This is a genomic window from Solicola agrisoli (assembly GCF_049059935.1).
Classification (GTDB): Bacteria; Actinomycetota; Actinomycetes; order Propionibacteriales; family Nocardioidaceae; genus JAURVT01.
Map to the genome: position 1 here is coordinate 1 of NZ_JBMGQR010000003.1, position 57671 is coordinate 57671.

At 72.7% G+C, this 57671-nt stretch carries 42 protein-coding genes and 1 tRNA gene (1 of these 43 running past the window's edge); 17 read left to right on the plus strand and 26 right to left on the minus strand.

The window, feature by feature from the left end; translation table 11 throughout:
* Window positions 1–71 precede the first annotated feature (71 nt).
* On the minus strand, window positions 72–674 hold the full coding sequence (coaE, locus tag ACI6PP_RS01935; protein WP_421108605.1) for a dephospho-CoA kinase: 603 nt from the start codon (window positions 672–674) through the stop codon (window positions 72–74).
* A 12-nt stretch (window positions 675–686) separates the two neighbouring features.
* A complete protein-coding gene (locus ACI6PP_RS01940) occupies window positions 687–1643 on the minus strand; it encodes a helix-turn-helix domain-containing protein (RefSeq protein WP_421108606.1) in 957 nt (318 codons plus the stop codon).
* Between the two features lie 93 nt (window positions 1644–1736).
* On the opposite strand from ACI6PP_RS01940, the gene ACI6PP_RS01945 reads away from it, so the two are divergent.
* Entirely contained in the window at window positions 1737–1892 is a 156-nt protein-coding gene (locus tag ACI6PP_RS01945) for a hypothetical protein (RefSeq protein ID WP_421108607.1), read from the plus strand.
* Between the two features lie 7 nt (window positions 1893–1899).
* Here ACI6PP_RS01945 and ACI6PP_RS01950 read toward each other — a convergent pair whose 3' ends face one another.
* The 4 genes from ACI6PP_RS01950 to ACI6PP_RS01965 form a co-directional block, all read right to left on the minus strand.
* On the minus strand, window positions 1900–2280 hold the full coding sequence (locus ACI6PP_RS01950) for a VOC family protein (protein ID WP_421108609.1): 381 nt from the start codon (window positions 2278–2280) through the stop codon (window positions 1900–1902).
* 49 nt (window positions 2281–2329) lie between these two features.
* Window positions 2330–4216, minus strand: coding sequence for an N-acetylmuramoyl-L-alanine amidase (locus ACI6PP_RS01955; protein WP_421108610.1), 1887 nt, complete (start codon window positions 4214–4216; stop codon window positions 2330–2332).
* A gap of 132 nt (window positions 4217–4348) precedes the next feature.
* Entirely contained in the window at window positions 4349–5878 is a 1530-nt protein-coding gene (gene rpsA, locus ACI6PP_RS01960; protein ID WP_421108612.1) for a 30S ribosomal protein S1, read from the minus strand.
* Between the two features lie 257 nt (window positions 5879–6135).
* Window positions 6136–7425 (minus strand): M18 family aminopeptidase, encoded by a 1290-nt coding sequence (locus ACI6PP_RS01965; protein WP_421108614.1) that lies wholly within the window; start codon window positions 7423–7425, stop codon window positions 6136–6138.
* 167 nt (window positions 7426–7592) lie between these two features.
* Between ACI6PP_RS01965 and ACI6PP_RS01970 the strand changes: the two genes are divergently transcribed.
* The 3 genes from ACI6PP_RS01970 to ACI6PP_RS01980 all read left to right on the plus strand — a co-directional run bounded on the left by ACI6PP_RS01970 (window position 7593) and on the right by ACI6PP_RS01980 (window position 16234).
* Entirely contained in the window at window positions 7593–13643 is a 6051-nt protein-coding gene (locus tag ACI6PP_RS01970) for an Ig-like domain-containing protein (RefSeq protein WP_421108616.1), read from the plus strand.
* A gap of 197 nt (window positions 13644–13840) precedes the next feature.
* A complete protein-coding gene (locus tag ACI6PP_RS01975) occupies window positions 13841–15373 on the plus strand; it encodes an Ig-like domain-containing protein (RefSeq protein ID WP_421108618.1) in 1533 nt (510 codons plus the stop codon).
* A 57-nt stretch (window positions 15374–15430) separates the two neighbouring features.
* Window positions 15431–16234 (plus strand): class I SAM-dependent methyltransferase, encoded by an 804-nt coding sequence (locus ACI6PP_RS01980; protein WP_421108619.1) that lies wholly within the window; start codon window positions 15431–15433, stop codon window positions 16232–16234.
* Window positions 16235–16306: 72 nt separating this feature from the next.
* Here ACI6PP_RS01980 and pgfA read toward each other — a convergent pair whose 3' ends face one another.
* Window positions 16307–17338, minus strand: coding sequence for a cell envelope lipid trafficking protein PgfA (gene pgfA / locus ACI6PP_RS01985; RefSeq protein WP_421108621.1), 1032 nt, complete (start codon window positions 17336–17338; stop codon window positions 16307–16309).
* Between the two features lie 77 nt (window positions 17339–17415).
* Here pgfA and ACI6PP_RS01990 point away from each other — a divergent pair, with 77 nt between their 5' ends.
* A complete protein-coding gene (locus ACI6PP_RS01990) occupies window positions 17416–19260 on the plus strand; it encodes a hypothetical protein (RefSeq protein WP_421108623.1) in 1845 nt (614 codons plus the stop codon).
* Window positions 19257–20432: an acyltransferase family protein gene (locus ACI6PP_RS01995; RefSeq protein WP_421108625.1), complete on the plus strand. Its 1176-nt coding sequence runs from the start codon at window positions 19257–19259 to the stop codon at window positions 20430–20432. Before ACI6PP_RS01990 ends, ACI6PP_RS01995 begins: the two co-directional genes overlap by 4 nt.
* Here the strand turns inward: ACI6PP_RS01995 and ACI6PP_RS02000 are convergent.
* On the minus strand, window positions 20330–24445 hold the full coding sequence (locus ACI6PP_RS02000) for an alpha-(1->3)-arabinofuranosyltransferase domain-containing protein (RefSeq protein WP_421108626.1): 4116 nt from the start codon (window positions 24443–24445) through the stop codon (window positions 20330–20332). The two genes, ACI6PP_RS01995 and ACI6PP_RS02000, sit on opposite strands and share 103 nt — an antisense overlap.
* On the minus strand, window positions 24442–25182 hold the full coding sequence (locus ACI6PP_RS02005; protein WP_421108627.1) for a class I SAM-dependent methyltransferase: 741 nt from the start codon (window positions 25180–25182) through the stop codon (window positions 24442–24444). The genes ACI6PP_RS02000 and ACI6PP_RS02005 overlap by 4 nt, the downstream gene beginning before the upstream one ends.
* A gap of 103 nt (window positions 25183–25285) precedes the next feature.
* Between ACI6PP_RS02005 and ACI6PP_RS02010 the strand changes: the two genes are divergently transcribed.
* Entirely contained in the window at window positions 25286–26383 is a 1098-nt protein-coding gene (locus tag ACI6PP_RS02010) for a glycosyltransferase family 4 protein (RefSeq protein ID WP_421108628.1), read from the plus strand.
* Window positions 26384–26416: 33 nt separating this feature from the next.
* Here ACI6PP_RS02010 and ACI6PP_RS02015 read toward each other — a convergent pair whose 3' ends face one another.
* The gene (locus tag ACI6PP_RS02015) at window positions 26417–26563 is read right to left on the minus strand and encodes a hypothetical protein (protein ID WP_421108629.1); all 147 of its coding nucleotides are present in this window, start codon (window positions 26561–26563) and stop codon (window positions 26417–26419) included.
* A gap of 100 nt (window positions 26564–26663) precedes the next feature.
* Here ACI6PP_RS02015 and ACI6PP_RS02020 point away from each other — a divergent pair, with 100 nt between their 5' ends.
* On the plus strand, window positions 26664–27542 hold the full coding sequence (locus ACI6PP_RS02020; RefSeq protein ID WP_421108630.1) for a decaprenyl-phosphate phosphoribosyltransferase: 879 nt from the start codon (window positions 26664–26666) through the stop codon (window positions 27540–27542).
* Here ACI6PP_RS02020 and ACI6PP_RS02025 read toward each other — a convergent pair.
* Window positions 27504–29219, minus strand: coding sequence for an MmpA family trehalose lipid delivery protein (locus tag ACI6PP_RS02025; RefSeq protein ID WP_421108631.1), 1716 nt, complete (start codon window positions 29217–29219; stop codon window positions 27504–27506). The two genes, ACI6PP_RS02020 and ACI6PP_RS02025, sit on opposite strands and share 39 nt — an antisense overlap.
* Before the next feature lie 50 nt (window positions 29220–29269).
* Here ACI6PP_RS02025 and ACI6PP_RS02030 point away from each other — a divergent pair, with 50 nt between their 5' ends.
* A complete protein-coding gene (locus ACI6PP_RS02030) occupies window positions 29270–30484 on the plus strand; it encodes a lipopolysaccharide biosynthesis protein (protein WP_421108633.1) in 1215 nt (404 codons plus the stop codon).
* A gap of 13 nt (window positions 30485–30497) precedes the next feature.
* On the opposite strand, the gene polA is transcribed toward ACI6PP_RS02030, so the two are convergent.
* Complete coding sequence (polA, locus tag ACI6PP_RS02035) at window positions 30498–33185, minus strand: DNA polymerase I (RefSeq protein ID WP_421108635.1); 2688 nt, start codon at window positions 33183–33185, stop codon at window positions 30498–30500.
* 53 nt (window positions 33186–33238) lie between these two features.
* Complete coding sequence (locus ACI6PP_RS02040; protein ID WP_421108637.1) at window positions 33239–33853, minus strand: GNAT family N-acetyltransferase; 615 nt, start codon at window positions 33851–33853, stop codon at window positions 33239–33241.
* A gap of 341 nt (window positions 33854–34194) precedes the next feature.
* On the opposite strand from ACI6PP_RS02040, the gene ACI6PP_RS02045 reads away from it, so the two are divergent.
* Genes ACI6PP_RS02045 through ACI6PP_RS02060 form a run of 4 tightly spaced genes read left to right on the plus strand, consistent with a single transcriptional unit; the run spans window position 34195 to window position 38151 of the window.
* Window positions 34195–35487, plus strand: a complete 1293-nt coding sequence (locus ACI6PP_RS02045; protein ID WP_421108638.1) for a branched-chain amino acid ABC transporter permease — start codon at window positions 34195–34197, stop codon at window positions 35485–35487.
* Between the two features lie 15 nt (window positions 35488–35502).
* Complete coding sequence (locus ACI6PP_RS02050; protein WP_421108640.1) at window positions 35503–36474, plus strand: branched-chain amino acid ABC transporter permease; 972 nt, start codon at window positions 35503–35505, stop codon at window positions 36472–36474.
* Window positions 36464–37327, plus strand: coding sequence for an ABC transporter ATP-binding protein (locus tag ACI6PP_RS02055; protein ID WP_421108642.1), 864 nt, complete (start codon window positions 36464–36466; stop codon window positions 37325–37327). Before ACI6PP_RS02050 ends, ACI6PP_RS02055 begins: the two co-directional genes overlap by 11 nt.
* The gene (locus ACI6PP_RS02060; protein WP_421108644.1) at window positions 37324–38151 is read left to right on the plus strand and encodes an ABC transporter ATP-binding protein; all 828 of its coding nucleotides are present in this window, start codon (window positions 37324–37326) and stop codon (window positions 38149–38151) included. Before ACI6PP_RS02055 ends, ACI6PP_RS02060 begins: the two co-directional genes overlap by 4 nt.
* Window positions 38152–39016: 865 nt before the next feature.
* Here ACI6PP_RS02060 and ACI6PP_RS02065 read toward each other — a convergent pair.
* Both ACI6PP_RS02065 and ACI6PP_RS02070 read right to left on the minus strand, forming a co-directional pair.
* The gene (locus tag ACI6PP_RS02065; RefSeq protein WP_421108646.1) at window positions 39017–40342 is read right to left on the minus strand and encodes an ABC transporter substrate-binding protein; all 1326 of its coding nucleotides are present in this window, start codon (window positions 40340–40342) and stop codon (window positions 39017–39019) included.
* Window positions 40343–40529: 187 nt separating this feature from the next.
* Window positions 40530–41180 carry an ANTAR domain-containing response regulator gene (locus ACI6PP_RS02070; RefSeq protein ID WP_421108647.1) on the minus strand — a complete coding sequence of 217 codons (651 nt, stop codon included), beginning with the start codon at window positions 41178–41180 and terminating at the stop codon, window positions 40530–40532.
* A gap of 38 nt (window positions 41181–41218) precedes the next feature.
* On the opposite strand from ACI6PP_RS02070, the gene ACI6PP_RS02075 reads away from it, so the two are divergent.
* Window positions 41219–41301: transfer RNA gene (locus ACI6PP_RS02075), tRNA-Leu, on the plus strand.
* A 6-nt stretch (window positions 41302–41307) separates the two neighbouring features.
* On the opposite strand, the gene ACI6PP_RS02080 is transcribed toward ACI6PP_RS02075, so the two are convergent.
* On the minus strand, window positions 41308–41544 hold the full coding sequence (locus ACI6PP_RS02080; protein ID WP_421108648.1) for a hypothetical protein: 237 nt from the start codon (window positions 41542–41544) through the stop codon (window positions 41308–41310).
* 92 nt (window positions 41545–41636) lie between these two features.
* Here ACI6PP_RS02080 and ACI6PP_RS02085 point away from each other — a divergent pair, with 92 nt between their 5' ends.
* Window positions 41637–43067, plus strand: coding sequence for a family 14 glycosylhydrolase (locus ACI6PP_RS02085; protein ID WP_421108650.1), 1431 nt, complete (start codon window positions 41637–41639; stop codon window positions 43065–43067).
* A 68-nt stretch (window positions 43068–43135) separates the two neighbouring features.
* Here the strand turns inward: ACI6PP_RS02085 and pyk are convergent, their stop codons facing one another.
* The 4 genes from pyk to ACI6PP_RS02105 form a co-directional block, all read right to left on the minus strand.
* Window positions 43136–44593, minus strand: coding sequence for a pyruvate kinase (pyk, locus tag ACI6PP_RS02090; protein WP_421108651.1), 1458 nt, complete (start codon window positions 44591–44593; stop codon window positions 43136–43138).
* A gap of 130 nt (window positions 44594–44723) precedes the next feature.
* A complete protein-coding gene (locus ACI6PP_RS02095) occupies window positions 44724–46190 on the minus strand; it encodes a glutamate synthase subunit beta (RefSeq protein ID WP_421108652.1) in 1467 nt (488 codons plus the stop codon).
* On the minus strand, window positions 46183–50712 hold the full coding sequence (gltB, locus tag ACI6PP_RS02100) for a glutamate synthase large subunit (protein ID WP_421108654.1): 4530 nt from the start codon (window positions 50710–50712) through the stop codon (window positions 46183–46185). The genes ACI6PP_RS02095 and gltB overlap by 8 nt, the downstream gene beginning before the upstream one ends.
* A gap of 189 nt (window positions 50713–50901) precedes the next feature.
* Window positions 50902–51636 carry a VIT1/CCC1 transporter family protein gene (locus ACI6PP_RS02105; protein ID WP_421108655.1) on the minus strand — a complete coding sequence of 245 codons (735 nt, stop codon included), beginning with the start codon at window positions 51634–51636 and terminating at the stop codon, window positions 50902–50904.
* An 86-nt stretch (window positions 51637–51722) separates the two neighbouring features.
* On the opposite strand from ACI6PP_RS02105, the gene ACI6PP_RS02110 reads away from it, so the two are divergent.
* Window positions 51723–52208: a hypothetical protein gene (locus tag ACI6PP_RS02110; protein ID WP_421108657.1), complete on the plus strand. Its 486-nt coding sequence runs from the start codon at window positions 51723–51725 to the stop codon at window positions 52206–52208.
* Between the two features lie 340 nt (window positions 52209–52548).
* Here the strand turns inward: ACI6PP_RS02110 and lgt are convergent, their stop codons facing one another.
* Genes lgt through trpC form a run of 4 tightly spaced genes read right to left on the minus strand, consistent with a single transcriptional unit; the run spans window position 52549 to window position 56424 of the window.
* Entirely contained in the window at window positions 52549–53505 is a 957-nt protein-coding gene (lgt, locus tag ACI6PP_RS02115) for a prolipoprotein diacylglyceryl transferase (RefSeq protein ID WP_421108659.1), read from the minus strand.
* Between the two features lie 9 nt (window positions 53506–53514).
* Window positions 53515–54321: a tryptophan synthase subunit alpha gene (trpA, locus tag ACI6PP_RS02120; protein WP_421108661.1), complete on the minus strand. Its 807-nt coding sequence runs from the start codon at window positions 54319–54321 to the stop codon at window positions 53515–53517.
* Window positions 54318–55571, minus strand: coding sequence for a tryptophan synthase subunit beta (gene trpB, locus ACI6PP_RS02125; RefSeq protein WP_421108663.1), 1254 nt, complete (start codon window positions 55569–55571; stop codon window positions 54318–54320). The genes trpA and trpB overlap by 4 nt, the downstream gene beginning before the upstream one ends.
* Before the next feature lie 46 nt (window positions 55572–55617).
* Complete coding sequence (trpC, locus tag ACI6PP_RS02130) at window positions 55618–56424, minus strand: indole-3-glycerol phosphate synthase TrpC (RefSeq protein ID WP_421108665.1); 807 nt, start codon at window positions 56422–56424, stop codon at window positions 55618–55620.
* A gap of 195 nt (window positions 56425–56619) precedes the next feature.
* Between trpC and ACI6PP_RS02135 the strand changes: the two genes are divergently transcribed.
* Window positions 56620–57093, plus strand: a complete 474-nt coding sequence (locus ACI6PP_RS02135; protein WP_421108667.1) for a DUF4190 domain-containing protein — start codon at window positions 56620–56622, stop codon at window positions 57091–57093.
* Between the two features lie 53 nt (window positions 57094–57146).
* On the opposite strand, the gene ACI6PP_RS02140 is transcribed toward ACI6PP_RS02135, so the two are convergent.
* Together ACI6PP_RS02140 and ACI6PP_RS02145 are read right to left on the minus strand one after the other, a co-directional pair.
* Entirely contained in the window at window positions 57147–57530 is a 384-nt protein-coding gene (locus tag ACI6PP_RS02140) for a DUF2752 domain-containing protein (RefSeq protein ID WP_421108669.1), read from the minus strand.
* A 62-nt stretch (window positions 57531–57592) separates the two neighbouring features.
* Window positions 57593–57671 carry the final stretch of an RDD family protein gene (locus ACI6PP_RS02145; RefSeq protein WP_421108671.1) on the minus strand. It continues 551 nt past the right edge of the window, so only the last 79 of its 630 coding nucleotides appear in the window; its start codon lies beyond the right edge, outside the window; the stop codon is at window positions 57593–57595.

The following is a 57671-nucleotide window of genomic DNA, read 5'->3' on the forward strand; positions in this document are numbered from 1 at the left end:
CCTGAGCCACCACGATCCGGTCCGAGGTGGTGGCTCAGGCACCGCCGGGCCTCGGAACCTGCGGACGAGGGTCAGGGGCGGGAGGCGCGGGCCGACAGGTCCGCCCAGACCTCGGCGACGCGGGCCTCGAGGGTGGTGCGGTCGCCGGAGTTGTCGACGACGAGGTCGGCGACGGCGAGGCGGGCCTCGCGGGTGGCCTGGGCGGCCACGCGGGCGCGGGCGTCGTCCTCGGTGGTGCCGCGGTCGCGGACGATCCGCTCGACCTGCTGCTCGACGGGGAGGTCGACCACCACGACGACGTCGCACTCGCGGTACTGGCCCATCTCCACCAGCAGCGGGTTGTCGTGCACCACCACCGCGTCCGGGCCCGCGGCCACCTCGCGCGAGCGCTGCAGGGCGCGGACGGCCGGGTGCGTGATCGCCTCGAGCTCACGCCGCCGGGCCTCGTCGGCGAACACGACGGCGCCGAGCGCCGGACGGTCGAGCGACCCGTCGGGGGCGATCACGTCGGGGCCGAAGGCGCGCTCGATCTCGGCCAGTGCCGGGGAGCCGGGCTCGACCACCTCGCGGGCGAGACGGTCGGCGTCCACCACCACCGCCCCGTGGTCGGCGAGCAGGGCCGAGACGGTGCTCTTGCCCGATCCGATGCCCCCGGTCAGTCCCACACGCAGCATGGGCCGATCCTCTCAGGCGCCGCGCGCCCCGAAGGTGGTGCGGTAGGCCTGCGGCGTCGTGCCGCGCACCTGGCCGAAGTGGTGACGCAGGGTGGCGGCGTTGCCGAACCCCGCACGCCGCGCCACCTGCTCCACCGCCAGCCCCGTGGTCTCGAGCATCTCCTCGGCGAGCGCGACGCGCTGCGTGGTCACCCACTGGTGCGGCGTGGTGCCGGTCTCGTCGCGGAAGCGCCGGGCGAACGTCCGGGCCGACATGTGGGCGCGCCGGGCCAGCACCTCCACCGAGAGGTCCTCGTCGAGGTGCTCGCCGGCCCACGCGAGCACCGGCTCGAGCGTGTCGGCGGTGGTGGCGACGATGGGGGTGCGGACGTACTGCGCCTGCCCGCCGTCGCGGTGCGGCGGCACCACCATGCGACGGGCCGTGGTGGCGGCGACGCGGGAGCCGAACTCCTCGCGCATCACGTGCAGGCACGCGTCGATGCCGGCCGCCGAGCCCGCCCCGGTGACGACGCGCTCGTCCTCGACGTAGAGGACGTCGGGCTCGACGTGGGCCAGCGGGTAGGCCGCCTGGAGCCGTTCGGCGTAGCGCCAGTGGGTGGTGCAGCGGCGTCCGTCGAGCAGGCCGGCGGCCCCGAGGGTGAACACCGCGCTGCACGAGGCGAGCACGCGGGCACCCCGTGCGTGAGCCGCCTGCAGCGCCTCGACGACGGCGTCCGAGACCTGCGAGTAGTCGCGCTTGGCGGCCACGGCCACCAGGTCGGCCTCGGCCAGCCGCTCCAGGCCGTGCTCGACGTGCAGGTCCATGCCCGAGGAGCTGCGGACGCGTCCGGGCACGTCGGTGCAGAAGTCGAAGTCGAAGGTCGGGCAGTCGTCCTCGGGGTGGTGCGGCTCGTTCCAGACCTCGTTGAGCACGCCGATGCCGAACGGCTCGGCGTCGTCGAGGACCACGGCGGCCACGTTCGTCAGCATCGGGCCATGCTGCCCCGCAGTTGGCAGGAAATCAAGCAGCAGTGGCACGCCTGCCACTCGTGGCAGGATCACGACGGGAGGAAAATTACTGCCATGACCCTCCTCCTCGCCCTCGCCCTCGTCGTCGCGGTCGCCCTCCTGGTCCACGGCCTGCGCACGCTCGTCTCCCACGACGGGTTCGGCCACCGCCCGCTCCCCCGCAGCCACCGCGACGAGCAGTCGCTCGAGCTGCGCACCTGGCGCGGCTGAGCCGGTCTCAACCGGCAGGCGTCTCCTCGGACGCCGGCAGCGCGCCGATCCTCACCTGGTGGCCGAACGGGTCCCGCGCCAGCGACACCCGCTCGCCCCACGGCATGTCGGTGGGCTTCTCGAGCACCTCGGCGCCGCGACCCGCCGCCGTCCGGGTGACCTCGTCGACGTCGTCCACGTAGATCCACAGCACGACGCCCGCGGGCACCACCGGCCGCTCGGCGACCGTCAGGCCGAGCTCGGAGCGTCCCATCGCCAGGCTGACGTACGCCGGCTCGCCCTCGGCCGGGAACCGGTACCGCTCGGCACCGCCCAGCGTCCGACCGTAGAAGTCCAGGGCCGCACCGAGGTCGCCGACCTCGAGGATCGGGAAGCAGGACACGATCATCGCCGCAGCATAGGCCGCCCGCGGGGCGGGCGGGAGGCCTGCGACGGCGCTACCGCCGTCGCTGCACCACGTCGCCCCGCTTCACGAACGTCATCCGGTGGCCGGTCCAGACCCAGAGGTAGCGGTCGCTGCCCCGCACCACCGTGCGGTCGCCGGGCACCGAGCCGTCGAAGGACTTGGCGTAGTAGTAGTCCGACCGCACGTCGGCGTCGCCCACCACGTACTGCTGGCCGGGCTTCAGCGTGTACTCGATCGGCAGCACCGCCTGGTACGGCACCGGGTCGCGGTAGGCGGCCTGCTCGGGGTAGGCCCGGCCGTACGTGGGCGCCGACGTCGAACCGGGCCTGACCGTCACCACGGTGCCGTGGCCCCGCACCAGCACGGGACGTGACGCCGGGTTGCGCAGCCAGACCAGCTCACCGGCCCACGCCACCTGCACCCACTCGCCCTGCACCGCGTGCACCACCAGCTGGGTGCCGGCCGCCGCGCGGCCGCCGATCTCGGACGCGCCCGTCGTCGACGCCGAGCCGTCGGGCCTCCAGCCGGCGTCCCGGGCCAGCGGGGCGGACGCGTCGGGAGCCTGGCGCAGCTCGACGTAGTTGGTGCCCGACGTCGGGTCGCACGCGCCCGACCCCGGCGACGCCTCCTCGCACCCGGTGACGACGTGCCGGTTGCCGTCGTAGCCCGGGCGCACCGTGACGACGTCGCCCGCGACGACCCGCGTGGTGGCCCTGCGCGCGCCGCCGATCGGGGCGCGGACGAGGTCCATGTAGTGCTCCCAGTCCCAGTACGGGCCCGGGTCCCAGTGGACGTTCCTCGTCGCACCGGGCACGGTGCCGGGCACCTGGTCGTGGCCGATGACGTGCGCGCGGTCGCGCGGCACGTCGTACTTCGCGGTCAGGTACCGCACCAGCCTCGCCGACGCGCGGTACTGCGCCTCGGTGAACCAGCCCGACGTGCCGGCCTTGCCCTCGTGCTCGATGCCGATCGAGTGCGTGTTGATCCACCAGTTGCCCGCCTGGTAGCCGACGTCCTTCGGGTCGAGGTGCTGCACGACGTGCCCGTCGGAGGACCGCACCGTGTAGTTCCACGAGACGTTCGAGCGCGGGTCGGAGATGGTGGCGATCGTCCCGTCGTAGTCGCTCTCGGTGTCGTGCACGACGATGAAGTCGATGTCGAGGTCCCGGGGGCGGTCCGCCTGGTCGTAGTTGCCGTAGCCGCCCGTCGCCGGGTCCTGGGTGTAGGGCGACGGCAGCCACTCGCAGTCGAGCGTCCTCGGGCAGTCCACCGGCCCACGACGCCCGCGCGGGGCCGTCGGCGCCGCCAGGTCGGGGTCGGCCGCCAGGGCCACCTGCTCGCCGGTGGCGGTGGTGCCGCTCTGGCCCTCGCGCATCAGCTCCCAGGTGAGGTCGACGAGGTCCTGCCCGTCGCCCTCGCCGGCCCAGCGGGCCACCGCACCGCGCCACGACGCCAGCGACGACGCCTCGCCGGCGTGCCAGGACGCGAGCACCGCGGCACCGCCGCAGACGTTGGACGCCGGGTCGTCCACCAGCGCACGGCGGCTCAGACCGGTGAGCGCGGCCGCCTGGTCCAGCGGCGAGGCCTCGGACGCGCGGGAGTCGTCACCGCGGGCGTCCTCGGGAGCCGTCGGCGACAGGTTCATCACGCCGTACCCGCCCGTGCGACTGGCCGCGCCGTCGTGGTCCTGCCACCTCGACTGCAGGTACGACACCGCCGTGAGCAGCCGCTCGGGGACGCCCGCCGACGCCGAGGCGCGGGCCAGGGCCTGGTCGACCGACGTGCCGGGGCGGGCCCACGAGCAGTCGACGGCGGGTGACGCGGGTGCGGCGGAGGCCGGCACGACGGTGGGGACGAGCGCCGCGGCGAGCCCGCCGACGACGGTGAGCGCGGCGACGCGCAGGCGTGTGGACGACATGAGGGCCTTGTGCCCCGCACGGACCGTGCTCAAACCGTTTCGCCGGACAACCTTCCCGGACGGGTCGGCCCGGGACGCACGACGGCCCCCACCCCGTGAGGGGTGAGGGCCGTCGTGGTGGAGCGGTGCTGACTACTCGCCGCCGCCCGTGAGCTTCTCGCGGAGCGCCTGCAGCGCCTCGTCCGAGGCGAGCGAGCCGCCCGTGGACGCGGGGGCCGCGGGACGCGCCGGCGCGTCGCCGTCGTCGTCACCCTCGTCGTCCGAGGACGACGTGCTGGCTGCCTCGCTGGAGTACGAGCCGGCCTGGCCCGCCTCGAGGTCGGCCTGCTCGGCGTCGACGATCTGCTTCTTGTGGGCCTCCCAGCGGGAGTGGGCCTCGGCGTACTGGCGCTCCCAGGTGGCGCGCTGCTCGTCGAAGCCGTCCTTCCACTCGTTGGTCTCCGGGTCGAAGCCCTCGGGGTAGATGTAGTTGCCCTGGTCGTCGTACGACGACGTCATTCCGTACAGCGTGGGGTCGAACTCGTCGTCACCCTGCGCGGCGGCGGTCTCGTTGGCCTGCTTCAGCGAAAGCGAGATCCGGCGACGCTCGAGGTCGATGTCGATGATCTTGACCATGACCGAGTCGTTGACCTGCACGACCTGCTCGGGGATCTCGACGTGACGCTCGGCGAGCTCGGAGATGTGCACGAGGCCCTCGATGCCCTCCTCGACGCGGACGAACGCACCGAACGGCACCAGCTTGGTGGCCTTTCCGGGGACGATCTGACCTATCTGGTGGGTGCGGGCGAAGTGCTGCCAGGGGTCCTCCTGCGTCGCCTTGAGCGACAGCGAGACGCGCTCGCGGTCCATGTCGACGTCGAGCACCTCCACGGTGACCTCGTCGCCGACGGTGACGACCTCGCTCGGGTGGTCGATGTGCTTCCACGAGAGCTCGGAGACGTGCACCAGGCCGTCGACGCCGCCCAGGTCCACGAACGCACCGAAGTTGACGATCGAGGAGACCTGGCCCTTGCGGACCTGGCCCTTCTGGAGCTGGGTGAGGAAGTTCTGGCGGACCTCGGACTGGGTCTGCTCGAGCCAGGCGCGACGCGACAGGACCACGTTGTTGCGGTTCTTGTCGAGCTCGATGATCTTGGCCTCGATCTTCTGGCCGACGTACGGGGCGAGGTCGCGCACGCGGCGCATCTCGACCAGCGACGCGGGCAGGAAGCCGCGGAGCCCGATGTCCAGGATGAGGCCGCCCTTGACGACCTCGATGACGGTGCCCTCGACGACGCCGTCCTCGTCCTTGATCTTCTCGATGTCGCCCCAGGCGCGCTCGTACTGCGCACGCTTCTTCGACAGGATCAGGCGACCCTCCTTGTCCTCCTTCTGGAGGACGAGGGCCTCGACCGCGTCGCCCACGGCGACGACGTCGTTGGGGTCCACGTCGTGCTTGATCGACAGCTCGCGCGAGGGGATGACGCCCTCGGTCTTGTAGCCGATGTCGAGCAGGACCTCGTCGCGGTCCACCTTGACGATGGTGCCCTCGACGATGTCGCCGTCGTTGAAGTACTTGATGGTCAGGTCGATGGCTGCGAGGAAGTCCTCTTCCGAGCCGATGTCGTTGACGGCGACCTGGGGGATGCCTGTGGTGGGGAGTGAAGCGATGCTGGACGTCATAGGTGGGATGGGCTCCGATGGATGGATGGGCTCGTGCGGGCGCGTCAGGGCAGCCAGTGGATCGCGGGTGACGGGAGGAACACCGGGAGGTCGATCGACCACCTGGCCCTCGTGCCCGACATGGGCGCGAGCAATCGCCTGCTCCGTCCGAGGGTCATGCAGGCTGAAGACGCCTGCTCAACGATACGCGCCCACCGGGCCACGGTGCAACGCGGGGCGACCCCGTCGTTCCCCGTGGTGACGGGGCAGGACGCCCGTCAGCGACGCGGGGCGAGGAACGCGGCGAGCGCGGCGGCGTACTGCGGGACGTCGGCGGCGGCCATCAGCTCGCGCGCGGCGTGCATCGCGAGCTGCGGGGCGCCGACGTCGACGGTCGAGACGCCGGTCTGGGCCGCCGTCATCGGGCCGACGGTCGACCCGCACGGGAGGTCGGCCCGGTGCACGTACCGCTGCAGCGGCACGCCGGCCTGCTCGCAGGCCAGCGCGAAGACGGCGCCGCTGCCCGCGTCGGTGGCGTAGCGCAGGTTCTGGTTGACCTTGAGCACCGGCCCGCCGCCGGGGACGATGCGGTGCGCCGGCTCGTGGCGGTCGGCGTAGTTGGGGTGCGTCGCGTGCGACATGTCGCCCGAGGCGACCACGGACCCCGCGAGCGCGCGGTGCAGGTCCTCGCGCGCACCGCGCGCCGCCAGCACAAGACGCTCGAGAACGGTGACCAGGAGCCGTGAGGAGGCGCCGCGGTCGGACTGGCTGCCCACCTCCTCGTGGTCGAACAGCGCCAGCACCGGCACGACCCCCGCGTCGACGTCGGCCGCGGCCAGCAGCGCCTCGAGGCCGGAGAAGCAGGTGCCCTGGTTGTCCAGGCGCGGCGCGCTGAGCAGGTCGCCGGCCGCCCCGGTGACGCGGCTCGGCGCGGTGTCGTGCGTCATCAGCTCCCACGCGAGCAGGTCGGACGCCTCGGCGCCGACGGACGCGGCCACCAGCTCGAGGACGGACGCACCGCCGTCGAGCCCGGTGACGGCGTCCACGTGGCGCTGGGGGTCGAGGGTGACGCCGCGGCGCTCCTCGCTGAGGTGGATCGCCAGCTGGGGCACCCGCAGGACGGGCTGCTCGACGTGCACGAGCGCGGTGCGCGACCCTGCGCCGTCGCGGACCGTGACCCGTCCGCTCAGCCCGAGGTCGCGGTCGAGCCAGGAGTTCAGGTGAGCGCCGCCGTACGGCTCCAGCGCCACGGTGCGCCAGCCGTCGCGTCGCCCGTCGGGGTGCTGCTTGAGCCGCAGGTTGGGGCTGTCGGTGTGGCCGGCGAGCACCCGGAACGGCGTGGTGGGTCCGACCGACGACGCCGTCGACCACGCGACGAGCGAGCCGCCGCGCACCAGGTAGTGGCGTCCGGGCTCGGTGGGCCAGGCGTCGGTCTCGGCGACGGCGGTGAAGCCCGCCGCCTCCAGCGCGGCGGCGACGGTCGCGCAGACGTGGAACGGCGACGGCGACGCGTCGACGAACGCGGCCAGGCGCTCGGCGGTCGCACGGGCGGTGACGGGGTGGGCCATGCCGCGAGGCTACCGGCGGCGCGCGCCGTCTCCGAGCACAAGGTCCTCTCAAGATGCGGTGGCCCGATAGAGCCATTTTCCTCTGATTCTCAACGGCTCATCAAGAATCGGTCCACTCTCCACCACGTGGGGTACTCACCAGGCGAAACGGACCTAGCGTCCAGCCCATGAAGCGACTTCTCGGGACGGTTCTCTCCTGCGCCCTCGGCGCGAGCACCCTCGCTCTGCTGCCTACCACCTCGGCGCAGGCCGCGCCGGTCACCACCGCCGCGTACTCCTCGACCGCCTCCGGCCAGGCAGCCCAGGTGGCCCTGAAGGTGCTCGGCGCCTCGGTGCTGAACACGCGGGTCGCGTCCGGCACCGCCTCCACGGACTCGACGAAGGCCGCGAGCTCGAGCGCGTCGACGTCGAACCTGTCGGCCGCGCTGCTCGGTGCCGGGCTCACTCCCGCCACCAGCAGCGCGCAGACCGCTCCCCCGAACCTCGCCGACGCGTCCACCGGCACCCTGCCCGCGCTGGACGTCCTCGGCCTCGGCGTCGGCGTCCTGGGTGGCAGCAGCCGGGCGCAGGCTCCCGTCGCAGGGGTGTGCCCCGACGGAGGCGTGCTCGCCCGCGCCGAGTCGACCACCGCGGGCATCGACCTGCAGCCGGCGGGCCTGGTCCAGCTGCTGCGCACGTCGGCGCTGACCACCACCTCCACCACCGACCTGGTCGCCGGCACCGGAGCGCTGAACAAGCAGCTCCGCTCGACCGTCACCGGCGACGCCGCCACCCTCGGCGTCCTCGGCAACGCCGTGCAGGTGGGCATCTCTGGATCCCCGAGCCTGTCGGTCACCTCGAACGGCTCCCCGGTCTTCACCCCCGGCACCGTCACCGTCAACGGCACGCAGATCCCGCTCGGCGGCTCGACCACCGTCAACGTGGCCCTCGTCGGCTCGGTGACGGTCCGGGTGAACGCCGCGCCCACCACCACGTCCGGCACGAGCTCGATCTCGGTCGTCAGCCTCGACATCAGCCTGCTCAGCACCGGCATCCTGCTCCCTCCCGCCGCCCAGGCGACGGTCGACGTGATGCCGCTGTCGGTCTCGGCCACGGCCCCCACCTCCGGCCTGGACTGCGCCCCCGCCGCCCCGGTGATCACCACCCCCGCCGACGGCTCGACCACGAACGACTCGACGCCCACCGTCACCGGCACCGGCGTCGCCGGCTCGACCGTCACGCTGAAGGAGGGGTCGACCACGCTGTCGGACTCCATCCCCGTCGGCCCGTCCGGCGCCTGGACCTTCACGCCGACCACCGCCCTCGCCGACGGCCCGCACACGCTGACCGCCACCCAGAGCCTCGCCGGGGTCGCCTCGGCCGCCACCACCACCCGCTTCACCATCGACGCCACGGCACCCGCGGCGCCGACGATCACCTCGCCGCCCACCGGCGCCACGATCGGTCGCACCACGTTCCCGGTGACCGGCAGCGGCGAGCCCGGCGCGTCGCTCGTCGTGCGCAGCGGCGCGGTCGCGTCCTCGCCCGTCACGGTGGGCCTCGACGGCCGCTGGGCGACGACGCTCGGCCCGCTGACGCAGGGCGCGCACACCCTCACCGCCACGCAGACCGACGCCGCGGGCAACGTGTCGCAGGCGTCCTCCTCGGTCACCGTCACGGTGAACACCGCGGCGCTCGCCGCGCCGGTCATCACCGCCCCCACGAACGGCCTGGTGACCCGGACCCCGGCGCAGACCGTGCGGGTGACCGCCCGCCCCGACGCGTCGGTCCAGCTGTACGACGGCGCCACGCTGCTCGACACCGCCACCGCCAGCGCGGCCGGCGTCGTGGCGTTCTCCCGCACGCTCGCCGAGGGCACCCACACGCTGACCGCCGTCCAGACCGTCGACGGGCTCGGCCGCTCGGCCACCTCCGACCCGGTCGTCGTCCGCGTCGACACCACCGCCCCCGCCGCACCGGTCATCCGCGCCCCGCAGACCGACACCTCGACCGCCGACCCCACGCCGGACGTCAGCGGCACCGGGGAGCCCGGCGCGACCGTCACCGTCCGCGAGGGCAACCGCACGGTCTGCACCGACGTCGTCAGCGCCTCCGGCACCTTCGCGTGCACGGTCGACCCGGCACTGACCCAGGGGACCCACACCTTCGTCGCCACCCAGACCGACGCCGCCGGGAACACCTCCCCCGACAGCAACACGGTGACGATCGAGGTCGACACCGCCGCCCCCGCGGCGCCGGTCATCACCGAGCCCGCCCGCACCTCCTCCTCGACCGACACCACCCCGCTCGTCGTGGGCACGGGCGAGCGCGGCGCACGCGTGAGCGTCCGCGAGGACGGCGTGGAGCTGTGCAGCGACACCGTGGGCGCCGACGGCACCTGGTCCTGCACCACCACCGCCCTGACGCCCGGCGCGCACACGATCACCGCCGTGCAGACCGACGCCGCGGGCAACTCCTCCGACGCGGCCGAGCCCGTGACCTACACCGTGACGGTCGCCGACACCACCGCGCCCGACGCCCCGGTCATCACCGCCCCGGGCGCCACCTCCTCGGGCGAGGACCCCACCCCGCAGGTGCGCGGCACCGGTGAGCCCGGTGCGCGCGTGAGGGTGCTCGAGGGCACCGCCGAGCTGTGCGCCGACACCGTCGGCACCAGCGGCACCTGGTCCTGCACCACCACGACCCTGGCACCCGGCGCGCACACCATCACCGCCGTGCAGACCGATCCCGCCGGCAACGCCTCCGTGGCTAGCACCCCGGTCACCTACACCGTGACCGTGCCCGACACGACCGCCCCCGACGCCCCGGTCATCACCACGCCGACCGCCGGCGAGCAGACGGCCGACACCACCCCGACCGTCGAGGGCAGCGGCGAGGTCGGCGCCGTCGTCACCGTCCGCGAGGGCGCCACCGTCCTCTGCACCGACACCGTCGGGGCCGACGGTCGCTGGACCTGCGTGGTCGACCCCGCGCTGGCACCCGGCTCGCACACCGTCACGGCGACCCAGACCGACGCGGCCGGCAACGCCTCGCCCGCCAGCCCGGGCAGGACCTTCACCGTCACCGCGCCGGACACGACGCCTCCCCCGGTGCCCACCATCACCTCGCCCCTCCCCGGCTCCTCCACCCCGGACACCACGCCGACGGTGAGCGGCACGGCGGAGGCCGGCGCCACCGTCACCGTCCGCGAGGGCGCCCTGGTGCTCTGCCAGGACGAGGCCGACGCGCAGGGCGACTGGTCCTGCACGGTGAGCCCCGCGCTCAGCCCGGGTGCGCACAGCATCACCGCCACCGCCGCCGACGCCGCCGGCAACACCTCGCAGGCGACCCCGTCCGTCGGGTTCACCGTGACGGCCCTCGACACCACCGCGCCCCTCGCGCCGGTGATCGACCAGCCGGCCACCGGGACCACGTCGCCGGACGCGACGCCCACCGTGAGCGGCCGCGGCGAGGCCGGAGCCACCGTCACCGTGCTCGCGGGCGCCACGCCGGTCTGCACGGCCGTGGTCGACCGGCTCGGCACCTGGTCCTGCACGGTGAGCCCCGCGCTCGCCGTCGGCACCTACACCCTCACCGCCACCCAGGCCGACGACGCGGGCAACGTCTCGCCGGCCAGCGAGGGCGTCACCTACACGGTGGACGGCACCGACACCGAGGCGCCCACCGCACCGGTGATCACCGCGCCCGTGGGCGGCACCACGACCAACGACCAGCGCCCGACGATCGGGGGCACCGGCGAGACCGGGGCCACCGTCACCGTCCGCGAGGGCTCCACGGTCGTCTGCACCGCGGTCGTGACGGCCGGCACCTGGACGTGCACGCCGACCACCGCGCTCGACGGCGGCAGCCACACGGTGACGGCCACGCAGACCGACCCGGCCCAGAACCTGTCGGACCCCAGCCAGCCGGTGACCTTCACCGTCGAGGTCGTCGACGAGCAGGCACCCCTGGCGCCGGTCATCGCCAGCCCGACCGACGGCGACACCACCACCGACACCACCCCGACCGTCTCGGGCACCGGTGAGCCCGGCGCCACCGTGACCGTCAAGGACGGCACCACCACCGTCTGCACCGTCCGGGTGGGCACCCAGGGCGACTGGACCTGCACGCCGACCACGCCGCTGGCCGGCGGGAACCACCCGCTGACCGCGACGCAGACCGACGACGCCGACAACACCTCGCCGGTCAGCAACACCGTCACGGTCACCGTCCGCGTCCCCGACACGACGGCCCCGCCCGCACCGGTCCTCACCGCGCCGACCGGCGGGTCGACCACGGCGGACACCACGCCGACCTTCGAGGGCACCGGCGAGCCCGGCGCGGTCGTCACCGTCACCGAGGGCGGTGCGACGATCTGCACCGACACGGTGAGCGCGTCCGGACGCTGGTCCTGCACGCCCGGCACCGAGCTCGCCCCGGGTGCGCACGTCGTCGTCGCCACCCAGACCGACGACGCCGACAACACGTCGGTGGAGAGCACCCCGCTCGGCTTCACCGTCAGCGCGCCCGACACCGAGGTGGACGCGCCGGTGATCTCCGCGCCCGAGGACGGGACCAGCACCGACGACACCACCCCGACGGTCTCGGGGACCGGTGAGCCCGGCGCCGTCGTCACCGTGCGCGAGGGCACCCGCACGCTCTGCACCGACACCGTCGACACGGACGGCCGGTGGAGCTGCGTCGTCGCTCCCGCCCTGGACGCGGGCGCGCACGACCTCGTCGCCACCCAGACCGACCGGGCCGGCAACGTCTCGGACCCGAGCACCACGGTCACGGTGACGGTGACCGTCGCCGACACCCAGGCGCCGGCCGCCCCGGTCATCGAGTCGCCCGAGAACGGGGACCGCACCGCGGACACCACCCCCACCGTCTCGGGGACCGGTGAGCCCGGCGCCGTCGTCACCGTCCGCGAGGGCACCCGCACGCTCTGCACCGACACCGTCGACGAGGACGGCCGCTGGTCGTGCACCATCGCCCCCGCCCTGGCCGCCGGCGAGCACGTGCTCGTCGCCACCCAGAGCGACGACGCCGGCAACACCTCGCCCGACAGCGTCGCGGTGACCGTCACCGTCACCGTCGCCGACACCCAGGCACCGGACGCGCCGGTCATCTCGACCCCGACCGGCGGCTCGAGGACCACCGACACCACGCCGACGTTCACCGGCCGGGGCGAGCCCGGCGCCGTCGTCACCGTGCGGGAGGGCACCGCCACCGTCTGCACCGACACCGTCGACGGCAACGGCAGCTGGACGTGCACCCCCGGCCAGCCGCTGGCCGTCGGCGACCACACGTTCACCGCGACCCAGGAGGACGAGGCCGGCAACGTCTCGTCCCCCACCGCCCCGGTGGTCGTGACGATCGAGAGCGCCCCGCTGGCACCGGCTCCCCCCGTGATCACCAGCCCGGCCAACGGCAGCACGACGACCGACACCACCCCGACGATCTCCGGCACCGGCGTCGCCAGCGCCACGGTCACCGTGCGCGAGGGCACCACCCTGCTGTGCACGGCGACGGTCGGGACGGACGGCACCTGGCGGTGCACGCTCAGCTCGCCGCTGCCGGTCGGGCCGCACACGCTGGTGGCGCAGCAGCGCACGGCCACCGGCACGTCGGGGTCCTCGACCGTCGAGCGGTACAGCATCACCCGTCCCGTGACGCCGCCCGCGGCGCCCGGCGCGCCGACGATCACCGACCCGGCACAGAACCGGTACGTCTACACCCAGGCCACGTCGGTCCCCGTCACCGTGGCGGGCAACGGCACGCCCGGCGCGACCGTCACCGTCCGCGACGCCGACAACCGCGTCGTCGGCTCGGCCAAGGTCGCGACCAACGGTCGCTGGTCGCTGCGGACGGGCAAGCTGTCGTCGCGCACCTACGCCTACCGCGCCGTGCAGACGCGGTCGGGCCTCACCTCGCGCAGCAGCAACACCCGGGTCTTCCGGGTCGTGTCGCTGCGGGTGCGGATCGCCAAGGGCATCGACCCGACCAAGGCCAAGCGGCCCAAGATCCGCGGCAAGGGCACGCCGGGCGCCCGCGTCACGGTCAAGACCACCACGGGACGCGTCCTCGGCAGCGCCGTGGTCGACACCAACGGCAACTGGTCGATGAGGTCCAAGGCCCTCAAGCGCGGCACCTACAAGGTGCGGGCGTCGCAGAGCTACCGCGGCCAGAAGAGCCGCTCGACGGTGGTGAAGTTCCGGGCGCGGCCGCGCAGCTGACGGGGCCTGGAGCCTCGCCGCGACGCCGACGGCGGACGACCCACCCGGGTCGTCCGTCGTCGGCGTCCGTGCGTCAAGGGACGCCGGGTCCAGATCGGCTCAACGAATCCTCCACCGACTCCGCAGCGGCGCAAGAGACGCTCAGCAGAGGATCGAGACGGCCGGGCGCACCCCGTCCGGTCCCTAGCGTCGGGGACATGAAGCGCTACCTCGTCGGCGGTCTGGTCACCGCCCTGGCAGCCGGTGGACTCGGGTTCACCACCGGCGGAGTCGCCACCGCGAGCCCCGTCCAAGGATCCGGCGCCCAGGGCACCGCGATCTGCTCCGTCCTCCCCGTCCTGTGCCCACCCGTCACCGGCGCTCCCACCACCGGGCTCCAGACGGCCCTGGCCGCGCTGCTGGCCGGCGGCAGCACGCCGTCGCCGGCCCTCGTCCAGGACGTCGTCACCCAGCTCGGCGGCAGCAGCGACCTGCCCACCGCGACGCTGACCGCCACCGTGACCGGCGTGCTCAGCCAGCTGCAGGCCGGCAGCACCGGGTGGCCCGCGGGCACGCTGGACCCCGCGATGCTGGGCAGCACCATCGGGCAGGTCCTGGCCCAGCTGCCCGCCGGAGCGACCCCGACCCAGGTGCGGGGCCTGGTCACCAGCGTGGTCGACCTCGTCACCGGCCTGGTGCAGACCCTGACGACGGCGCTCACCGGCACCGGCGCACCCAGTGCGGCGATCTCCGACCTCGCCACGGGGCTGCTGGCCGGCGACCCCGCCGCCATCACCGCCGCGCTCACCACGCTGTCCGGCTCGCTCGACCCCGCCCAGCTCCAGTCCCTGGTCGGGACGCTGGTCTCGGCCCTGGGCGACCTCGGCGGCACCGGCAGCCCCTTCGACGCGGCCGACCTCCAGGCGCTGCTCGGCACGCTCGTCGACGCCGTCGGCGACGCGGCCGGCGGCACCCTCGACCCGGCGAAGGTGCAGGGCCTGCTCACCGGCCTCGTCGACGCCCTCACCGGCGCGAACGCGTCCGACCCGTTCGGGTCGCTGACGCAGATCGCGCGAGAGCTCATCACCACGCTCCAGGGGCTCGGGACGTCGACCGTCACCAACCTCACCGTGCTCGTCAACCGGCTGCTCCCGGTCGCCGGGCTCCCGACGGTCCCGACCACGCCCACGACGCCGACCAGGCCCGGGGCACCCGCGTCCGCCGCGCTCGCCACCCCGAGCCTGGCCGTCGCGAAGTACGACACCACCAAGCGGCCCCGGTTCAGCGGCCGCGGCACCGCCGGGGCGACGGTCACCGTCCGCACCACCGCCGGCCGCGTGCTGGCGACCGTGCGGGTGCCGTCCGGGGGCAGCTGGGCGGTGAAGTCCAAGCCGAAGCTGAAGCGGGCGGCGTACAAGGTCGTCGCGCGTCAGTCGGCGAGCGGACGCACCGGCTCGGCCGCGTCGGCCACCCGCACGGTGCGCGTCGTCAGCGCCAAGCCGGTGCAGACGACCACGAGGTCCACCAAGGCCAACCGCCCGACCTTCACCGGCGTCGGTTACCCCGGGGCCAGGATCACCGTCCGCACCAAGGCCGGCCGCGCCCTCGCCACCACCAAGGTGAAGAGCAACGGCACCTACAAGGTCCGCTCGAGGAAGACCCTGCGCAACGGCTCGTACAAGATCCGCGTCACCCAGAAGCGCGGGTCCAAGACCCTCAAGTCCACGTTCCGCACCGTCCGGGTGCGCTGAGCCCGGCGTCCGAGGCGCCGCCCACCAGCGAGGGTGCCATCGGGGACACTGTCCCCGATGGCACCCTCCTCCACGTCCCGCCCCGACGAGCCCGCCGGCCCCGCCGAGGTCGAGCGCGCCAACCGCGCCGAGTGGGACCAGATGGCCGACGAGTACCAGGCCGAGCACGGCGCGTTCCTCGGCGACGCCGGCTTCCGCTGGTCGCCCGAGGGGGCCGACGAGGCCGACCTGCACCTGCTGGGCGACGTCGCCGGGCTGGACGTCCTCGAGATCGGGTGCGGGGCCGCCCAGTGCTCGCGCTGGCTGCTCGACCGGGGCGCGCGCCCGGTCGGGATCGACCTGTCCACGCGGCAGCTGCAGCACTCCCGCCGCCTCGACGACGACGCCGACGTCCACGTGCCCGTGGTCGCCGGCACCGCGACCGCCCTGCCGTTCGCGGACCGGTCGTTCGACGCGGTCTGCTCGGCGTTCGGGGCGCTGCCGTTCGTCGCCGACGTCGACGCGGCCATGGCCGAGGTGGCACGCGTGGCGCGTCCGGGCGGGTCCTGGGTGTTCTCGGTGACCCACCCGGTGCGGTGGATGTTCCCCGACGACCCCACCGAGGCCGGCCTGCGCGTGGTCCGCTCCTACTTCGACCGCGAGCCGTACGAGGAGCGCACCGAGGACGGAGCGCTCGCGTACGCCGAGCACCACCGCACCGTCGGCGACTGGGTGCGTGCCGTGGTGGCCGCGGGCTTCGTCGTCGACGACCTCGTCGAGCCCGAGTGGTCGCCCGGCAACACCCACGTGTGGGGCGGCTGGGGCCCCGAGCGCGGCGCCACCCTCCCCGGCACCGCGATCCTGCGCACCCACCTCGGCTGACCCCGCCCCGGACGCACCGACGCCCGCCGTCCCCCTGAGGGCGGCGGGCGTCGACGCACCGAGTCGGTGGTGTCAGACGGCGGTGTGGTCGCCTCGCACCTCGGCGCCGCGGCCGCGGCGCAGCAGCACCACGCCGCCGGCCACGAGGACGACGCCGAGCACCAGGCCGCCGATCGGGACGTAGAGCCGGATGGCCTTGAGCGACGAGGCACGCGAGGCGTACTCGTCGACGGTGTCGCTGACCGTCTTGTCGTCGTAGCCGAGCGTGGCCTTGGTGATCGTGGCCTTGGTCTCGCCGTCGACCGCGAGGGTCGAGAGCTGGTCCTCCTGGCCCTTGATGATCACGCCGGTCTCGGGCTCGACCCACAGGGTGCGGGTGTTGGCGTACATCCGGTCGGCGGTGACCGACGGCGTCGACGCCTCGCCCACGAGCGAGCCGGGCACCGCGAGCTCGGCGATCTTGGTGGCCGGGATCTTCTGCTCGTACTTGTAGACCGCGAGACCGTCGATCTCGTCGGTGTCGACGAACGTCGCGTCGGTGGCCTTGCGCAGCGAGCCGTCCCAGAACTGGTAGGTCTTCTTCTGGGCGTTGAAGGGGAACTTGAAGTACTGCCCCGTGAAGGTGACGTCGTCCTTGACGCCGGCGGACTCGGTGGTCTCGCCGTCCCACTTCACGGCCGCACCGGTGTGCCGGTCGAACGCGACGAGGTCTCGCGTGCCGCTGAGCGGGTCGCCCGAGGCCGGGTCGAACCCGGGCGGGGCGACGTAGGACAAGGTGTCCCAGACCGCGACGTCCTCGCCGAGGTCGTCGGTGGCCTTCTTGCTGTCCTCGACCTGGCCGACCACCTGGCGCCTGGACTCGAGCGGCCCGGTCTCGATCGCGGGTCCGCCCTCGGCGGCCACGTTCAGGTAGGTGGCGTCGCCGTCGCCCGTCGTGGACTGCGTGGTGGACTGCTGGTCCAGCGGCACCACGGCGAGCTGGTCGTAGGCGTAGAACCGTGCCAGGGCCGCCAGGGCCAGCAGGAACACGCCGACGAACAGCAGAACGAAACCAGTCTTCTTGCCCACTAGGGCTCCCTCCAGAGCGTCAGAACGCTCGGACATTACCAGTGAGTAGGGAGTTCGCCTACGCTTTGGATCAAACCGATATCGAGCGGTGTCCGACATGCGATGATCCGCCCGTGACGACGGTGATGGAGCGAGCCAGGCGCGCGGCCGACCCCTGGGTCCCCGAGGGCACGACACGTGCCCAGAAGGTCGCCGTCGCGGGCCTGGTGATGGTGCTCGCGCAGCTCGCGTTCCGTGCCTGGGCGGTGCACGGGAGCTACTTCCTCGAGGACGACATCCAGTTCCTGTCCGACGTCGCCCGGGGCCGCGACGACCTCGCCTGGTTCTTCCGACCGCACAACGTGCACTTCATGCCGGGAAGCTTCGTGCTGGTGGCGGTCCTCGGACACGCCGGAGCCTTCAGCTGGGCGACGGCCACGGTGCAGATCATGGCGATGCAGTCGCTCGCCAGCCTGTCCGCCTGGTGGATGCTCCGGCGGCTCTTCGGGTCGTCGCCCTGGGTGCTGCTCCCCCTCGGGTTCTACCTGTTCACGCCCATGACCTTCCCGAGCATCATGTGGTACGCGGCGGCGATCAACCAGCTCCCCCTGCACACCTGTCTGTTCGTCGCGATCGCCCTGCACGTGGAGTACCTGCGCACGAACCGTCTGCGACTCGCCCTCGCCACCGCCGCCGTGGTCGTCCTGGGCCTGGCGTTCTACGTCAAGGCCGTCGCGATCCCCCTCGTGCTCGGTCTGGTCGCGGTCCAGTACTTCGCCACCGGGTCCTTCCCGCGCCGACTCGTGGCCGTCCTGCGGACCTACTGGGCCGGGTGGGTCGTGCTGGGCACGGTGACGGCGGGCTACCTGGTGATGTACCTCGCCCGCCGCCCCCCGTCCGGGGGCAGCGGCGGGGACGTCCCCTTCGTCGGCCTCGCCCAGGCGATGCTCGTCGACAGCTTCGGCACCTCGGCCCTCGGGCTGTCCTGGCAGTGGGCCGTGGTCCGCGACGGCCCACGCCTGTCGACCGACCCGTCGAGCGCGGTCGTCACCGTGGCCTGGCTGGTCCTGGTCGCGGTCGTCGTCCTGCTGTGGGCGACGCGCACCCACGCCCTGCGCCCGCTGCCGATCCTCGGCGCGTACCTCTTCACGTCCTACCTGATCATCGCCGGCGGCCGGGCCGGCGACTTCGGTGTCGACCAGACCGGGCACGAGCTGCGCTACCTGTCCGACACGGCCGCCGTGGCGGCGTTCGTGCTCGCCGCGATGGTGCTGCCGCTCCGCGGTCCCACGGTGCGCAACGAGCCACGCGAGCGCTCGCGCATCGAGCTGAGGACGCCACGCTGGCTGCTGCCGCTCGGTTGCGTCGTCTTCCTGGTGGCCTCGCTCGTCTCGTCGGTCGCGTACGCCCGGTCCTGGCACGACCGCAACCCCTCGAAGGACTTCATCACCACGACTCTCGACGACCTCTCGTCGGCCGACTCACCACCGTCGCTGATCGACACCGCGGTGCCCGACGACGTGCTCTGGAGCGCCAACACGCCCTACAACCTGCCGTCGAGGATGTTCGCGCCGGTCGCCGGCTCCTTCACGACCCCGGACGAGGGCAACGACCTGTCCATCCTCGACGCCGAGGGTCACGTCCGCACCGCGGCCGTGGAGCCGTCCGTGACGGGGCTGCCCGGACCCGTCGAGGGCTGCGGCTACCTCGTCCGGCAGGCCCCGGTCACGGTGACGCTGGGCTCGCGCACCTACGACTACCCGTTCTGGATGTCGGTGGGCTACCTGGCCGACGCCGACGGCGAGGTCGTCGTCACCGCCGGGGCGCGGACACGTCGCGTCCCCGTCGAGAAGGGCCTGCACACCATGTTCCTGCGCACCGAGGGGGCGTTCGGCGAGGTGACCTTCTCGGTGCTGCGCACCGGCACCCTGTGCGTCGACACCGTCGCCGTCGGTCCCCCGAAGGTCGATCCCCGATGACGGACGCGCGCCCGGTGTACCCGGGCCTGGACACCCTGCGGGCGATCGCGGCGCTCGCCGTCGTCGTCACCCACGTCGGCTTCCAGACGGGCTTCTACGGCTCCGGCGCGCTCGGCGCCGCGGTCGCGCACCTCGACCTCGGCGTCGCGGTCTTCTTCGTGCTCTCGGGATTCCTCCTCACGCGCCCCTACCTCGTCGCGGCCCACGGCGGCAGACCCGCTGACCGGGCGGGACGGTTCTACGTCAAGCGGGCCCTGCGGATCGTGCCGGTCTACGCGGTCAGCGTCGTCGCCGCCCTGGTCCTGCTCGACCAGCCCAGGCCGGTGACGCCCGAGCTGCTGCTGCGGCACGCGACCTTCACGCAGGTGTACTCCGCCGAGGGCCTCCCTGCGGGCCTGACCCAGATGTGGAGCCTGGCCACCGAGGTGGCCTTCTACGTGCTGCTTCCGGTGCTGTGCTGGCTCGCCACGCGCCCGCTGGCCCGCCGGCTGCCTCGGGTGCCGCTCGCCTGCGCCATGGCCGTCGGCGTGTCGGTGGCGTGGAACGCCGGTCTCGGCTCCGTCGTGGGCGGCCAGGCCCAGCCCAACCTGTGGCTCCCCGCGTTCGCCGGCTGGTTCGCGGTGGGCATCGCCCTGGCGTGGGTCACGGTCGTCCCCTCGGCCAAGAGCCGCCCCTGGGTGGCCACGGTGCTGGTCGCCGCCCGACGTCCCGGCGCGTGCTGGCTGCTCGCCCTGGCGATCTTCGTGGTGGTCTGCACCCCGGTCGGAGGACCGCTGGGCCTGATCCTGGCCGACCCGTCGCAGGCCGTGGCCCGCAACCTCGCCTACACGGCGATCAGCGGGCTGGTCGTGCTGCCGGCCGTGCTCGGCCCCACCACGGGTGTCTACGCGCGTGCCTTCGCGCTGCCCGTCCTCCGACACCTCGGTCACATCTCGTACAGCGTGTTCTGCTGCCACCTGATCGTGCTCGACCTCGCGTTCGAGCTAATGGGGACCGAACCCTTCCGGGGCGGGTTCTGGGCCGTGCTCGCCGTCACCGTGCTGCTGAGCGTCGCGGTGTCCGAGGTCCTCTACCGCGTCGTCGAGCGCCCGGCGCTGCGGCTCAAGGACGTGGGCCGCAGGCACAGCACCGCCGAGGCCAGCACTCCCAGGCAGGACGCCGCCACCAGCTGAGGCCACGCGAGGTCACCGGCCCACCCGTCCGGGGCACCCCAGGGCCGGACGACGTACGCCGAGCCCGCGACCACCAGGAGCGTCGCCGCCACCCAGGGGGCGACGTCCTGGCCCGGCGCGAACCGGCGCACCGCCGCCAGCAGCGCGGCGCCCAGCCCGGCGGCCGCCAGACCCGGGAGACCGGCCACGAGCAGGGCCGCCACGACCACGGACGTGCCCACGACTCCTCGCGTCCAGCGTCGCCCCCGCCGACCTCGAGCGGGCGGCGCGTCCTCGCGGCCACGCAGTCCGCCGAGGACCACCAGCAGCACGAGCAGGAGCAGGCCCAGGCCCAGGCCGGCGCGGTAGGAGTCGTCAAGCTCGAATCGGAGGCGCAGCTCCTCTGCTCGCCCGTCCACGACGTAGCCCTGCTGCCAGCCGTTCACGGTGACGGAGCGCCCGTCGCCGCGGTCGGAGCGGCCGGCCCAGCCCGCGTTGACGTTCTCGCGCACGGTGACCAGACGCTCCCGCCCCTGTCCCGTGGACAGGTCGAGGTCGCGCGAGGACGCACCCCACGCCCCGACGACGTCGGCCTCGTCGGACGTGGCACCGATCGAGGCGGTACCGCCGAGCACGACGGTGGTCGGCCGAAGCGCGTCGGTCGCGTCGACCGTGACCCGTGTGCGCCCCGCCTGCAGAGTCACCTCCTCGGCGTCGCACGGATCGGCTCGCACCTCGTCCCCGGCCTGCAGGGCCGACCGTGACCCGACGAGCTCGGTGCGGAGGACGGTCGCGCCCACGCGGATCGACGGTCCGCTGCCACAGCCGAACGCCTCCGGCGTCGAGGACACGTCGACGGGGAACAGCCGACGTCCCGGCAGGCTGATCTCGCTGACCCCGATCGGGAGCTCGGTGCCGACGCCGTCGAAGCCGAGGTCGTTCGTCGGTCGGTCGGTCGCCAGGTGGACCTCGAGGACGTCGGTGGTGAGGGGGTCGAAGGTGGCCGTGCCGTCGACGAGCTCGGCTTCGCGACTCTCACCCGTCCGCGAGACGACACGGACACGCGTCGGGGTGGACGCCGCGACGTCGCCGGCGGTGCGCACCCGCACCGAGTCGATCTCGCGCTCCCCCACCCACTGCAGGGTGAGCGTCGGGTCGCCGTCCTCGGGGTCCGCGACCCACGACGTCGTGGGGTCGCCGTCGATCGCCGAGGCGGCGCCCGCCACGGGGGCCGCCAGCGCGCGGCTCGAGGCGGTCACCCGGGCGAGTCGGTCGCGCTGGACCAGGGAGTCGAGCGCGGCACCTCCGCGCCCCGCGACCCGGACCGAGGCGGGGTAGGTCCGTCGTTCCGTCGCGGGCACGATCCGATCGATGGTGGTCTCGTCCTCGGCCTGCGCGGCGCGGGCGGGAGCGCACTGGATGACGCCGGACACCCGGATGCACCCGTCGGCGTGCGCGTCGTCCGCAGCGAGGACCACACGGTCGGGTGCCCCCCAGGCCCCCGGCATCGAGGGGAGGACGAGGGGCCGCGTGACCTCGACACCCGGCACGACCAGCTCGGCGACCGCGAGCGGGGAGGCCGCGGTCGACGTCCCCGACACCCGCACCGAGGTCGTGCGGCCCGACGGCAACCGGACCCGCCCCGGGGTGCCGGGACGCAGGACCGCCCGCGCCGACCCGCGATCGGTGCTGACGGTGACGCTGCGGCGGCGGGTGTCGTCGCCGCCCAGGGTCAGCTCGACGTCGCGCACCACCGTGGGTCGCTCCAGCCCGAGCTCGAGCCACGCCGTCGTGTCGTCAGACACCGACGCCCGCCACTGCGTCGAGGGATCGCCGTCGAGCGCCGACCACGGCTGCGCGGCCGGGTCGATCTGCGACAGCGTGGTCACGTCCGAGCTCGAGGACGACGCCCGCAGCGACCGGGCACCGCGCAGCAGCGGCGTGGTCGTCGACACGTCGTCCGGGTCGTAGGCGTGCACGGCGCGGTCGGCCCGGTACGGCTCGTCGACCGCCAGCGTGTTGGAGCGGTTGTGGTTCGACAGCCCGAAAGCCGCTTCCTGGCGGCGCTGGCCGTCGGTGAGCACCAGCAGCGGCGGACGCGACGACGGGTCGGCGTCGGCAGCCATCACGACGTCGCGATCGCGCGTGAGGCCGAGGTCGTCGAGCGTCAGCAGCGACGGTCCGCCGCCCACGACGACGGGGGTCGACGCCGTGGCCTGGACCGAGGCACGCGACGCGGGGTCGTCGAGGGCGAACACCTCGACCGCCGGGTGGACGGCCTGCCACCCCCGGTTGACGAACACACGGTCTCCGCCACCGGGGCGGAGCGTCGCCTCCCCGCCCAGGTCGGGGCCGAACGACGCCACCGAGCGCACCCCCGGGGTCGTGCGCAGCGTGGCGTAGACCAGCTCGGGGTCGATGGCCCCGGCGTCGCGAGCGAGGTCGTTGCGCACCACGAGGTACGAGACCCCCGAGCGCCGCAGCGTCGAGGCGAGTCCCTGGGATCCCCGCCCGGTGGCGAACCGGGCGCCGATGGCGTCGAGCGCGTCGATCGAGCGGCCGGGCGTGAGCGGGACGGCGTTGCGGACCGTCCAGGGCGAGCCGGCCAGCGGCTGCAGCGGCTCGTCGCCCGTGCGGCCCCACTGGTAGTCCCCGAAGGGTGTGCCGGGCAGCAGCAGCGCCCCGCGCCCGTCGTCCCGCCCCGCCAACCACGAGCTGGCCTGCGTCCAGTAGTCCGGCACCTGGTCGAACGAGCCCCGCGGCGCGAGCTGCGACGTCCACGCCGGCGCCGTGGCCCCGGCCAGGGCGACGACGGCGAGCGCGGCCACGCCCACGGCGAAGGGGTCACGACGACGCGCCGAGCCACCGACCCGGGCGCCGTGCGCCCGCGAGAGGGACCCCAGCAGGTGCGCCAGGCCGAGGACGAGGGGCAGCCGGACGACGGGATCGAGCTTGTGGTTGTTGCGCAGGGGCGCGAGCACGCCGTCGAGCAGGTTCTCGACGTGACCGGCGGCGACGCCCTGCACCGCACCGGTGTGGCCCGCCGTCACCAGGACCAGGCCGAGCAGCAGCCCCAGCAGCAGGAACGTCCGGTGCCTGTTGTCCCTGCGCACCAGTCCGGCCGCGCCGAGCGCGACCACCACGACGCCGTTCGCCACCACCGTGGCGTCGCGCAGCAGGGCGCCGCCCGCCACGCTGTCGGGTGACACGTAGGCGGTCCAGTTCGTCGTCCCCCGCAGGGCGTCGACGAGCGTGCCCGCGAACGTCGTGGTCGAGGCGCTCTCGATGAAGTCGAGGAACGGCGGACTGTAGGCACCGAGCAGGAACAGCGGCAGCAGCCACCACAGGCAGCCGACGAGCACGAGCAGCGGCCACCACACCATCAGCTGACGCCGACGCGCCGACGGCGGCTGCACCAGCAGCCAGAGCGCACCCAGCGGCACCACCGCGAAGGTGGCGGCCGCGTTGACCCCGCCGACGCACGCCACTGCGAGCGCCGACAGCGCGGCCATCTGACGTGGGCTCCCGCGTCGCACGCCGATCACGAGCGGCACGAGCACCCACGGCGCGAGCGCGGACGGCCAGACCTCGATCGAGCTCGGACCGATCACGGTCAGCATCCGCGGGGACAGGGCGAACGCCAGGCCCGCGACGATCCGCGCCCAGGGGGTGCCGACGCCGAGTGCCGAGCACAGCTTCACGGTGCCGAGGAACGCGGTCACGAGCACCAGCGACCACCACAGTCGCTGCACCACCCACGGGTCGAGCGAGGCGAGGTGGCCGAGCCAGAAGAACGGGCCCATGGGGAACAGGTAGCCGTACGCCTGGTTCTGCACCTGGCCGAGCGCACCGTCGGGGTCCCACAGGGTCAGGGCCCGCGCGAGGAAGCCTCCGGGGTCGACGCTGAGGTCGAGCTTGGTGTCGGTGACGACGCGACCCGGCTGCTGGACGAACGTCAGGGCGACGAGCACCGCGGACGTCGCGACCAGGCGGATGCGCCACGCCGTGCGTACGTCCTGGGTGGTGGCGCTCACCGCTTCCTCAGGACGATCGCGAGGTTCCAGGTGACCAGCTCGCGCAGCACCGGGACGCGCAGCACCCACCACGCCCAGCGCGGGTGGTACCGCGGCATCACGGTGACGACGTCGGCGTCCCGCACGCGACGCGACCAGGCCAGCCCGCCGGCCGCGGTGACGGCGAACAGCGAGGTGCCGTAGACGTTCTTGGGCGGGTGCCCGTGGCGACGCTCGTAGCGACGCGCGGCGCGGCGACCGCCGAGGTAGTGCCACGGGGAGGTCTCGTGGCCGCCGTGCGGGCCCCACCAGAGCGTGTACGAGACGAACACCAGCCCCCCAGGACGCGTGACCCGCACCATCTCGTCGGCCATCGTCCACGGCTCGCCGACGTGCTCGAGGACGTTGGAGGAGTAGGTGACGTCGAAGGAGCCGTCGGCGAAGGGCAGGGCCATCCCGCTGCCGAGGACCGTGCCGGGCGCGGGCTCGCCGATCCCCGACAGCTCGCCGACGTCGGCGTCCAGCGGGGTGTACCGCGCGCCGGCCCGGCCGAACGCGTCGCGGAAGTAGCCGGGTCCGCCGCCGACGTCGAGCACCCACCGGCCGTCGAGCGGCTCGTAGCGCTCCAGCTGGGCCACCGAGTCGGCCGCCAGCGAGCCGTAGAACCGGGCCGGGTCGGACTGCTCGACGCCGAAGTCGCGGAACAGTCGGACCGAGCGTCGCAGGGTCGGCTCGGCGCTGCTGACGGGGACGTGCACCCGCCGAAGATACTCGATGCTGACGAGGCGTCGACATGCAAGTGACCGATCGGTAACACGCGAAGTAACTCATTGGTAACCTCTCCCGCGGAGGGAACACCCGATGACTGCTCGACCACGCGTGCTGATCTGCAACTGGCGCGACACCCGCAACCCCGAGGGAGGCGGGTCCGAGCTGTACGTGGAGCACGTCGCCCGCGGCCTCGTCGACGCCGGCATGGACGTCACCGTCTTCTGCGCCGCGCACGCCGCCGCCCCCGCCGACGAGGTCCGCGGCGGCATCAGGTTCGTCCGCCGCGGCGACAAGCTGCAGGTCTACGTCCGGGCCATGCTCGGCCTGGCCCTGCGGCGGTTCGGCCGCGTCGACGCCGTGGTCGACGTCCAGAACGGGCTGCCGTTCCTCACCCGGCTGTTCACCCGCGCGCCCGTGACCGTCCTGGTGCACCACGTGCACCGCGAGCAGTGGCCCGTGGTCTACCCCGGGCTCGTCGGCCGCATCGGCTGGTGGGTCGAGTCAAGCCTCGCCCCGTGGGTCTACCGCCGCAGCCAGTACGTCGCCGTCTCGTACGCGACACGCGACGAGCTCGCCGCGCTCGGCGTCGACCGCGAGCGCATCACCGTCGTGCACAACGGCAGCGCGCCCCCACCTCCCGTCCGTGCGACCCGCTCGACGACGCCGCAGATCTGCGTCGTCGGGCGGCTGGTGCCGCACAAGCAGGTCGAGCACGCCATCGACGCGGTCGCCGAGCTCGACGTCCCCGGCCTGCGGCTGGTGGTCGTCGGCGACGGCTGGTGGTCCGAGGAGCTGCACGCCTACGCCGCGCAGCGCGGCGTGGCCGACCGGGTGGAGTTCACCGGCTTCCTGTCCGAGGCCGAGATGCACGAGGTCTACGCGGCGTCCTGGCTGATGGCGTTGCCCTCGATCAAGGAGGGCTGGGGACTGGTGGTCGGCGAGGCAGGGACGCACGCCACCCCGACCGTCGCCTACCGCGACGCCGGCGGCACCCGCGAGTCGGTCGACGACGGTGTCTCGGGCGTGCTGGTCGACGACCGCGAGGAGATGCTGCGCGTGATCGACGAGCTGCTCGGCGACGAGGAGCGTCGGGAGCGACTGGGTGCCGGAGCGCTCGACAGGTCGCGGATGTTCACCTGGGACCAGTCACGAAAGGAGTTCGCCACCGTGGTGACGAACTCCTTGTGAGGTGAAGCTGTTCAGCTGTGCAGTGCGGCAGCGTCAGTTGCTGCCGTAGTCCACGACCGAGGCCTTGACGGGCTCCGGGTTCGAGCTGCTCCCCTGCGTCTGCACGACGCCCACGACGGTGGCCGTCGCGAGTGCCGCTCCGGCGACGAACGCCACGACGGTTCCGAGCACAGTTCCCACGTTGGTGTCCTCCCTAGTCCTGGGCGAGATGTTACCAGCCCGTAGGCCGGTTTGGGGCGGCTCGACCGAACCGGGATCGGCCCGGATATCGTGACCGCCCATGGTGGGGAGCCGCACGCTGAAGGCACTGCTGGAGGGCACCCGCCCTCGGCAGTGGTCGAAGAACGTGCTGGTCGCCGCCGCCCCCCTGTCGGCGGGCGTGCTGGTGGAGAGCACCGTGTGGGTGCGGGTCCTGGCGGCGTTCGCCTCGTTCGTCGCGGCGAGCGCGGCGGTCTACCTCCTCAACGACGTCTGCGACCGCGAGCACGACCGGCGCCACCCCCTCAAGCGCGACCGGCCCGTGGCCTCGGGCCGGCTCCCGGTGGGCGTGGCGGTGGTCGCCGCCGGGGTCGCGGCTCTGCTGTCGCTCGGCATCGGCCTCGCGGTCGCTCCCGACCTCGCGGTCGTCATGGCCGTCTACCTCGTCTCGCAGGTCGCCTACTCGTACTGGCTCAAGCAGCAGCCCGTGCTCGACATCGCCGTCGTCTCGCTCGCGTTCCTGCTCCGTGCCGTCGCCGGCGGTGTCGCCGCCCAGGTGGAGCTCTCCCAGTGGTTCCTGCTGGTGGCGTCGTTCGGCTCCCTCCTCGTCGTGGCCGGCAAGCGCTTCTCCGAGCTCGTGCGGCTGGGCGCCGACGCCGGCACTCGCGCCAGCCTGACGATGTACTCCGAGTCGTACCTGCGCTTCGTGTGGAGCCTGGCCGCCGCCGTCACCGTGACGGCCTACAGCCTCTGGGCCTTCGAGATCGCCCCACCCACGGGAGTCCCGTGGCAGGCGGTCTCCATCGCCCCGTTCACCATCGCGATCCTGCGCTACGCCGCCGACGTCGACCGCGGTGTGGCAGGAGAGCCCGAGGAGGTCGTGCTGCGCGACCACGTGCTCCAGGTGATCGGCATCGTGTGGCTAGCGTGCTTCGTGCTGGGGGTGGCGGCGAGAGGCTGAGCGCCGCACCAGTCCCACAGCCACCGCGGCGAGCGTCAGCAGGGCCAGGGCCCAGCCGGCCGCCACGGCCGCGACCTCGCCCCACGCCGGTCGCCTCACGTCGACCTCACCGGGCACCGCGTAGACGTCGACGTCGCCGCCGGTGAGCACCGGGTCGAGCGCCGCGAGCCCGTCGGCGGGCAGACCGACGGGCCCCGCGTCACGCTCGACGACCACCACCCCGACGCCCTCGCGGGCCAGCGTCTGCGCGAGACCCGGGCGCCCCAGCGCCTCACCCACCCGTCCGGCACGGGGGTCCTCCCCCGCGATCGGCCGCCCCGAGACGCGCAGGGTGTCGTCGACGAGCGTGGACCGGTCGAAGAACCGTCCGGCGGGGTCGAGCACCGGCCGGCCACGGTTCCACGACGGCGCCCGGTACGAGCCGAAGGGGAGCACGAGGACGTCGCCCGGGGCGTCGAGGTCGGAGACGGCCTGACGCGCCTGGGTCCACGACGCCGGATACGCGACCGGCGAGAGCCGGCCGCCGACGCCCCACGCGAGGTCGGGCAGCTCCACCAGCGGGAGCAGCGCGACCACCGTCACCACGACCCAGCGGGACGCGCGCGGCGCTCGACGCAGCCGGCGGGCCAGCGCGCCGAGGGCGTGCCCGACGAGCAGCGCCTGCAGCGGTGCGAGCAGGGCGAGGTAGCGGGTGCCGTCGCGCACCAGTCCCCCGCCGGGCACCGCGTCGACGACGGCGGCGACCGCGTCGGGCACCAGCCACCCGGCGAGCGCGACGATCAGCCCGGCGGCACCGAGCACGGCCAGCGGCACCAGGGGCGCCGACGCACGCCGCGCCGGACCGACGCCGGCCAGCACCACCGCCCAGACGAGCACGACGAGCACGGGCGCGACGGCCAGCGTGCGCGAGTCGGGCACCACCTCGGTGTTCCACACGCCGCCCAGGCTCAGGGCTGCGCCGAGCCTTCCGACCCCCGCCTCGGGCTGCAGCGAGAACGCGTCGACGGCCGCCGGGTCGCTGCGCGCGGAGCCCACGTGCACCAGCCCGGCCAGCACCCAGGGCGCGTTGGCCCCGACCACGAGCGCGACGGCGACCGTCCACCGACGCGCCGCCGCCGTCCCCCGCCCGACCTGGGTGACGACGACGGCCAGCGCGCCCATGAGCCCGGTGGCCGGGCTGAGCGCGGTCGCGAGGACGGCGATCCCCAGCGGCACCCACGCCCCCGGGGCCCCCGCCCGCAGCGCGAGCCCGGCGCGCAGCAGCCACGGGAGCGCGGCGTAGGCGACGAGCAGCGGCCACTGGCCGAGCACCAGGCGCTCGGCGACGAACGGGTTGACGACGTAGAAGGTCGTCGCGCCCACCTGGGCGGCGCTGCCCGCGTCGCGCAGGAGGCGTCGGGCGCCCTCCCCGGCCAGGCCCAGCGCGAGCACCAGGACGAGCTTCTGGACGAGCGACGCCGGCAGCACCGCACCCAGCAGCGCCACCACCGCGTCGGACGGCACCGCGCGGGGCAGCGCGGACCCCAGGCCCCACAGGTCGCTGCGCGTGGGGTCGAGGTGCGGCACCCACACCATGTCGTAGGTGAGCACGTAGCCCGGCGCGAGCAGCGGCGCGGTGACCAGCAGCGACAGCGCCCAGGGCCAGGCGCGCGCGAGCCAGGACGGCACCGACCTCATCGCACGGGCTCCTCGGGTCGCCGGACCGGACCTCGTGGTTGTATCGCCCCGTGACGACCGACGCGCGCCCGACCCGCCGACTCGTCGGCACCGGGTCGCGCGTGGCGATCGCGATGGTGGTGATGAACGCCGCCGTCTACCTGTTCAACGTGGTGGCCGCCCGCGCGCTGGAGCCGCGCGACCTCGGTGCCGTCGCGGCGCTCCTCGGCGTGGTGCTCGTGGGCAACGTCGCCTCGCTCGCCGTGCAGGCCACCACCGCGCGGCGCATCGCCGTCGAGCCCGGCTCCGCGGCCGACGTCGTGGCCACCGCGGGCCGGGTGTCGGTGGTGGTGGCGGTCGTCGTCGGAGCGCTCGCGATGGCGCTGTCGCCCGTGCTCGAGCGCGCCCTGCGGCTGGACTCGGTGTGGCCGGTGCTGCTCTGTGGCGCCAGCCTGGTGCCGCTCACCGTCATGGGCGCCGTGGCCGGCGTGGCCCAGGGCTCGGGCCGCTGGGGCTCGCTGAGCAGCGTCTACGTGGTCAACGGGCTCGGACGCCTGCTCGGCGGGTCGGTCGCCGTGCTGGTGAGCCCCACCGTGACGGCCGCGATGCTCGGCATCGCCGTCGGCGCGTGGGCACCGGTGCTCGCCGGCCTGCACCTGCTGCGGCGCGACGCCGGCACCACCCCGGCCCCGCCCCGCCCGTTCGTGCGGGAGGCCGTGCGCGGCTCGCACGCGCTGCTCGCCTACGTGCTGCTGAGCAACCTGGACGCCCTGCTCGCGCGCAGCGTCCTCAGCCCCCACGACTCGGGCCTCTACGCCTCCGGCCTGATCCTGGCCAAGGCCGCGCTGTTCCTGCCGCAGTTCGTCTCGGTGGTGCTGTTCCCCGACCTCGCCCGCTCCACCGGTCACCGCGCGCGGCTCCGCGCCGTCGGCCTGGTGGCCGGACTGGGCGCGGTGGCGGTCGCCGCGACCGCGGCGCTCCCCCAGGTGGCCCTCGTCCTCGTGGGCGGCGGGCAGTACCGCGAGATCGCCGACCTGCTGTGGCTGTTCGCGCTCTCGGGGTCGGTGCTCGCGATCGTGCACCTGCTCGTCTTCGACGCCCTCGCGCGTCAGTCGCACGGCGTCATCCCGCTGCTGTGGGTGGCCAGCGCGACCGTCGTCGTCCTGGCCGCGACGCTGGACCTCCACGTCGCCGGGCTCGCCACCGTGGTGGCCGGGGTCGCCGTGGCGACGGCCGTCGGCGCGTACGCGGTGTCGCACCGCAGCGGCCCGGCGCCGCCGGCCTGACACCCGGCGCCGGTCAGTGGCCGGCGTCGTGCCAGGTGGTGCCCACGCCCACCGACACGTCGAGCGGGACGGCCAGCTCCGCGGCCCGCGCCATCTCGGTGCGCACCAGCGCCTCGACGGTGTCGCGCTCGCCCGGCGCCACCTCGAGCACGAGCTCGTCGTGCACCTGGAGCAGCAGGCGCGAGCGGACGTCGGCGACGCGCAGCGCGCGCTGGACGTTGAGCATGGCGACCTTGATGATGTCGGCGGCCGAGCCCTGGATCGGGGCGTTGAGCGCCATCCGCTCGGCCATGTCGCGGCGCTGGCGGTTGTCGCTGTTGAGGTCGGGCAGGTAGCGGCGCCGGCCCATGATCGTCTCGGTGAAGCCGGTGGACCTCGCCTCGCCGACGATGCCGCGCAGGTAGTCGCGGACCCCGCCGAAGCGCTCGAAGTACTCGTCCATCAGGCCCTGGGCCTCGCGGGTGTCGATGCCGAGCTGCTGCGACAGCCCGTAGGCCGACAGGCCGTAGGCCAGGCCGTAGTTCATCGCCTTGATCTTGCTGCGCATCGCGGTGGTGATGTCGGCCGGGTCGACGCCGAACACCCGCGCCGCCATCACGGTGTGGAAGTCCTCGCCCGACAGGAACGCGGTGATCAGGCCCTCGTCCTTGGACAGGTCGGCCATGATCCGCATCTCGATCTGGCTGTAGTCGGCCGTCAGCAGCGTCTCGTAGCCGGCGCCGACGCAGAACGCGCTGCGGATGCGGCGGCCCGACTCGGTGCGGATCGGGATGTTCTGCAGGTTGGGGTCGGTCGAGCTCAGCCGGCCGGTCGCGGCGATCGTCTGGTTGTACGTGGTGTGGATGCGGCCGTCGTCGGAGATCGTCTTGCGCAGGCCCTCGACGGTCTGCCGCAGCCGGATCGCGTCGCGGTGGTCGAGCAGGTGCGCCAGGAACGGGTGCTGGGTCTTCTCGAACAGGCCGGAGAGCGCGTCGGCGTCGGTGGTGTAGCCGGTCTTGGTGCGCTTGGTCTTGGGCATCTCGAGCTCGTCGAACAGCACCACCTGCAGCTGCTTGGGCGAGCCGAGGTTGACCTCCTTGCCGATCACCTCGTAGGCGTCGGCCGCCGCCTTGGCGACCTTCTCGGAGAACTCCGCCTCGAGCTCGGCCAGCCGCTCGTCGTCGACGGCGATGCCCGTCTGCTCCATGTCGGCGAGCACCCCGACGAGCGGAATCTCGACGTCGGTGAGCAGCGTCGTGCCGTTGATCTCCTCGAGCTCGGCGTCGAACGCGACCGCGAGGTCGGCCACGGCCCGGGCGCGCAGCATGGCGGCCTGCGACTCGTCGGCGTCGCCGCCCACCTCGAGGGTGAGCTGCGCGGGGTCGTCGGCCTCGTCGCGCAGCTCGCGGTGCAGGTAGCGCAGCGTGAGGTCGGCGAGGTCGTAGGAGCGCTGGTCGGGGCGAGCGAGGTAGGCCGACAGCGCGGTGTCGCGCTGGAGCCCGCCGAGCGTCCAGCCGCGCGAGCGCAGCGCGAGCAGCGGCCCCTTGGCGTCGTGCATGACCTTGGGACGGTCGTCGTCGGCCAGCCACGCGGCGACGACGGCCTCGTCGTCGGGCGACAGGTCGGAGGCGTCGACGTAGGCCGCCACGCCGTCGGCCACCGCGATCGCGAGGCCGTGGACGTCGCCGGCGCCCGAGCCCCAGGTGCCGGCCACGTGCAGGCCGACGCGGACGCCCGCCGCGGCGTTCTCCTCGAGCCAGCCGGCCACCTCGCCCGCGGCCAGGACGCTGGTGTCGACGTCGAAGCCGTCCTCGGCGTCGGGCTCGTCGGAGGTGAGGGTCTCGAACAGGCGGTCGCGCAGGACGCGGAACTCCAGGCCGTCGAACACCCGGTGGATGGCGTCGCGGTCCCACGGCTGGATGCCGAGGTCGGCCGGGCCGGCGTCGAGGGTGAGGTCGCGGACCAGCGCGTTGATGCGGCGGTTGCGGATGACGTCGCTCAGGTGCTCGCGCAGGGACTCGCCGGCCTTGCCCTTGACCTGGTCGACGTCGCGCACGATCGTCTCGAGGTCGCCGAACTGCGCGATCCACTTGGCGGCGGTCTTGGGGCCCACGCCCGGGACGCCGGGCAGGTTGTCGCTGGTCTCGCCCACGAGCGCCGCCAGCTCGGGGTACTGCGCGGGCACGACGCCGTACTTGGCCTCGACGACCGCCGGGGTCATCCGGGTGAGCTCAGAGACGCCCTTGACCGGGTAGAGCACGGTGGTGGTGTCGCTGACCAGCTGCAGCGCGTCGCGGTCGCCGGTGCAGATCAGCACCTCGAAGCCCTGCTCCTGGGCCTGGGTGGCCAGCGTGCCGATGATGTCGTCGGCCTCGTACCCGTCGAGCTCGAGGTAGCGGACGCTCATCGCGTCGAGCACCTCCTTGACCAGGGAGACCTGGCCGCTGAACTCCGCGGGCGAGGACGACCGGTTGCCCTTGTACTCGGCGTACTCGGTGGTGCGGAACGTCTGGCGGGAGACGTCGAAGGCGACCGCGAGGTGCGTGGGCTGCTCGTCGCGCAGCACGTTGATGAGCATCGACGTGAAGCCGTAGACGGCGTTGGTGTGCTGGCCGGTGGTGGTCGAGAAGTTCTCGACCGGGAGGGCGAAGAAGGCCCGGTAGGCCACGGAGTGCCCGTCGATCAGCAGCAGTCGCTTCGCGTCGCTCTTGGTGTCAGCCACCTCGCGACCTTATCGCCCGGCACCGACGGTTCCCCACCCGCGGGCGGGAGGGTTCACAGACCCGGGCGGAGCTTGCGTCCGGAGTCCTGACGGCGACGGAGCGTGCGGCGCACGGCGATCAGACGGCCGGTGTCGCGCGAGCTGGTGGCGATGCCGGCGAAGCGCGAGCGGAGCACGCTGACCTGCGCCCCACGCACGGTGGCGACCTGGCCGAAGCCGAGGCGGGTCAGGAAGCGGTGGGCGTCGCGGGAGTTGACCGGCGCGGACGTGAGCACGACCTCGCAGTCGCACTCCTCGGCCCACGACACGGCCGACGACATCAGCGTCGACGCGACGAACTTGCGTCGGCACGCCGGCGAGATGTGCAGGTCGCTGACGATCATCGTGCGGGTGGTGTGGATCGGCGTGAGCGGGCGCAGCTGCACGGCCAGGACGCCCACGATCTCGCCGTCGAGCAGCGCCACCATCAGGCGACGGTCGGGGCTGGAGACGTAGGCGTCGAGCGCGGTGGCGGCCTCGGCGGTGGACGGCTGGCGCCACAGGCTCGGGGCGTTGACCGAGTCGGCCGCCTCGGTGCCGGCGAGGTCGACGCACGACGACCACAGCTCGACGAGTGCGGCGGCGTCCTCGGGCTCGGCATGCCGGACCACGACGGGCAGACGGGACACGGCTCTCCTCCACGGTCGTCACACGAGTTCGGCACTGCCCCCGGCCACGCACACTACACCCGGCCGGACGCGCCACCAGGGGGTCGGCCCCTGGTCCCGGACATCGCCTTGCGGGCCCGGGAGGTGGTGAGACTACTCCCGCCGCCGCACCCGTCGACGGGACCCCGGGCACCCGATTGCAACAACCCGGTCACGAAGTCGCCCGAAGCCTTCATGTGACAGACCCGACACATGGATGTGGTTATGCTCCGGCACAGCCATGACAGCCCCAGGGCGATCCCCTGCGTGCTGCCCACGACGCCGAACAGGAGCCAGATGTGCGTCTGCGCATAGCGGCACTCATGGCACTGCTGATGACAGCGGTGCTTCTCGGCGGGTTCTCCAACCCCGCCAGCGCGGCCGACGGCCGCGCACCCTCCACCGTCGGCGCGGAGGACGGCCAGACCACCACGGTCCGCGGCGTCCTCCAGAACCGGGCCGACGGCGGCTCCACGCCCGTCGAGGGCGCCACCGTCACCGTCACCACCGGTGGCGCCGAGGTCGAGGCCACCAGCGACGCCCAGGGTCGCTTCGAGGCCGAGATCCCCTTCGTCGCGGGCCAGCAGGTCGAGGTCGCCCTCGACGAGGGGTCGCTCCCCGACGGCGTCGCGCTCCGCGAGGGCCAGTCGGCCACCCGCACGCTGACCATGTCGAACACGCTGGGCCTGCGCGTCAACTTCCTGCTCGGCGCCGGCAACAGCCAGGCCGCCAGCGGCCTGAGCGAGCTGCCGCAGGTGATCTACAACGGCGTGTACTTCGGCGTCATCCTCGCGCTCGGCGCGCTGGGGCTGTCGATGATCTTCGGCACCACCGGCCTCACCAACTTCGCCCACGGCGAGCTGGTCACCTTCGGCGCGATCATGACGTACACCTTCAACGTGACGGCGGGGTTGTCCATCTGGATCTCGGCCCTGCTGGCGATCATCCTGTCGGGCGCGTTCGGCTGGCTCCAGGACACCGTCTTCTGGAGACGCCTACGACGGCGGGGCACGGGGTTGATCGCGATGATGATCGTCTCGATCGGCCTGCAGTTCCTGCTGCGCAACGTCTTCCAGTTCTTCACCGGCGGACGCACCAGCAACTACCGCGAGTACTCCACGCCCGAGGGCATCTCGGCCGGTCCGATCACCTACACGATCCGCGACCTGGTCTGCCTGGCCATCGCCATCGTGCTGCTGCTCGGCGTGACGTTCGCGCTCCAGCGCACCCGGATCGGCCGCGCCACCCGCGCGATCGCCGACAACCCGGCGCTCGCGGCGTCCACCGGCATCAACGTCGACCGCGTCATCACGGTCGTGTGGACCGTCGGCGCCGGCCTGGCCGGCACCTGCGGCGTGCTGCTCGGCTTCACCCAGTCGGTGAAGTTCGACCTCGGTGCGCAGATCCTGCTCGTCATGTTCGCCGCCATCACCGTCGGCGGTCTCGGCTCGATCTGGGGTGCCATCATCGGCAGCCTCATCGTCGGCGTGCTGATCGAGCTCTCGACGCTCGTCATCCCGTCGGAGCTGAAGATCGCCGCCGCACTGTTCCTGCTCATCATCATCCTGCTCGTGCGACCGCAAGGTCTGCTCGGACGCAGAGAGCGCATCGGCTGAGCCGGGAGGACCACCATGGACACCATCGAGAGCGCACTGCGCGCCGCCATCGGCATCCAGGCCGTGTACTTCTGCCTCGCGGCGATCGGCCTCAACGTCCAGTTCGGCTACGCCGGACTGCTCAACTTCGGACAGGCCGGCTTCCTGGCCGTGGGCGCGTACGCGTTCGCCGTCAGCGTCGCCAGCTTCGACCTGCCCTTCTTCGTCGCGATCTTCATCGGCCTGGCCTGCACGGCCCTGCTGGCGCTGATCCTGGGCATCCCGACGCTACGACTCAGAGCCGACTACCTCGCCATCGCGACCATCGCGGCGGCCGAGGTCATCCGGCTCTTCTTCGGGGCGTCGTTCAAGGACTACTTCAACGGACGCGACGGCGTCTCCCAGTTCTCCGCCGCGTTCCAGGCCGCCAACCCGTTCGACGGGCCGGTGCTGGGCTTCCGCGCCGGCGACTTCTGGGTCATGGTCGTCGGCTGGATCCTGGTCCTGCTGTCGAGCCTGCTGCTGTGGCTGCTCATGCGCTCCCCCTGGGGACGCGTGCTGAAGGCCATCCGCGAGGACGAGGAGGCCGTCCGCAGCCTGGGCAAGAACGTGTACTCGTACAAGATGCAGGCGCTCGTGCTCGGTGGCCTGATCGGCTGCCTCGGCGGCTTCATCCTGGCCTTCGGCCAGAACTCGGTGCAGCCCGACAACTTCAGCTCGGACCTGACGTTCATCGTCTACACGATGCTGATCCTCGGCGGCGCCGCCCGCATCGTCGGCCCGATCTTCGGTGCCGTCGTGTTCTGGGGCTTCCTGTCCCTGATCAGCGGGATCCTCGGCGACCTCACCGCCGGCGACAACCCCGTCCTGCCCACCTGGCTGATCACCGATCAGCAGATCGGCTCGGTCAGGTTCATGATCGTGGGGATCGCCCTCATCCTGCTGATGATCTTCCGTCCCCAGGGAGTCTTCGGCGACCGAAAGGAGATCGCGCTCGATGCCCGATGACACCGTGCTCGCCAAGGACCCCGCCAAGCCCGGGATCGACGACCCCATCCTGGTGGCCGACAACGTCACCCGGACCTTCGGCGGCCTGACGGCCGTCGACGTCGACCACGTCGAGATCCCCCGGGGCAAGATCACCGCCCTGATCGGGCCCAACGGCGCCGGCAAGACGACGTTCTTCAACCTGCTCACCGGCTTCGACGAGGCCGACACGGGCACCTGGACGTTCAACGGACGCTCCATCGCCAACACGCCGGCCCACAAGGTCGCCCGTCTCGGCATGGTCCGCACGTTCCAGCTCACCAAGGTGCTCTCCAAGCTCTCGGTGCTAGAGAACATGCGCCTTGCGGCCACCGGCCAGAAGGGCGAGAAGTTCTTCAGCGCGCTGTTCAGCGGGCTGTGGGGCGCCCAGGAGAAGGCCAACACCGAGCGTGCCCGTGAGCTGCTGGCCCGGTTCAAGCTCGACGCCAAGGAGTCCGACTTCGCGGGCTCGCTGTCCGGCGGCCAGCGCAAGCTCCTCGAGATGGCGCGCGCGCTCATGGTCGAGCCCGAGCTGGTGATGCTCGACGAGCCGATGGCCGGCGTCAACCCGGCCCTGAAGCAGTCGCTGCTCGGCCACGTGAAGTCCCTGCGCGAGGACGGCATGACCGTGCTGTTCGTCGAGCACGACATGGACATGGTCCGCGACATCTCCGACCACGTCATCGTCATGGCGCAGGGCAAGGTCATCGCCCAGGGCACCCCCGACGAGGTCATGGGCGACCAGCGCGTGATCGACGCCTACCTCGGCGAGCACCACGACACCGACATCACGCAGGAGCGCGACGCCGCCGCGCCCGAGACGGAGGCACGATGACCAGCGAGCTCGTCCCCGGGCCCGACTCCCCCGACGCCGTCACCGAGATCCCCGGCCTGCCGCCGGAGGACGCCGGGCGCGAGGAGCACCTGCGACGGGCCGAGGGCGCCATCCTGCGCGCCGACGACCTGATCGCCGGCTACCTGCCGGGCGTCAACATCCTCAACGGCACCGACCTGTACTGCCACGAGGGCGAGCTCGTCGGCATCATCGGCCCCAACGGCGCCGGCAAGTCGACGCTGCTCAAGGCGCTGTTCGGCCTGGTGAACATCCACACCGGCAGCGTCACGCTGCGCGGTGAGAAGATCACCAACGAGCGGGCTGACAGCCTCGTCACCAAGGGCATCGGGTTCGTCCCCCAGACGAACAACGTGTTCCCGAGCCTGACGATCTTCGAGAACCTGCAGATGGGCTGCTACCAGGCACCCAAGAAGCTCGACGAGCGGATCGACTTCGTCGGCAGCATCTTCCCGGCGCTGATCGAGCGCAAGGGCCAGCGCGCCGGACAGCTGTCCGGCGGCGAGCGCCAGATGGTCGCGATGGGCCGCGCGCTCATGATGGAGCCCTCGGTGCTGCTGCTCGACGAGCCGTCCGCCGGCCTGTCCCCCGCGCTCCAGGACGAGGTCTTCGTCCAGACGCGGGCGATCAACCGCGCCGGCGTCTCGATCATCATGGTCGAGCAGAACGCCCGACGCTGCCTGCAGATCTGCGACCGCGGCTACGTGCTCGACCAGGGCCGCAACGCCTACACCGCCCCAGGGCGCGAGCTGATGAACGACCCCAAGGTGATCGAGCTCTACCTCGGCACCCTCGCCAAGGCCTGACCCGCACCACCCGCACGGCCCGTCTCCCCTCGTGGGAGACGGGCCGTTCGTGCGTCCCGGCGGTGCCCCACCCACCACCGCGCCGCTCCGGCGGTGCCCCACCCACCACGTCCGGCCGCTGTGTGGTGGGTGCGGCACCCCGCGTCGTGGGTGAGGCACCGCCGGCCGGGTGCGGGGTGTGGCCGGTCAGGAGGGCGCGGCGAGGACGTGTCGGGCTGCGCGGCGAGGCTGGCGGTGGGTATGGCCCCAAGATCGAGCGGATCCTGGGGCCATACCCACCGCCGGCGCATCAGCAACCACGGTGGACGCCGCCGCGGTGGCCCACCCACCACATTCGGCCCCTGGGTGGTGGGTGCGGCACCTCGCGTCGTGGGTGAGGCACCGCCGGCCGGGTGCGGGGTGTGGCCGGCCAGGAGGGCGCGGCAAGGACGCGGCGGGCTGCCCGGCTCTCTCGTCCTCGGCCCGGCGGTGGCCCACCCACCGCGTCCGGCCCCTGGGTGGTGGGTGCGGCACCCCGCGTCGTGGGTGAGGCACCGCCGGCCGGGTGCGGGGTGTGGCCGGTCAGGAGGGCGCGGCGAGGACGTGACGGGCTGCCCGGCGCGCTCGTCCTCGGCCCGGCGGTGGCCCACCCACCACCCGCGGTGCGTCACCCACCACCTGGGCGGCGGACGTGGTGGGTGCGGCACCTCCCGGCGGGACAGCGGTGGGTAAGGCACCTCCCCGCAGGACTGGCGGTGGGTATGGCCCCAGAACGAGGCGGATCCTGGGGCCATACCCACCGCCGGCCCGTGAGTCGCGGGCACGCGAAAGGCCCCGGCCCACCCGCGAGGGATGGACCGGGGCCTGACGTCAGGCGTGGCTCAGGTCAGCTGTTCGGACCGATGCCGGCCTTGATCATCTCGGGGATGATCTTCTTGGTCTCGTCGAAGGCGATCAGGACGATGGCGTCCGGATCGGTGCCCTTGACGTCGTTGACCTCGGCGGTGAAGTTGGCCGCGTCGGGCGCGTACAGCTTCTTGACCGTGATGGTGCCGCCGGCCTCGGTGAAGAACTTCTCCACGTTGTCGGCGAGGGCCTCACCGTAGGAGTCCTGGCGGGCCAGGATCGCGATGTCGGTGTTGCCGTCGTCGGTGGCGAGGTTGGCCAGGACGTTGCCCTGGAGCACGTCCGAGGGCGCGGTACGGAAGTACAGGCCCTTGTCGGCGTAGGTGTCGAACGCCGTGGAGGTGTTGGCCGGCGAGATCTGCAGGACGCCGGCGTTGACGATCTTGTCGATGACGCTCAGCGAGACCGACGAGGAGGCCGCACCGACGATGACGTCGGCGTTGGCCGCGAGCAGCTTGTCGACCTCCTGCGGGGCGATGTTCGGGGTGCCGTCACCGGAGTCGGCCGAGACCGCCGTGACGTCCTTGCCCAGCACGCCGCCGGCCTCGTTGAGCTCCTGGACGGCGAGCTTGACGCCCGCGATCTCCGGGGGGCCGAGGAAGGCGAGGTCGCCCGTCTGCGGCAGCAGCGAGCCGACGACGAAGTTGCCGTCGCCGTCGGGGATGTCACCGGAGATCTGCTGGTTGGCGGCGGGCTCACCGGAGTCGGTGACCTGGCCCTCCTCGTAGCTGACCGGCTTGTAGTTGTTGTCCTCGCCGTACTCGTAGATGCCGATGGTGGCGGCCGAGGGCGAACCGGTGGAGTTGAAGTCGACGGGTCCGGAGACGCCGTCGTAGTCGATGTCCTTGTCGTCGTCCAGGAGCGCCTTGCACTCCTTGAACGAGGTGCACTTGGTGCCCTCGGCGGAGACGGCCTGCATCTGCTCGGCGATCGCCTTGGAGTTGTCGTTGCCGGCGGCCTCGGCGGCGAGCGCCGAGAGGATCACGGCGTCGTACGACTCCTGGCCGTAGGTGAAGTCCTTCAGGTTGCCGTCGACGCCCAGCAGACGCTTGCGGAAGTCGTCCGACAGCTTGGGGCCGGGGTAGGTGGCCTTGACGCCCTTGAGCGTGCCCGGGTCGAAGTCCTCGCCGTAGTCGGCCGTGTTGCCGTCGACGAAGTAGATCTGCTTGTTGCTGGAGCTCGAGCTGGCGCTCGAACCGGCACTCGACTCGTCGCTGCTGTCTCCGCCGCCGCCGCAAGCAGCCAGCGCGAGGGCGCTGGCCGCCGCGAGAGCCGCGATGCGCGCCACACGTGAGGGGCGTGTCATGGATCCTCCGGGATGATCGGTGAGGGGTGGTCGTGTCACGCGATGGCGGGGTCCCCGCTGCCACGTGGGCTAGAACCTAGCCGCGATTTGTCACGTGGACGTGTCAGTCGGCGAATCGAAACCCGATGTTGCCAAGTTGTGACCTCACCCCCGCGCGGCCCGTCCCCGCAGGCCTCCGAGGCGCCGCTCAGGAGGTGGACGACGACGTGTCGCCGGCGTCCGGACGCGCTCCGTCGGCCAGGGCCGGACCCTGCGCCACGACGCCGTCGGCCACCTCGCGCATCGACATCCGCAGGTCCATCGCGGTGCGCTGGATCCAGCGGAACGACTCGGGCTCGGTCAGGCCGAGCGACTCCTGCAGGACGCCCTTGGCCCGCTCGACGGCCTTGCGTGCGGCCAGGCGCTCGGTGAGGTCCTTGACCTCGGACTCCAGGTGGGCGACCTCGGCGAACCGGCTCACCGCCATCTCGATCGCCGGCACCAGGTCGGACTTGCTGAACGGCTTCACCAGGTAGGCCATCGCCCCGGCGTCGCGGGCGCGCTCCACCAGGTCGCGCTGGCTGAAGGCGGTGAGCATGACGACGGGCGCCACGCGCTCCTCGGCGATCTGCTGGGCGGCGGAGATGCCGTCGAGCTTGGGCATCTTGACGTCCATGACGACCAGGTCGGGACGGTGCTCGAACGTCAGGCGGACGGCCTGCTCGCCGTCGGCGGCCTGGCCGACGACCTCGTAGCCCTCCTCGGTGAGCATCTCGGCGAGGTCCAGCCGGATCAGCGCCTCGTCCTCGGCGATGACGACGCGACGCGGCACGGGCGTGGAGGGTGGGTCGGCAGGCACGTGAGAAGGTTATCCCGCTCCGTCGCTCGCACCGACGGGCCGGGTTGGCGGAATGGCAGACGCGGTGGTCTCAAACACCACTGTCCGCAAGGACGTGCGGGTTCGAGTCCCGCACCCGGCACGCAGGTCAGGTCGCGAGGCGCCGGAACAGGTAGTGCCCCACCAGCCGGCCGCTCACCGACACGCTGCTCCCGGCGAAGAAGTTGTCCTGGCTCTGCTCGCCCGTGGGCACGAACGTCACCGACCCGGTGACCAGGTCCCAGCCCTCGGCGCACACCAGGTTCAGGTCGGCGCTGACGTCGGCGCCGCGCCCCTCGACCGTCGGCTCCTGCGAGCCCCACGGCCAGATGTCGGCCCGCTGCACCTCGAGGTCGAGCTGTCCCCGACGAGCGGGTCCTAGGGGCGCGACGGCGCTCGGGTTGTGGAGACGTGCGTCACACGGTGAGACTGGCGCCCATGCGCCGCTCCCCCGCCGTCCTCGCCGTGCTCTCCACCGTCCTCGCGCTCGTCGGCCTGAACGCCCCGGCGCAGGCGACCGGACGCGGCCACGACCACCACGCGTCGCGCGCCGGGTTCACGGCCAACGTGATGGCGCCGCTCAAGGTCACCGACTGGGCCGACTTCACCGCCGACCTGCGCCGGGTGAAGGCCTACGGCGTGCAGGCCGTCAGCGTCGACGTCTGGTGGGGCGACGTCGAGAAGGCTGGCGACAACCGCTTCGACTGGAGCTACTACGACCGGGTCTTCGACGTCGTCACCGACGAGGGTCTCGACCTGGCGCCGATCCTGTCGTTCCACCAGTGCGGCGGCAACGTCGGCGACGACTACACCAGCCTGCTGCCGTCGTGGCTCTGGGCCAAGTACGACGGACGCCGCCTCGACGGCGTCACGCTCGACGCCGACGGCCTCAAGCACCGCAGCGAGCAGGGCAACGTCTCGGCCGAGACGGTGCAGGGCTGGGCCGACGAGCTGGTGCTCGGCGAGTACCGCGACTTCACCAAGGCCTTCGCGCAGCGGTACGGACGGACGCTGCGCCGCGACGTCGTCGAGGTGAACGTGTCGCTCGGCCCGTCGGGCGAGCTGCGCTACCCGTCCTACAACGCGCACGACACCGGCACCGGCTACCCCACACGTGGCGCGCTGCAGGCCTACTCGCCGCTCGCGGTGGCCGACTTCCGCGCGGACACGATCGACCGCTACGGCTCCCTGCGCCGCGTCAACCGCGCCTGGGGCACCGCCTACCGCTCGGTGCGCCAGATCGCTCCCCCGGCCGACGCCGAGTCCTTCTTCGCCGACGGCACCTACAGCCGCACGCGGTACGGACGGGACTTCGTCGACTGGTACAACGGCTCGCTCGCCGAGCACGGCGAGCGGATGCTCACCACCGTGGCCACGGCGCTCGGCCGGACGTTCCCCCGCGCCGACCTCGGCTACAAGGTGCCCGGCGTGCACTGGACGATGACCAACCCGGCCTTCCCGCGCGCCGCCGAGGTGACGTCGGGACTGATCAGCGGCATCGGTCCGCGCCGCGGTCACGGCTACGCGCGCTTCGTCGCCCTGGCGCGGCAGGTGCAGCGCGAGACCGGGCGGCACTCGGTCATGCACTTCACCTGCCTGGAGATGATGGACCAGGACGTCGCGCCGCAGTACTCGCTGGCCCAGACGCTCGTCGGCTGGGTGGGCGACGAGGCCACCCGTCAGCGGGTCGACCTCAAGGGCGAGAACGCGCTCGCGGGCGGGGTGTACTCCGACGAGGGCTGGGACAACATCACCAGCGCGGTGGACGACCACGGCTACGACGGCCTCACCGTCCTGCGCGTCGGCGACGTCGCCGACGGCGTGGGCGCACGTCGCTACGCAGCCCTCATCGCCGCCCAGACCCCCTGAACGCAGTTGTCGGTGCGTGGTGATGCCTGGGCATCACCACGCACCGACAGCTCCGCGGAGGCGGTGGGTCAGCTCATCTCGATCGGGGTGCGGTAGGCCGGGGAGACGCCCTTGATCGCGTCGCCCATGCGGTGGATGCGCACCGCGTTGGTCGAGCCGGGGATGCCCGGGGGGCTCCCGGCGACGATGACGACCTCCTCGCCCTCCTTCAGCCGGCCCGACTCGTAGAGCGCGCGGTCGACCTGGAGCACCATCTCGTCGGTGTGGTCCACCTCGGGGACGAGGAACGTCTCGACGCCCCACGACAGCGCGAGCTGCGAGCGGACGACGGGCACCGGCGTGAACGCGAGCACCTGGACGGGCGAGCGGTAGCGCGTCATGCGTCGCGCGGACCCGCCGATGGTGGTGAAGCAGACGATGTAGCGGGCGTCGATCGACTCGGCGACGTCGGCCGCGGCCCGGCAGATGATGCCGCTGCGGGTACGGGGCTTCCAGGTGTAGGCCGCCATCAGCGGCAGGCCCTCGTCCTCGGTGGAGGAGATGATGCGCGCCATCGTCTCGACGGTCTCGACCGGGTACTCGCCCACGCTGGTCTCGCCCGACAGCATGACGGCGTCGGCGCCGTCGAGGATCGCGTTGGCGACGTCGGAGGCCTCGGCGCGCGTGGGGCGCGGCGAGGTGATCATCGACTCGAGCATCTGCGTGGCGACGATGACCGGCTTGGCGTTGCGACGGGCCTTCTCGACGATCCGCTTCTGCACGATCGGGACCTGCTCGAGCGGCAGCTCGACGCCGAGGTCGCCGCGCGCGACCATGACGCCGTCGAAGGCGTCCATGATCTCGTCGAGGTTCTCGACGGCCTGCGGCTTCTCGATCTTGGCGATGATCGGGCGGGTGACGCCCTCCTCGTCCATGATCTTGTGCACGTCGGCGGCGTCGGCGGCCGAGCGGACGAACGACAGCGCGATGAAGTCGACGCCCTGGCGCAGGGCCCAGCGGAGGTCGTCGATGTCCTTCTCGGACATCGCGGGCACGCTGACGGCCACGCCCGGCAGGTTGATGCCCTTGTTGTTGCTGAGCCTGCCGGAGACCTCGCACACGCAGGTGACGTCGGTGTCGCTGACCGCGGTGGCCCGCAGGCCGACGCGGCCGTCGTCGATGAGGATCTGGTCGCCGACGTTGACGTCGCCGGGCAGGCCCTTGTACGTGGTCGAGCAGCGCTCGGTGTCACCCAGCACGTCGTCGATCGTGATGACGAACGTGTCGCCGACCTTGAGGTCGACGGGGCCCTCGGCGAACCGGCCGAGACGGATCTTGGGACCCTGCAGGTCCGCGAGGATCGCGATGGCCTTGCCGGTCGTGTCGGTGGCGGCCCTCACCTGGTCGTACCTCATGGCGTGGTCGGGGTGGTCGCCGTGGCTCATGTTCAGCCGGGCGACGTCCATACCAGCCTCGGCGAGCTCGAGGAGCTTGCCTTCGGGGTCGGTGGCGGGTCCGAGGGTACAAACGATCTTGGCTCTACGCACGGAGCCACCATAGGCGTTCACCGCGCCGATTTACAGTCAGGTCGACAAATTCTCGGTGACGTGTCGGGGTCGCCGCCTGGACGACGGACGCCCCCGGCCGGAGCCGGGGGCGTGGGTCGCGAGCGGTGCGTCAGGCGACGACCGGACGGGCCGTCGGCGGGATGGGCGCCGGCAGGTTGGTCTCGCCCGACAGGTACGCGTCGACGCCCGCGGCGCAGGCGCGTCCCTCGGCGAGGGCCCAGACGATGAGCGACTGCCCGCGGCCGGCGTCACCGGCGACGAACACGCCGGGCACCGACGTCATGTAGCTCTTGTCGCGCACCAGGTTGCCGCGGTCGTCGACCTCGAGCCCGAGCTGCTGCACGGCGCCGCCGGTCTCGGGGCCGGTGAAGCCCATCGCGAAGAGCACCAGCTGGGCCGGGATCTCCCGCTCGGTGCCCTCGACCTCGGTGAGCTTGCCGTCCTCGAAGGTGACCTCCACCAGACGGAGCCCGCTGACCTGGCCGTCGTCGTCGCCGAGGAACTCCTTGGTCGAGACCGAGTAGACGCGCTCGCCGTCCTCCTCGTGCGCCGACGACACCTTGTACGTCATCGGGTACGTGGGCCACGGCTGGTGCTCGGGACGCTCGTCGGCGGGCCGCGGCATGATCTCGAGCTGCGTGATCGAGCGGGCGCCCTGACGGATCGAGGTGCCCAGGCAGTCCGCGCCGGTGTCGCCGCCGCCGATGATGACGACGTCCTTGCCGGTGGCGGTCACCTGGCCCTCGACCTCCTCGCCGAGCGCGACGCGGTTGGCCGGGGGCAGGAAGTCCATCGCCTGCAGGATGCCGCCGTGCTCGCGTCCGTCGATGGGCAGGTCGCGGCGCACGGTGGCGCCGGTGGCGAACACGACGGCGTCGTAGCGGTCGCGCAGCTGGGGACCGGTGACCGACTCCCCCACCGCGGAGCCGCAGCGGAAGATCGTGCCCTCCTTGCGCATCTGGTCGATGCGACGGTCGAGCTGGACCTTCTCCATCTTGAACTCGGGGATGCCGTAGCGGAGCAGGCCGCCGGGCTTGTCGTCGCGCTCGTAGACCGCGACGGTGTGCCCGGCGCGGGTGAGCTGCTGGGCGACGGCCAGCCCGGCGGGGCCGGAGCCGACGACCGCGACGGTCTTGCCCGTGAGCCACTCGGGGGGCTCGGGGCGGACCCAGCCCTCCTCCCACGCCTTGTCGATGATCGAGACCTCGACGTTCTTGATCGTCACCGGGTCGCGGTTGATGCCGACGACGCAGGCGGTCTCGCAGGGCGCCGGGCACAGGCGTCCGGTGAACTCGGGGAAGTTGTTGGTGGCGTGCAGACGGTCGGTGGCCGCCTCCCAGTCGTCACGCCAGACCAGGTCGTTCCACTCGGGGATCAGGTTGCCCAGCGGGCAACCGTTGTGGCAGAACGGGATGCCGCAGTCCATGCAGCGACCGGCCTGCTCGCTGATGATCGGCAGCAGCGCCCGCCCGGGTCCACCGGGGTAGACCTCGTTCCAGTCCTGGACGCGCTCCTCCACGGGGCGGCGCTCGGCCACCTCGCGGGGGGTCGTGATGAATCCTCTCGGGTCAGCCACGGCTCGCCGCTCCCATCATCGCCTCGGTGGTCTCGTCCTCGTCCAGGCCGTCCTTCTCGGCTTCGGCCTTGGCGGCGAGGACTTTGCGGTAGTTGCCCGGCATCACCTGGGTGAAGCGGGCGACGCTGGCGTCCCAGTCGTCCAGGAGCGCCTGCGCGACGGCCGAGCCGGTCTCCTCGCCGTGACGCTGCACGAGGGCGCGGAGCTCCTCGGACGTCTCGTCGGGCACCGGGCCGAGCTCGACCATCTCGGTGTTGACGCGGTCGTGGTCGAGGTCGAGGACGTACGCGACGCCCCCGCTCATGCCGGCCGCGAAGTTGCGGCCGGTGGCACCGAGCACGACGGCACGGCCACCGGTCATGTACTCGCAGCCGTGGTCGCCCACGCCCTCCACGACGGCGGTGGCGCCGGAGTTGCGGACGCAGAAGCGCTCGCCGACCCGTCCGCGCAGGAACAGCTCGCCGGACGTCGCACCGAAGCCGATGACGTTGCCCGCGATGATCTGGTCCTCGGCGACGAACTCGGCGTCGCGTGGCGGACGGACGACGATGCGTCCGCCTGACAGGCCCTTGCCGACGTAGTCGTTGCCCTCGCCCTCCAGGCGCATGGTGATGCCGCGCGGCACGAACGCGCCGAACGACTGGCCGGCCGCACCGGTGAAGGTGATGTCGATGGTGTCGTCGGGCAGACCCTCGCCGCGGAACCGCTTGGTCACCTCGTGGCCGAGCATGGTGCCGACCGTCCGGTTGACGTTGCGGATCTCGACCTGCGCGCGCACCGGCTCGGACCGCTCGAGCGCGTCGCCGGACAGCGCGATCAGCTCGTTGTCGAGCGCCCGCTCGAGCCCGTGGTCCTGGCCGCGCGTGCGGCGCAGCGAGGCGCCCTCGGCGAGGGCGGGCACGTGCAGGATCGGCGTCAGGTCGAGTCCCTCGGCCTTCCAGTGGTCGACGGCCTTGCGGGAGTCGAGCAGCTCGGCGTGGCCGACGGCCTCCTCGATGGTGCGCAGACCGAGCGACGCGAGGATCTCGCGCACCTCCTCGGCGACGTACTCGAAGAAGTTGACGACGTACTCGGCCTTGCCCGAGAACTTCTTGCGCAGCTCGCGGTTCTGCGTCGCGACGCCGACGGGGCAGGTGTCGAGGTGGCAGACGCGCATCATGATGCAGCCCGAGACCACGAGCGGCGCGGTGGCGAACCCGAACTCCTCGGCGCCCAGCAGCGCGGCCACGACGACGTCGCGACCGGTCTTGAGCTGGCCGTCGCACTGCACGACGATGCGGTCGCGCAGACCGTTCATCAGCAGCGTCTGCTGGGTCTCGGCCAGGCCGAGCTCCCACGGACCGCCGGCGTGCTTGAGCGACGTCAGCGGCGACGCGCCGGTGCCGCCGTCGTGACCGGAGATCAGGACGACGTCGGCGTGCGCCTTGGAGACGCCCGCCGCGACCGTGCCCACACCGACCTCGGAGACGAGCTTGACGTGCACGCGCGCCGCCGGGTTGGCGTTCTTCAGGTCGTGGATGAGCTGCTTGAGGTCCTCGATCGAGTAGATGTCGTGGTGCGGCGGCGGCGAGATCAGGCCGACGCCGGGCGTGGAGTACCGCGTCTCGGCGATCCACGGGTACACCTTCGGACCGGGCAGCTGCCCACCCTCGCCGGGCTTGGCGCCCTGGGCCATCTTGATCTGGATGTCGTCGGCGTTGGTCAGGTACTCCGACGTGACGCCGAAGCGGCCCGAGGCGACCTGCTTGATCGCGCTGCGGCGCTCGGCGTCGTACAGGCGGTCGGGGTGCTCGCCGCCCTCGCCGGTGTTGGACTTGCCGCCGAGGCGGTTCATCGCGATCGCGAGGGTCTCGTGCGCCTCCTCGCTGATCGACCCGTACGACATGGCGCCGGTGGAGAAGCGCTTGACGATCTCGCTGACCGGCTCGACCTCGTCGATCGAGATGGGCTCGCGGTCGCCGGGCTCGAAGGCGAGCAGGCCGCGCAGCGTCATCAGCCGCTCGGACTGCTCGTCGACGCGGCTCGTGTACTGCTTGAACACGTCGTAGCGGCCGGTGCGCGTGGAGTGCTGGAGGCGGAACACCGTCTCGGGGTCGAACAGGTGCTCGGCGCCGCCGCGACGCCACTGGTACTCGCCGCCGGTCTCGAGCAGCCGGCGCGCGGCGGGGATGCCGCTCGTCGGGTACGCCTTGGCGTGCCGGCGGCGCACCTCCTCGGCGACGACGTCGAGGCCGATGCCGCCGAGCTTGGACGTGGTGCCGGTGAAGTAGCGGTCGACCAGGTCCGACGAGAGGCCGACGGCCTCGAAGATCTGGGCGCCGGTGTAGGACGCGACGGTGGAGACGCCCATCTTGCTCATCACCTTGAGCACGCCCTTGCCCAGGGAGTACACGAGGTTGCGGACGGCCTTCTCGGGCTCGACGCCCTGGACGATGACGCCGGTGCGCGCGAGGTCCTCGGCCGACTCCATGGCCAGGTACGGGTTGACCGCCGAGGCGCCGTAGCCGATGAGGAGCGCCACGTGGTGCACCTCGCGGACGTCGCCGGCCTCGATCACCAGGCCGACGCGCGTGCGCGTCTTCTCGCGCACCAGGTGGTGGTGGACGGCGCCGGTGAGCAGCAGCGACGGGATCGGCGCGACGTCGGCGCTGGAGTGGCGGTCGGACAGCACGATGATGCGCGCGCCGTCCTCGATCGCGGCGGACACCTCGGAGCAGATCTCGTCCAGGCGCGACCGCAGGGCCTCGCCGCCGCCGTGCACGTCGTAGAGCCCGCGGACGACGTGCGCCGCGTAGCCGGGCTTGTCGCCGTGACGGTTGACGTGCCGGATCTTGCCGAGCTCGTCGTTGTCGATGACGGGGAACGGCAGCTGCAGCATCCGGCAGGACGCCGGTCCGGGCCGCAGGACGTTGCCCTCGGGGCCGATCAGGCCACCGAGCGAGGTGACGAGCTCCTCGCGGATCGCGTCGAGCGGCGGGTTGGTGACCTGCGCGAACAGCTGGCTGAAGTAGTCGAACAGCAGGCGCGGACGGTCCGACAGCACCGCGAGCGGGGTGTCGGTGCCCATCGAGCCGATCGGCTCCGCACCGGTCTTGGCCATGGGCGCGACGAGGATGCGCAGCTCCTCCTCGGTGTACCCGAACACCTGCTGGCGACGGGTGACCGAGGCGTGCGTGTGCACGATGTGCTCGAGCTCGGGCAGGTCCTCGAAGCGGATCAGGCCGGAGTAGAGCCACTCGTCGTACGGCTCGGCGTTCGCCAGGCCGTCCTTGATCTCGGCGTCGGGCACGATGCGGCCCTCGTCGAGGTCGAGCAGCAGCATCTTGCCGGGCTCGAGGCGGCCCTTCTCGGTGATGGTGGCGGGGTCGAGGTCGAGCACGCCGGCCTCGGAGGCCAGGACGACCAGGCCGTCCTCGGTCACCCAGTAGCGGCCGGGACGCAGGCCGTTGCGGTCGAGCACGGCGCCGACCTGGCGGCCGTCGGTGAAGCACACGCACGCGGGGCCGTCCCACGGCTCCATCAGCGCGGAGTGGAACTCGTAGAACGCCCGGCGCTTGGCGTCCATCGTGGGGTCGTTCTCCCACGCCTCGGGGATCATCATCATCATCGCGTGCGGCAGCGAGCGGCCGCTGAGGTGCAGGAGCTCGAGGACCTCGTCGAACGAGGCCGAGTCGCTGCCCTGCGGGTCGATGACGGGGAAGATGCGCTCGAGGTCGCCGGGGATCAGGTCGGTGGACAGCAGCGCCTCGCGGGCCCGCATCCAGTTGCGGTTGCCCTTCGCGGTGTTGATCTCGCCGTTGTGCGCGATGAAGCGGAACGGGTGCGCCAGCGGCCAGCTGGGGAACGTGTTGGTCGAGAAGCGGCTGTGCACGATGACGACGGCCGAGGCCATGCGCTCGTCCAGCAGCTCGGGGAAGAACTGCTCGAGCTGCTCGGTGGTGAGCATGCCCTTGTAGCCCAGCGTGCGCGCGGACAACGTCGGGAAGTACACGCCGACCTCGTGCTCGGCGCGCTTGCGCAGGCAGTAGGCCAGGCGGTCCAGGGCGAGGCCCGTGACGCGGCCGGCCCGGCCCGAGACGAAGAGCTGGGAGAACGACGGCATGCACCCGCGCGACGTGGCGCCGAGGATGCCGGGCTCGGTGGGTACCTCGCGCCAGCCGAGGACGCGCAGGCCCTCCTCGTCGGCGATCTGCTCGATCCGTGAGCGGCTCTTGGCCGCCTCGTCCGCGTCGTCGGGGAGGAACGCGATGCCGACGGCGTAGGCGCCGGCGTAGGGCAGCTCGAAGTCGACCACGTCGCGCAGGAACGCGTCGGGCACCTGCATGAGGATGCCGGCGCCGTCACCGGAGTCGGGCTCGGCGCCGGAGGCACCGCGGTGGTCGAGGTTGCGCAGCGCGGTCAGGCCCTTGGCGACGATGTCGTTGCTCGCCTGGCCCGTCAGCGTCGCCACGAAGGCCACGCCGCACGCGTCGTGCTCGTGGAGTCCGTCGTACAGGCCCTGGGGCCGGGGGGATGCGTCCATGCGACACCTCTCCGGTCGTCTCACGGTGCCCGGGGAGCCGGGCCACTGGTCCAATGTTGGGGTCCCACGGCCGGGTGCCGCAACGGCGGCCCGACCGGGGTTCCACGGGGACGACTCTGGCCCTGCAGCCTCCACAGATTACATGAACGTGACGTGTGGTCCGATCAGGTAGCCCCGGGCCCGGCCACGTCAGGCCCCCGACGCCCCGAAGGCCGTGCCCAGCAGGTAGGTGACGCCCGCCGCGGCGACGCCGATCGCCAGCTGGCGCAGGCCTCCGAACCACCACGGACGGGCGGTGACGCGGGTGACCACGGCGCCGCAGGCGAACAGCGCCAGCAGCGAGACCGCGATCGACGGCCAGAGCGCGTCGACGCCGAGCAGGAACGGGAGCAGCGGCAGCAGGGCGCCGATGGCGAACGCCAGGAACGACGACCCCGCAGCCAGCACGGGCGAGGGGAGGTCGTCGGTGTCGATCCCCAGCTCCTCGCGGGCGTGCACCCGGACGGCGATCTCGGGGTCGTCGTGGATCTGGCGGGCCACCTCCGCGGCGATCACCGGGTCGACGCCGCGCGTCACGAACCGCTCGGCGAGCTCGGCTTCCTCGCCCGGTGCGTTCTGCGCGATCTCACGGCGCTCGACGTCGACCTCGGCGCGCGCGAGCTCGGACTGGCTCGCCACCGAGGTGTACTCCCCCGCCGCCATCGAGAACGCGCCCGCCGCCAGCCCGACCAGGCCGGCGAGCACCACCGGCGTCCGGTCTCCCGCCGAGCTGCCGCCGGCGACGCCGATGATCAGCGCGAAGTTCGACACCAGCCCGTCCATCGCGCCGAACACCGCCGGACGGAGCCAGCCCCCGGCGACGTCGGGGTGCGAGTGCGTCTCGGAGTGGACGGGGCGCAGGGGGTCAGACGGGTCCGAGCTCATGGGAGCCACGGTAGGCCCGTCGATCCGGTCCGGCGGGTTCGGCCGAACCGCTCCGTGACGGGGACCCCGTCCCCTACCCTAAATGGATGAGATCACGGGCGGTGGACGCAGCGGAGGTGGCCCGGGTGGTCGCGGCCTCGACGGGCCTCGGCCTGCCCGAGGCGACCCGGTGGTGCACCGTCGTCGAGGCCACCGTCGACGAGCTCGTCGCGTCCGGCTTCACCCTCGTCGACCACGACGTCGAGGTCGGCGACCCCGCCAGCCCGGTCCTGCGCCGCTACCGGGAGCGCGCCGACCTCCTCACCGGCGACGACCTGGACGCCCTGAGCGCCCTGGACCCCGTCGGCACCGCCGAGGCCCTCGGGCTCGACGTCTCCGTCGTCGCCCGCCACCCCCTCGGCACCATCGCCACCGTCGCCGTGCTCGCCATGGCCGCCGCCGGTGCGAGCCCCCACACCTCGCCCCACCTCGCCGAGCAGGTGCTCGTGGCCGTCGGTGCGTGGTTCGCGGGTCTTGCCGGCGATGCACCCCGTGCCGCTGCCTCCGGTGACGGGGAGACGGCGGTCGCGTAGCGGTTCCCGGTGGGGGTGTGCGTGCGGCGGGGTGCTGCGCGGGCCGGACCGAAGAATCGGCGTACGACCGGCTCACGGCCAGGAATGCAGGTTCTCCCGTCACGCACCTGGCGAGAGAATCGGCGAATGACCAGCCCACACGGTCATACGCCGATTCTTCTGTCCGCGATGGCCGAGAGGGGCGGCGGCGAGGACGGGCCGCGACCGGCGGGGCGCCGACCCTCGCTGCGGGTCTACGTGCGGCGGGATCCGGGCGCGGCCGGACCGACGAATCGAGGTCCGGCCCCCATCTGGGCCACGAACCAGATTCTCGTCCTACCCCGACCACTCGAACGAGCAGCTACCGCTCCGCGTCGGCCCCGGGATCGCGCGCGGGGTCGTCCGCGGCGTCGTCCGCGTCCGCCGCACCGGCGTCGACGGAGCCACCACCGTCATCGGGAGCGGTGGCCGGGACGGCGTCCTCGTCGTCCCAGTCCTGCACGTCCGTCTCACGGCCGGGGTGGTTCTTCAGGGACCTGACGAAGTAGGCGGCGGCGAGGAGGAAGAGGATGAGGGCGGTCCACACGTTCAGGCGGAACGGGCCGATGTGGAAGGCCTCGTCGACGCGCATGGCCTCGATCCAGCCGCGGCCCGCGCAGTAGACCATCACGTAGAGGGCGAACAGCCGGCCGTAGCCGATCTGCCAGCGGCGGTCGGCCCAGAGCAGGAGCGCGACGCCGGCCAGGCTCCACAGCGACTCGTACAGGAACGTCGGGTGGAACGTGTCGTACTGGGCGTAGCCCTCGGGGCGGAACTGCGGGTCGATGCGCAGGCCCCACGGCAGGTCGGTCGGGCCGCCGAACAGCTCCTGGTTGAACCAGTTGCCCCAGCGTCCGATCGCCTGCGCCAGCAGGATGCCCGGCGCGACGACGTCGGCGAAGACCCGGAAGTCGGCACCGGCCCGACGGCAGCCGATGTAGGCGCCGAGCGCGCCGAGCGCGATCGAGCCCCAGATGCCCAGGCCGCCGTTCCAGATGTACAGGGCCTCGATCGGCCGCTTGCCCTCGCCGAAGTACAGGTTCCAGCTCGTGATCACGTGGTACAGCCGCGCCCCGATCAGGCCCGCGGGGATGGCCCAGACGGCGACGTCGTACACGGTGCCCGGACGCCCACCGCGCGCGATCCAGCGGCGGTCGGACAGCCAGAGGCACGCCGCCACGCCCGCGAGGATGCACAGCGCGTACGCGTGGATCGTGAACGGCCCCAGCGACCACTGCGCCTGCGACGGGTCGGGGCTGGGGATGCTGGCGAGGACCACGTCCGAATCCTACGACCGGGCGCGCTCGACGCCGGCGCGCAGGTCGGCCGACAGGACGCGGACGGCGTCGAGGCCGGCGGCGAGGTCGTCGCCCGCGTCGAGGATGCAGCGCACCAGCGCCGAGCCGACGATGACGGCGTCCGCGAACGCGCCCACCTCGGCGGCCTGGTCGCCGTTGCTGACGCCGAGACCCACCCCGACCGGCAGCTCGGTGACCTCGCGGAGCCGACGCACCAGCTCGGGCGCGCGGTTGCTCGTCTGGCCGCGGGCACCGGTGACGCCCATGACGGAGGTGGCGTACACGAAGCCGCTGGCCGCGCGGGTCGTCATCGCGAGGCGGGAGTCGGTGGACGACGGAGCGACCAGGAAGATCTGGTCGAGGTCGTGAGACCGCGCCGCGGCGGTCCACTCGGCGGCCTCGTCGGGGATCAGGTCGGGGGTGATCAGGCCCGAGCCGCCGGCGTCGGACAGGCTCTGGGCGAACCGCTCGACGCCGAACCGCTCGACCGGGTTCCAGTACGTCATGACGACGGTGGGCGCGCCGGCCTTCACGCTGGCGGCGACCACGTCGAAGACGTCGGTGATGCGGGTGCCCGCGGCCAGGGCCTGGTCGGCGGCGGCCTGGATGACCGGGCCGTCCATCACCGGGTCGCTGTACGGCAGGCCGACCTCGACGACGTCGACGCCGCCCTCGACCATCGCCTCGATCGCCCGGGCCGAGCCCTCGATCGTGGGGAAGCCGGCGGGCAGGTAGCCGACGAGCGCGGGACGTCCCTCGGCGCGGATCTCGGCCAGCCGCTCGGACAGCGCGCTCACGCCTTCGGACCGCCGTCCAGGAGGCCGAAGTACTCCGCCGCGGTGGCGACGTCCTTGTCGCCGCGACCCGACAGGTTCACCAGGATCGTGGCGTCGGGACCCATCTCCTCGGCGAGCTTCAGGGCGCCGGCCACGGCGTGCGCCGACTCGATCGCGGGGATGATGCCCTCGGTCTTGCAGAGCAGGTCGAACGCGCTCATCGCCTCGTCGTCGGTGACGGGGCGGTACACGGCCCGGCCGGTGTGCGAGAGGTGGGCGTGCTCGGGGCCGACGCCCGGGTAGTCCAGACCCGCCGAGATCGAGTGCGACTCGAGCGTCTGGCCGTCCTCGTCCTGCAGCAGGAACGAGCGGGTGCCGTGCAGGACGCCGACCGCCCCGGCGGTGATCGTGGCCGCGTGGCGGCCGCTCTCGACGCCGTCGCCACCGGCCTCGAAGCCGTACAGCGTGACGTCGGCGTCGTCGATGAACCCGGCGAAGATGCCGATGGCGTTGGAGCCACCGCCGACGCACGCAGCGACGGCGTCGGGCAGGGCGCCCGTCATCTCGAGCACCTGGCGGCGCGACTCCTCGCCGATGCCGCGCGTGAAGTCGCGGACCATCGACGGGAACGGGTGCGGGCCGGCGGCGGTGCCAAACAGGTAGGCGGTGGTCTCGACGTTGGCGACCCAGTCGCGGATCGCCTCGTTGATGGCGTCCTTGAGCGTGCGGCTGCCCGACGTCACCGGGACCACCTCGGCGCCCAGCATCTGCATGCGGGCGACGTTGAGCGCCTGGCGCTCGGTGTCGACCTCGCCCATGTAGACCACGCAGTCGAGGTCCAGGTACGCCGCCGCGGTGGCCGACGCGACGCCGTGCTGGCCGGCGCCGGTCTCGGCGATCACGCGCTGCTTGCCCATGCGCTTGGTGAGCAGCGCCTGGCCGAGCACGTTGCGGATCTTGTGCGCACCGGTGTGGTTGAGGTCCTCGCGCTTGAGCAGGATCCGCGCACCGGCCCTCGCCGACAGCCGGGTGGCGTCGTACATCGGGCTCGGGACGTTGGCGTACTCACGCAGCATCCGGTCGAGCTCGCCGGTGAAGGCCGGGTCGGCCATCGCCTCGTGCCAGGCCGCCTCGAGCTCGTCGAGCGGGGCGATCAGCGCCTCGGGCATGAAGCGGCCGCCGAACTGGCCGAAGTGTCCGAGGGCGGCGGGGATGTCGACGGTCGTGCCGTCGGTGCTGGCGTCAGCGGGGGCGAGGTCGTGCAGGGTCATGCGGATCAGTCCTCGGGGGTCGGCGTGGCGATGGGGGCGGTGAGCCTCACCATCGCTGCTGGAGCGCGGGGTGCGCGCCCGCCGCGACCAGGTCGGCCACCGACGCGCGCGGGTCGTCGCCCCGCACCAGCGTCTCACCGACGAGCACGACGTGCGCACCGGCGCGGGCGTACTCGATGACGTCGTGCGGACCGCGGACGCCGGACTCGGCGACGCGGACCGCGGTGTCGGGGATGAGCGGCGACAGCCGGGCGAAGGTGCCGCGGTCGACCTCGAGGGTCTTGAGGTTGCGGGCGTTGACGCCGATGAGGTCGGCCTCGGCGTCGAGCGCGCGCTCGACCTCGGCCTCGTCGTGCACCTCGACCAGCGGCGTCAGGCCGATGGAGCGGGCGCGGTCGATGAGGGCCGAGAGCGCGTTCTGGTCGAGCGCGGCGACGATGAGCAGCGCCATGTCGGCGCCCGCGGCGCGCGCCTCCCAGAGCTGGTAGGCCGTGGTGATGAAGTCCTTGCGGAGCACGGGGACCTCGACGCGGGCACGGACGGCCCGAAGGTCGTCGAGGGTGCCGCCGAACCGGCGCTGCTCGGTCAGGACGCTGATCGCGGTGGCGCCGCCGTCGGCGTAGTCGGCGGCCAGCGACGCGGGGTCCTTGATGGTGGCGAGCGCGCCCTTGCTCGGGCTCGAGCGCTTGACCTCGGCGATCACCGCGACGCCCTCGGCGCGGAACAACGGCATCGGGTCCAGGCAGGGCTCCTGGCGCAGGGCCTGCGCCTTGACGTCCTCCAGCGGGGTGGCGGCCATCCGCTCGTCGAGGTCGATCCTGACGCCGTCGAGGATCTCGTCGAGCACGGACATCGGTCGCTCCTCCCCCGGGTCTGCTCCGAAGATGCGGTCTGGACCGTCCCAGGGTAGCGGCCCGCGGCCGTCTCGCGTCGCGCCCCCCGGTGGCGCGGACCGGGACGCGGTCCACAGCTGCGCGCGGGTCCCCGGCCGACAACCCCCTGAGCCGATACGCTCCCCTCTCAGCCACGCGACCAAAGGGGAAAGAACGTGAGCTATGCACCTCCGCCTCCGGGCGGAAACGACCAGCCTCCGGGCGGCGGGTACGGCGGAGGCGAGCAGCCTCCCGGCGGCGGGTACGGCGGAGGCGAGCAGCCTCCCGGCGGCGGGTACGGCAACGGCGGGTACGGCAGCAACTACCCGCCGCCTCCTCCCGGTGGCGGGTACGGCGGCTACGGCGGTCAGCCGGCCGGCGACAGCCAGAAGGCGCTCTGGTCGATGATCACCGGCATCATCGGCGTGACCGTTGGCCTTTGCTTCTGTGGGCCGTTCAACATTCTGCCGATCGTCCTCGGCATCCTGGCTCGCCGCGACATCGCGGCGACCGGCGGAGCCCAGGGCGGCAGCGGCAAGGCCACGGCCGGCATCGTGCTCGGCACAATCGGACTCGTCGGCTGGCTGGCAATCCTGATCTGGGCCGCGGCCACCGGCAACTTCAATGTGAACACCTACAGCAACCTCTGAGCGGTCACCGCCCGGCGCAGCCCGTGTCCTGCGAGGACACGGGCTGCGCTATGTCACGGTGCCAGGACCGAGCCCCACGGGGTCACCCTGACGACGCCGAACGCGAGCACCAGCACACCGATTGCGACTGTGGCGGGCACTGATGGCGCGAACATCGGCTGCATTCCCCCCCGCCATCGACGGATGACCCAGCGCAGACCCCCCACGACCAGAACGGCACCAAGCAACACCGCGAGGGCGTTGCTCGAGAGGGCGCCGACGAGGTCGAGGTGGGTGAGGTCGTTGACGGCCCGGAGGCCGCCGCACCCGGGGCAGGGCAGGCCGGTCAGCGCCTGGAAGGGGCAGAGGCCCCATGAGCCGTGGCTGTGCGGGTCGCGCAGCCGCAGCGCCACCACCGCCGACGCCCCCGCCGCTGCCGTGAGCAGCGGCGCGCGCATCCTCGTCCACCGCCCGGGGGTGCCCGGGCGGTGGGCGGGGTGCGACGGGGCGTCGGCCTGCGTCATCGCTTCTTGACCACCAGGGTCGTGAGGATCATGTCGGCGAAGGTGCGGTTCTTGGCGTCCCACAGCGGCCAGAGG

Excerpts from the sequence above, each read along its gene's own strand:
- coaE (WP_421108605.1), bottom strand. The coding sequence starts at position 674 with ATGCTGCGTGTGGGACTGACCGGGGGCATCGGATCGGGCAAGAGCACC.
- ACI6PP_RS01940 (WP_421108606.1), bottom strand. The coding sequence starts at position 1,643 with ATGCTGACGAACGTGGCCGCCGTGGTCCTCGACGACGCCGAGCCGTTC.
- ACI6PP_RS01945 (WP_421108607.1), top strand. The coding sequence starts at position 1,737 with ATGACCCTCCTCCTCGCCCTCGCCCTCGTCGTCGCGGTCGCCCTCCTG.
- ACI6PP_RS01950 (WP_421108609.1), bottom strand. The coding sequence starts at position 2,280 with ATGATCGTGTCCTGCTTCCCGATCCTCGAGGTCGGCGACCTCGGTGCG.
- ACI6PP_RS01955 (WP_421108610.1), bottom strand. The coding sequence starts at position 4,216 with ATGTCGTCCACACGCCTGCGCGTCGCCGCGCTCACCGTCGTCGGCGGG.
- rpsA (WP_421108612.1), bottom strand. The coding sequence starts at position 5,878 with ATGACGTCCAGCATCGCTTCACTCCCCACCACAGGCATCCCCCAGGTC.
- ACI6PP_RS01965 (WP_421108614.1), bottom strand. The coding sequence starts at position 7,425 with ATGGCCCACCCCGTCACCGCCCGTGCGACCGCCGAGCGCCTGGCCGCG.
- ACI6PP_RS01970 (WP_421108616.1), top strand. The coding sequence starts at position 7,593 with ATGAAGCGACTTCTCGGGACGGTTCTCTCCTGCGCCCTCGGCGCGAGC.
- ACI6PP_RS01975 (WP_421108618.1), top strand. The coding sequence starts at position 13,841 with ATGAAGCGCTACCTCGTCGGCGGTCTGGTCACCGCCCTGGCAGCCGGT.
- ACI6PP_RS01980 (WP_421108619.1), top strand. The coding sequence starts at position 15,431 with ATGGCACCCTCCTCCACGTCCCGCCCCGACGAGCCCGCCGGCCCCGCC.
- pgfA (WP_421108621.1), bottom strand. The coding sequence starts at position 17,338 with ATGTCCGAGCGTTCTGACGCTCTGGAGGGAGCCCTAGTGGGCAAGAAG.
- ACI6PP_RS01995 (WP_421108625.1), top strand. The coding sequence starts at position 19,257 with ATGACGGACGCGCGCCCGGTGTACCCGGGCCTGGACACCCTGCGGGCG.
- ACI6PP_RS02010 (WP_421108628.1), top strand. The coding sequence starts at position 25,286 with ATGACTGCTCGACCACGCGTGCTGATCTGCAACTGGCGCGACACCCGC.
- ACI6PP_RS02020 (WP_421108630.1), top strand. The coding sequence starts at position 26,664 with ATGGTGGGGAGCCGCACGCTGAAGGCACTGCTGGAGGGCACCCGCCCT.
- ACI6PP_RS02025 (WP_421108631.1), bottom strand. The coding sequence starts at position 29,219 with ATGAGGTCGGTGCCGTCCTGGCTCGCGCGCGCCTGGCCCTGGGCGCTG.
- ACI6PP_RS02045 (WP_421108638.1), top strand. The coding sequence starts at position 34,195 with ATGGCACTGCTGATGACAGCGGTGCTTCTCGGCGGGTTCTCCAACCCC.
- ACI6PP_RS02050 (WP_421108640.1), top strand. The coding sequence starts at position 35,503 with ATGGACACCATCGAGAGCGCACTGCGCGCCGCCATCGGCATCCAGGCC.
- ACI6PP_RS02055 (WP_421108642.1), top strand. The coding sequence starts at position 36,464 with ATGCCCGATGACACCGTGCTCGCCAAGGACCCCGCCAAGCCCGGGATC.
- ACI6PP_RS02060 (WP_421108644.1), top strand. The coding sequence starts at position 37,324 with ATGACCAGCGAGCTCGTCCCCGGGCCCGACTCCCCCGACGCCGTCACC.
- ACI6PP_RS02065 (WP_421108646.1), bottom strand. The coding sequence starts at position 40,342 with ATGACACGCCCCTCACGTGTGGCGCGCATCGCGGCTCTCGCGGCGGCC.
- ACI6PP_RS02085 (WP_421108650.1), top strand. The coding sequence starts at position 41,637 with ATGCGCCGCTCCCCCGCCGTCCTCGCCGTGCTCTCCACCGTCCTCGCG.
- gltB (WP_421108654.1), bottom strand. The coding sequence starts at position 50,712 with ATGGACGCATCCCCCCGGCCCCAGGGCCTGTACGACGGACTCCACGAG.
- ACI6PP_RS02105 (WP_421108655.1), bottom strand. The coding sequence starts at position 51,636 with ATGAGCTCGGACCCGTCTGACCCCCTGCGCCCCGTCCACTCCGAGACG.
- ACI6PP_RS02110 (WP_421108657.1), top strand. The coding sequence starts at position 51,723 with ATGAGATCACGGGCGGTGGACGCAGCGGAGGTGGCCCGGGTGGTCGCG.
- trpB (WP_421108663.1), bottom strand. The coding sequence starts at position 55,571 with ATGACCCTGCACGACCTCGCCCCCGCTGACGCCAGCACCGACGGCACG.
- trpC (WP_421108665.1), bottom strand. The coding sequence starts at position 56,424 with ATGTCCGTGCTCGACGAGATCCTCGACGGCGTCAGGATCGACCTCGAC.
- ACI6PP_RS02140 (WP_421108669.1), bottom strand. The coding sequence starts at position 57,530 with ATGCGCGCGCCGCTGCTCACGGCAGCGGCGGGGGCGTCGGCGGTGGTG.